Annotated in this window: 58 protein-coding genes, 8 tRNA genes, 2 pseudogenes and 1 other annotated feature (2 of these 69 running past the window's edge); of the genes and pseudogenes, 10 read left to right on the top strand and 58 right to left on the bottom strand. The window is 49.5% G+C overall.

What is annotated here, in order from left to right; genetic code table 11:
* Together Dia5BBH33_RS06685 and Dia5BBH33_RS06690 are read right to left on the bottom strand one after the other, a co-directional pair.
* Positions 1-259, bottom strand: partial view of a D-alanyl-D-alanine carboxypeptidase family protein gene (locus Dia5BBH33_RS06685; RefSeq protein ID WP_108850792.1) — the 5' end (the start) only. It extends 677 nt beyond the left edge of the window; the window shows 259 of its 936 coding nt (coding positions 1-259); its start codon is at positions 257-259; its stop codon lies beyond the left edge, outside the window.
* A gap of 49 nt (positions 260-308) precedes the next feature.
* Complete coding sequence (locus Dia5BBH33_RS06690) at positions 309-1475, bottom strand: M48 family metallopeptidase (RefSeq protein ID WP_108850791.1); 1167 nt, start codon at positions 1473-1475, stop codon at positions 309-311.
* 247 nt (positions 1476-1722) lie between these two features.
* On the opposite strand from Dia5BBH33_RS06690, the gene Dia5BBH33_RS06695 reads away from it, so the two are divergent.
* Positions 1723-2682 carry a DUF1858 domain-containing protein gene (locus Dia5BBH33_RS06695; RefSeq protein ID WP_022383023.1) on the top strand — a complete coding sequence of 320 codons (960 nt, stop codon included), beginning with the start codon at positions 1723-1725 and terminating at the stop codon, positions 2680-2682.
* Between the two features lie 157 nt (positions 2683-2839).
* On the opposite strand, the gene Dia5BBH33_RS06700 is transcribed toward Dia5BBH33_RS06695, so the two are convergent.
* The 29 genes from Dia5BBH33_RS06700 to Dia5BBH33_RS06840 form a co-directional block, all read right to left on the bottom strand.
* On the bottom strand, positions 2840-4417 hold the full coding sequence (locus tag Dia5BBH33_RS06700) for an IS1182 family transposase (RefSeq protein WP_143332102.1): 1578 nt from the start codon (positions 4415-4417) through the stop codon (positions 2840-2842).
* A 9-nt stretch (positions 4418-4426) separates the two neighbouring features.
* Positions 4427-4948: a YaiI/YqxD family protein gene (locus Dia5BBH33_RS06705; RefSeq protein ID WP_143332620.1), complete on the bottom strand. Its 522-nt coding sequence runs from the start codon at positions 4946-4948 to the stop codon at positions 4427-4429.
* 176 nt (positions 4949-5124) lie between these two features.
* Positions 5125-6000: an IS3 family transposase gene (locus tag Dia5BBH33_RS06710; protein ID WP_143332621.1), complete on the bottom strand. Its 876-nt coding sequence runs from the start codon at positions 5998-6000 to the stop codon at positions 5125-5127.
* Between the two features lie 61 nt (positions 6001-6061).
* A complete protein-coding gene (locus Dia5BBH33_RS06715; protein WP_108850088.1) occupies positions 6062-6694 on the bottom strand; it encodes a helix-turn-helix domain-containing protein in 633 nt (210 codons plus the stop codon).
* A gap of 263 nt (positions 6695-6957) precedes the next feature.
* Entirely contained in the window at positions 6958-7581 is a 624-nt protein-coding gene (locus tag Dia5BBH33_RS06720; RefSeq protein WP_108850789.1) for an ECF transporter S component, read from the bottom strand.
* 267 nt (positions 7582-7848) lie between these two features.
* Positions 7849-8706, bottom strand: a complete 858-nt coding sequence (locus Dia5BBH33_RS06725) for a hypothetical protein (protein ID WP_108850788.1) — start codon at positions 8704-8706, stop codon at positions 7849-7851.
* A 110-nt stretch (positions 8707-8816) separates the two neighbouring features.
* Positions 8817-10100 (bottom strand): DEAD/DEAH box helicase, encoded by a 1284-nt coding sequence (locus Dia5BBH33_RS06730; RefSeq protein ID WP_108850787.1) that lies wholly within the window; start codon positions 10098-10100, stop codon positions 8817-8819.
* 181 nt (positions 10101-10281) lie between these two features.
* The gene (rplL, locus tag Dia5BBH33_RS06735; RefSeq protein ID WP_108850786.1) at positions 10282-10650 is read right to left on the bottom strand and encodes a 50S ribosomal protein L7/L12; all 369 of its coding nucleotides are present in this window, start codon (positions 10648-10650) and stop codon (positions 10282-10284) included.
* Positions 10651-10690: 40 nt separating this feature from the next.
* The gene (gene rplJ, locus Dia5BBH33_RS06740) at positions 10691-11239 is read right to left on the bottom strand and encodes a 50S ribosomal protein L10 (RefSeq protein WP_108850785.1); all 549 of its coding nucleotides are present in this window, start codon (positions 11237-11239) and stop codon (positions 10691-10693) included.
* 167 nt (positions 11240-11406) lie between these two features.
* Positions 11407-12114, bottom strand: coding sequence for a 50S ribosomal protein L1 (gene rplA, locus Dia5BBH33_RS06745; protein ID WP_022381722.1), 708 nt, complete (start codon positions 12112-12114; stop codon positions 11407-11409).
* A gap of 53 nt (positions 12115-12167) precedes the next feature.
* Entirely contained in the window at positions 12168-12593 is a 426-nt protein-coding gene (gene rplK, locus Dia5BBH33_RS06750) for a 50S ribosomal protein L11 (protein WP_022381723.1), read from the bottom strand.
* 104 nt (positions 12594-12697) lie between these two features.
* The gene (gene nusG, locus Dia5BBH33_RS06755; RefSeq protein WP_108850784.1) at positions 12698-13318 is read right to left on the bottom strand and encodes a transcription termination/antitermination protein NusG; all 621 of its coding nucleotides are present in this window, start codon (positions 13316-13318) and stop codon (positions 12698-12700) included.
* A gap of 13 nt (positions 13319-13331) precedes the next feature.
* The gene (secE, locus tag Dia5BBH33_RS06760; RefSeq protein WP_022381725.1) at positions 13332-13571 is read right to left on the bottom strand and encodes a preprotein translocase subunit SecE; all 240 of its coding nucleotides are present in this window, start codon (positions 13569-13571) and stop codon (positions 13332-13334) included.
* 31 nt (positions 13572-13602) lie between these two features.
* Positions 13603-13752: a 50S ribosomal protein L33 gene (rpmG, locus tag Dia5BBH33_RS06765; protein WP_008860352.1), complete on the bottom strand. Its 150-nt coding sequence runs from the start codon at positions 13750-13752 to the stop codon at positions 13603-13605.
* Positions 13753-13979: 227 nt separating this feature from the next.
* On the bottom strand, positions 13980-14297 hold the full coding sequence (locus Dia5BBH33_RS06770; RefSeq protein WP_143332623.1) for a hypothetical protein: 318 nt from the start codon (positions 14295-14297) through the stop codon (positions 13980-13982).
* Between the two features lie 597 nt (positions 14298-14894).
* The gene (gene tuf / locus Dia5BBH33_RS06775; RefSeq protein ID WP_108850696.1) at positions 14895-16082 is read right to left on the bottom strand and encodes an elongation factor Tu; all 1188 of its coding nucleotides are present in this window, start codon (positions 16080-16082) and stop codon (positions 14895-14897) included.
* Positions 16083-16327: 245 nt separating this feature from the next.
* Positions 16328-16404: transfer RNA gene (locus Dia5BBH33_RS06780), tRNA-Met, on the bottom strand.
* A gap of 1 nt (position 16405) precedes the next feature.
* A tRNA-Thr gene (locus Dia5BBH33_RS06785) sits at positions 16406-16481 on the bottom strand.
* Positions 16482-16506: 25 nt separating this feature from the next.
* Positions 16507-16582, bottom strand: a tRNA-Met gene (locus Dia5BBH33_RS06790).
* Between the two features lie 4 nt (positions 16583-16586).
* Positions 16587-16671: transfer RNA gene (locus tag Dia5BBH33_RS06795), tRNA-Tyr, on the bottom strand.
* A 5-nt stretch (positions 16672-16676) separates the two neighbouring features.
* A tRNA-Thr gene (locus tag Dia5BBH33_RS06800) sits at positions 16677-16752 on the bottom strand.
* 175 nt (positions 16753-16927) lie between these two features.
* The gene (locus Dia5BBH33_RS06805; protein WP_108850782.1) at positions 16928-17170 is read right to left on the bottom strand and encodes a DUF951 domain-containing protein; all 243 of its coding nucleotides are present in this window, start codon (positions 17168-17170) and stop codon (positions 16928-16930) included.
* 79 nt (positions 17171-17249) lie between these two features.
* A complete protein-coding gene (locus Dia5BBH33_RS06810; protein WP_108850781.1) occupies positions 17250-18368 on the bottom strand; it encodes a hypothetical protein in 1119 nt (372 codons plus the stop codon).
* Positions 18369-18499: 131 nt separating this feature from the next.
* Positions 18500-19423, bottom strand: coding sequence for a DNA-binding protein WhiA (gene whiA / locus Dia5BBH33_RS06815; protein WP_022382876.1), 924 nt, complete (start codon positions 19421-19423; stop codon positions 18500-18502).
* Positions 19423-20775 carry a gluconeogenesis factor YvcK family protein gene (locus Dia5BBH33_RS06820; RefSeq protein ID WP_022382875.1) on the bottom strand — a complete coding sequence of 451 codons (1353 nt, stop codon included), beginning with the start codon at positions 20773-20775 and terminating at the stop codon, positions 19423-19425. Before Dia5BBH33_RS06820 ends, whiA begins: the two co-directional genes overlap by 1 nt.
* A 3-nt stretch (positions 20776-20778) precedes the next feature.
* Positions 20779-21681 (bottom strand): RNase adapter RapZ, encoded by a 903-nt coding sequence (gene rapZ / locus Dia5BBH33_RS06825; protein ID WP_108850779.1) that lies wholly within the window; start codon positions 21679-21681, stop codon positions 20779-20781.
* On the bottom strand, positions 21681-22493 hold the full coding sequence (locus Dia5BBH33_RS06830) for a Cof-type HAD-IIB family hydrolase (RefSeq protein WP_108850778.1): 813 nt from the start codon (positions 22491-22493) through the stop codon (positions 21681-21683). Before Dia5BBH33_RS06830 ends, rapZ begins: the two co-directional genes overlap by 1 nt.
* A gap of 193 nt (positions 22494-22686) precedes the next feature.
* On the bottom strand, positions 22687-23283 hold the full coding sequence (locus Dia5BBH33_RS06835; RefSeq protein WP_022382872.1) for a flavodoxin: 597 nt from the start codon (positions 23281-23283) through the stop codon (positions 22687-22689).
* Between the two features lie 594 nt (positions 23284-23877).
* The gene (locus Dia5BBH33_RS06840; RefSeq protein WP_162501770.1) at positions 23878-24117 is read right to left on the bottom strand and encodes a hypothetical protein; all 240 of its coding nucleotides are present in this window, start codon (positions 24115-24117) and stop codon (positions 23878-23880) included.
* 585 nt (positions 24118-24702) lie between these two features.
* On the opposite strand from Dia5BBH33_RS06840, the gene Dia5BBH33_RS06850 reads away from it, so the two are divergent.
* From Dia5BBH33_RS06850 to Dia5BBH33_RS11500, 4 genes and pseudogenes are all read left to right on the top strand, one after another.
* The gene (locus Dia5BBH33_RS06850; RefSeq protein ID WP_143332625.1) at positions 24703-25950 is read left to right on the top strand and encodes an IS256 family transposase; all 1248 of its coding nucleotides are present in this window, start codon (positions 24703-24705) and stop codon (positions 25948-25950) included.
* Positions 25951-26119: 169 nt separating this feature from the next.
* Positions 26120-26773: pseudogene (locus tag Dia5BBH33_RS06855) on the top strand (IS30 family transposase); the annotation flags it as partial.
* Between the two features lie 81 nt (positions 26774-26854).
* Positions 26855-28102, top strand: a complete 1248-nt coding sequence (locus Dia5BBH33_RS06860) for an IS256 family transposase (RefSeq protein ID WP_143332165.1) — start codon at positions 26855-26857, stop codon at positions 28100-28102.
* Positions 28103-28134: 32 nt separating this feature from the next.
* Positions 28135-28553: pseudogene (locus Dia5BBH33_RS11500) on the top strand (IS30 family transposase); the annotation flags it as partial.
* Positions 28554-28666: 113 nt separating this feature from the next.
* On the opposite strand, the gene Dia5BBH33_RS06870 reads toward Dia5BBH33_RS11500, so the two are convergent.
* The 6 genes from Dia5BBH33_RS06870 to Dia5BBH33_RS06895 form a co-directional block, all read right to left on the bottom strand.
* Positions 28667-28758 (bottom strand) — tRNA-Ser (locus Dia5BBH33_RS06870).
* A 123-nt stretch (positions 28759-28881) separates the two neighbouring features.
* Complete coding sequence (locus tag Dia5BBH33_RS06875) at positions 28882-29862, bottom strand: asparaginase (protein WP_108850775.1); 981 nt, start codon at positions 29860-29862, stop codon at positions 28882-28884.
* 135 nt (positions 29863-29997) lie between these two features.
* Positions 29998-30714, bottom strand: coding sequence for an ABC transporter ATP-binding protein (locus Dia5BBH33_RS06880; RefSeq protein ID WP_108850979.1), 717 nt, complete (start codon positions 30712-30714; stop codon positions 29998-30000).
* 2 nt (positions 30715-30716) lie between these two features.
* The gene (locus Dia5BBH33_RS06885) at positions 30717-31484 is read right to left on the bottom strand and encodes an ABC transporter ATP-binding protein (RefSeq protein WP_022382582.1); all 768 of its coding nucleotides are present in this window, start codon (positions 31482-31484) and stop codon (positions 30717-30719) included.
* The gene (locus tag Dia5BBH33_RS06890) at positions 31484-32449 is read right to left on the bottom strand and encodes a branched-chain amino acid ABC transporter permease (protein WP_022382583.1); all 966 of its coding nucleotides are present in this window, start codon (positions 32447-32449) and stop codon (positions 31484-31486) included. Before Dia5BBH33_RS06890 ends, Dia5BBH33_RS06885 begins: the two co-directional genes overlap by 1 nt.
* Positions 32449-33330: a branched-chain amino acid ABC transporter permease gene (locus tag Dia5BBH33_RS06895; RefSeq protein ID WP_108850773.1), complete on the bottom strand. Its 882-nt coding sequence runs from the start codon at positions 33328-33330 to the stop codon at positions 32449-32451. The genes Dia5BBH33_RS06890 and Dia5BBH33_RS06895 overlap by 1 nt, the downstream gene beginning before the upstream one ends.
* A gap of 95 nt (positions 33331-33425) precedes the next feature.
* Positions 33426-33627 (bottom strand) — a binding site (T-box leader).
* A gap of 382 nt (positions 33628-34009) precedes the next feature.
* On the opposite strand from Dia5BBH33_RS06895, the gene Dia5BBH33_RS06900 reads away from it, so the two are divergent.
* The 3 genes from Dia5BBH33_RS06900 (at position 34010) to Dia5BBH33_RS06910 (ending at position 35441) form a co-directional block, all read left to right on the top strand.
* Positions 34010-34423 (top strand): hypothetical protein, encoded by a 414-nt coding sequence (locus tag Dia5BBH33_RS06900; RefSeq protein ID WP_022382585.1) that lies wholly within the window; start codon positions 34010-34012, stop codon positions 34421-34423.
* Positions 34424-34565: 142 nt separating this feature from the next.
* Complete coding sequence (locus tag Dia5BBH33_RS06905; protein ID WP_232518025.1) at positions 34566-35090, top strand: PaaI family thioesterase; 525 nt, start codon at positions 34566-34568, stop codon at positions 35088-35090.
* Between the two features lie 6 nt (positions 35091-35096).
* Positions 35097-35441, top strand: a complete 345-nt coding sequence (locus Dia5BBH33_RS06910) for a hypothetical protein (protein WP_022382587.1) — start codon at positions 35097-35099, stop codon at positions 35439-35441.
* 83 nt (positions 35442-35524) lie between these two features.
* Here Dia5BBH33_RS06910 and Dia5BBH33_RS06915 read toward each other — a convergent pair whose 3' ends face one another.
* From Dia5BBH33_RS06915 to acpS, 12 genes are all read right to left on the bottom strand, one after another.
* Entirely contained in the window at positions 35525-36082 is a 558-nt protein-coding gene (locus Dia5BBH33_RS06915) for an EAL domain-containing protein (protein ID WP_162501771.1), read from the bottom strand.
* Positions 36046-37533 carry an EAL domain-containing protein gene (locus tag Dia5BBH33_RS06920; protein WP_162501772.1) on the bottom strand — a complete coding sequence of 496 codons (1488 nt, stop codon included), beginning with the start codon at positions 37531-37533 and terminating at the stop codon, positions 36046-36048. Before Dia5BBH33_RS06920 ends, Dia5BBH33_RS06915 begins: the two co-directional genes overlap by 37 nt.
* Positions 37534-37819: 286 nt before the next feature.
* The gene (gene guaA, locus Dia5BBH33_RS06925; RefSeq protein ID WP_022382590.1) at positions 37820-39358 is read right to left on the bottom strand and encodes a glutamine-hydrolyzing GMP synthase; all 1539 of its coding nucleotides are present in this window, start codon (positions 39356-39358) and stop codon (positions 37820-37822) included.
* A 104-nt stretch (positions 39359-39462) separates the two neighbouring features.
* Positions 39463-40014 carry a phosphoribosyltransferase family protein gene (locus Dia5BBH33_RS06930; protein WP_022382591.1) on the bottom strand — a complete coding sequence of 184 codons (552 nt, stop codon included), beginning with the start codon at positions 40012-40014 and terminating at the stop codon, positions 39463-39465.
* Between the two features lie 39 nt (positions 40015-40053).
* A complete protein-coding gene (locus tag Dia5BBH33_RS06935) occupies positions 40054-40848 on the bottom strand; it encodes a hypothetical protein (RefSeq protein WP_022382592.1) in 795 nt (264 codons plus the stop codon).
* 123 nt (positions 40849-40971) lie between these two features.
* Entirely contained in the window at positions 40972-41790 is an 819-nt protein-coding gene (locus tag Dia5BBH33_RS06940) for a hypothetical protein (RefSeq protein WP_022382593.1), read from the bottom strand.
* A 146-nt stretch (positions 41791-41936) separates the two neighbouring features.
* Positions 41937-42026, bottom strand: a tRNA-Ser gene (locus Dia5BBH33_RS06945).
* 145 nt (positions 42027-42171) lie between these two features.
* Complete coding sequence (locus Dia5BBH33_RS06950; protein WP_022382594.1) at positions 42172-43179, bottom strand: uroporphyrinogen decarboxylase family protein; 1008 nt, start codon at positions 43177-43179, stop codon at positions 42172-42174.
* A 187-nt stretch (positions 43180-43366) separates the two neighbouring features.
* Positions 43367-43588, bottom strand: a complete 222-nt coding sequence (locus Dia5BBH33_RS06955; RefSeq protein WP_022382595.1) for a DUF3006 domain-containing protein — start codon at positions 43586-43588, stop codon at positions 43367-43369.
* Position 43589: 1 nt separating this feature from the next.
* Positions 43590-44519, bottom strand: coding sequence for a ComEC/Rec2 family competence protein (locus Dia5BBH33_RS06960; RefSeq protein ID WP_143332630.1), 930 nt, complete (start codon positions 44517-44519; stop codon positions 43590-43592).
* A 31-nt stretch (positions 44520-44550) separates the two neighbouring features.
* On the bottom strand, positions 44551-46083 hold the full coding sequence (locus Dia5BBH33_RS06965; RefSeq protein WP_143332631.1) for an NAD(P)H-hydrate dehydratase: 1533 nt from the start codon (positions 46081-46083) through the stop codon (positions 44551-44553).
* The gene (gene acpS / locus Dia5BBH33_RS06970) at positions 46080-46460 is read right to left on the bottom strand and encodes a holo-ACP synthase (RefSeq protein WP_022382598.1); all 381 of its coding nucleotides are present in this window, start codon (positions 46458-46460) and stop codon (positions 46080-46082) included. Before acpS ends, Dia5BBH33_RS06965 begins: the two co-directional genes overlap by 4 nt.
* Positions 46461-46666: 206 nt before the next feature.
* Between acpS and rpsT the strand changes: the two genes are divergently transcribed.
* A complete protein-coding gene (rpsT, locus tag Dia5BBH33_RS06975; protein WP_370803393.1) occupies positions 46667-47023 on the top strand; it encodes a 30S ribosomal protein S20 in 357 nt (118 codons plus the stop codon).
* A gap of 129 nt (positions 47024-47152) precedes the next feature.
* On the opposite strand, the gene Dia5BBH33_RS06980 is transcribed toward rpsT, so the two are convergent.
* From Dia5BBH33_RS06980 to Dia5BBH33_RS11035, 3 genes are all read right to left on the bottom strand, one after another.
* Positions 47153-47686: an HdeD family acid-resistance protein gene (locus tag Dia5BBH33_RS06980; protein WP_022382600.1), complete on the bottom strand. Its 534-nt coding sequence runs from the start codon at positions 47684-47686 to the stop codon at positions 47153-47155.
* 144 nt (positions 47687-47830) lie between these two features.
* Positions 47831-49078, bottom strand: a complete 1248-nt coding sequence (locus Dia5BBH33_RS06985; RefSeq protein ID WP_143332632.1) for a M20 metallopeptidase family protein — start codon at positions 49076-49078, stop codon at positions 47831-47833.
* A 51-nt stretch (positions 49079-49129) separates the two neighbouring features.
* Positions 49130-49276, bottom strand: coding sequence for a hypothetical protein (locus Dia5BBH33_RS11035; RefSeq protein ID WP_157952103.1), 147 nt, complete (start codon positions 49274-49276; stop codon positions 49130-49132).
* 144 nt (positions 49277-49420) lie between these two features.
* Between Dia5BBH33_RS11035 and Dia5BBH33_RS06990 the strand changes: the two genes are divergently transcribed.
* Positions 49421-49506, top strand: a tRNA-Leu gene (locus Dia5BBH33_RS06990).
* 112 nt (positions 49507-49618) lie between these two features.
* On the opposite strand, the gene Dia5BBH33_RS06995 is transcribed toward Dia5BBH33_RS06990, so the two are convergent.
* From Dia5BBH33_RS06995 to Dia5BBH33_RS07020, 6 genes are all read right to left on the bottom strand, one after another.
* Positions 49619-52651 (bottom strand): heavy metal translocating P-type ATPase, encoded by a 3033-nt coding sequence (locus Dia5BBH33_RS06995; RefSeq protein WP_232518026.1) that lies wholly within the window; start codon positions 52649-52651, stop codon positions 49619-49621.
* 48 nt (positions 52652-52699) lie between these two features.
* On the bottom strand, positions 52700-53011 hold the full coding sequence (locus Dia5BBH33_RS07000) for a metal-sensing transcriptional repressor (protein ID WP_108850765.1): 312 nt from the start codon (positions 53009-53011) through the stop codon (positions 52700-52702).
* A 166-nt stretch (positions 53012-53177) separates the two neighbouring features.
* Positions 53178-53945 carry a 5'/3'-nucleotidase SurE gene (gene surE, locus Dia5BBH33_RS07005; protein WP_022382604.1) on the bottom strand — a complete coding sequence of 256 codons (768 nt, stop codon included), beginning with the start codon at positions 53943-53945 and terminating at the stop codon, positions 53178-53180.
* 162 nt (positions 53946-54107) lie between these two features.
* A complete protein-coding gene (locus tag Dia5BBH33_RS07010) occupies positions 54108-55367 on the bottom strand; it encodes a glycosyltransferase family 2 protein (protein WP_022382605.1) in 1260 nt (419 codons plus the stop codon).
* Positions 55364-56110, bottom strand: a complete 747-nt coding sequence (gene pssA / locus Dia5BBH33_RS07015; protein WP_022382606.1) for a CDP-diacylglycerol--serine O-phosphatidyltransferase — start codon at positions 56108-56110, stop codon at positions 55364-55366. Before pssA ends, Dia5BBH33_RS07010 begins: the two co-directional genes overlap by 4 nt.
* Positions 56111-56206, bottom strand: partial view of a phosphatidylserine decarboxylase gene (locus Dia5BBH33_RS07020; RefSeq protein WP_022382607.1) — the 3' end only. Its footprint extends 552 nt past the window's final position; 96 of the gene's 648 nt are visible here — the last part of the coding sequence; its start codon lies off the right edge, out of view; it ends in the stop codon at positions 56111-56113.

The raw sequence follows: 56206 nt of genomic DNA on the forward strand, positions 1-56206 counted from the left end.
TTGCCTTTCCTTCTTCCAAGGCGATGATGCAGGTCAGAATCTTCGTCGTGCTTGCCGGGTAAATCTTCAGTTCCCCGTTCTTATTTGCCAGCATTTCTCCCGTATTTCCATCAATCAGCGCCGCTGCGACCGCTTTTGTTTCAGGCGGAGGCGGGAGGACTTCCATTTTCGGCGGAGGCGGCGTCATCACCACCAGTACACCAAATGCAGCTCCCACAAAAACAATAACCAGCGCTAAAAATGCCAGCAGTTTCTTCATAACCAATTCCTTTCCGTCTCATGGCATGGCCAGGAGACCGGGACCGTAATTATTGTTCGGCCTCAGAGGATCCCTGCTCCGCGGCTTCCTTTTTCTGTTTCTCCAATTGCTGGCGGGTTTCGTCGATTTCGAAATCATCCTTCACAGCCTGCCCGCGGTCTTTTGAAATGCCCTTATTGAGTGCTGCCGTGTATTCGAGGCCGTTTTCAGAGCCATTCGTGGTATAAATACCAAGACTTCCGCAGTAAATCGTATTTCCGCGGTATACGGCATCCGGAACATTTCCTGCATGGTAAACCTTTGCCAGTTTCCCTGCTGTCAGGTATGTCCTTTCAAGGTCAGTGTAATTTCCCGAAGCAGCCGGCTTGAAGGCTTTTTCTCCATTGACGACGATCCAGCCGTCATCTACTTTAACATGGTCTCCGGAATATTTCACCATGCGCTTTACATTTTTATTGATTCTGTTGGATGTTTTCGGATGATTGCCCGGTGCCAGAACTGCTTTGAGGCCGGTCGGCGAGCTTTCACCGTACTTGTCCTTCAGGACCTGCATGGCTGCCGCAGGAGCACCCGGATTGTATCCGGCTTCCACCGTATATTCGAAGCCCCTGTCATCTGCCTGTTTTTCCTGATCCTTCGTAAATACAGCATTCGCTACATAGTTGCCTGCGACATTGGCAAGGATTGCCTGGCCCACCGTAGCATCGCCGCCAAGATAAATATTGAGCGCCGTAATGAGGCCGACTCTTTTCTTGACACCGTCTACATTGTGACGGAGCTCGCCGTGCGAAACTTCATGAGCCATGATGTAAGCCAGCTCATCATCGTCCATCGTATCAAGTGTACCCTTATTGACGCACATGACGCCGCCAAGGCTCATGAACGCATTGATGTCTTCCTGAGGGGATACGTAGATCTTATAATCCCTCTTGAGCGTTCCCGTGTCGCGGATTCTCTGATAGACATCCTGCACACGTGCATCTGCCGCCGGATCCTCATAGACGCCCGTTTCCTTCTGGCATTCATCCAGAAGCTGAAGCTGATTATGATCATCCATGCGCGAATAATAATTGGAAACAAAGAGCATAGCTGCCGTTCCATAGAGAATCTTCTCTGTTACGGAAGCCGCCTCAACTTCGAGGGGAGCTGCGAATGCGCCTGTTGCGCAGACTGCTGCCAGAGCCGCAGCCGCCATTTTTCTCTTCCAGTGTTTCATGATGCGCCTCCATACCTGTAATCCATCGATATATTACTATTGTATCATTTTTAGCAGTTTGCGTGAAATATCAATTTTCTTCGATTTCCTTGATAATCCATCATATTTTGTTGCATTACGCATCCATCTTATAGAGCTTTATCAAAAAATTTCTATCTTTTTATCTTTAACTCTTGTATTCATTTGATATAATATAAAAGTGAATCTTTTTGAAATATCATTCGCGCTCATTGAAAGGAGTCTTTTCATGACAGCAGATAACCTTACATTCTCTCTGGAAATCGATTTCATTCCGGACATTCAGGAAGGCCGCATGGACCTCAAAGCCAAGATGAAGGAAGTTGCCGCAAAATATGCCGGCACATATGTCCTTGATCCGAAGGCACGCCCGATTATTTCCGGACTTTCCAAGGAAGACGTGGAAAACGCCCTCAAGGATCTAGGCCTGCAGGCATTCGGCACCTGGCCGTCCTGCATTCTGACCTGTACCATCAATACGCCTCTTCCGCTCCGTGCGGTAGGCATGTCCGACGGCTGGGACATTTACACCGGCAAGAAGACATTCTTCGCTTTCGCACAGTTCCCGGCAGATGCACTGGGCCTCATGGTCAAGGCATGCACCTACTACCTCGAACACGAAAATTATCAGTCCCTGGAAGAATTCATTGATTCCATCGGCTATGAAACATTCCGTGACACCGTCCTCGGCAATGCAGTCGCTGACGGAAACGGATCCGCCGACAGCTTCTACGGCAACGGCGGCTGGGATTCCCCGGAAGTTCCGCCTCTGGCGCCCGGCGATTTCGTCCGTCCGGAAAACAACATCATGCAGATCATTGAAGTATATCCGGAAATGGGACCCTTCCTCATGGAATACGGCATGTCCTGCGTAGGCTGCTTCGTTTCCTATGATGAAAATCTCTGGCAGGCTGCTCAGGGCCATGGCATGGACGTCTTCGAAATCATCGGCGAAATGAATGAATTCATCGCTGACAAGTACAAGAAGCCGCTCCTGACTGAAGATACACCGATGGAAACCATCCTCACCATGTATCCGCAGCTCCTGACCGTTTTCCAGAGCCAGAACATCCCGATGCCTTCCGACATGAAGACATCGATCGGCATCATGTGCCGCGATGCAGGCGCTGACGTGAAGACACTCATTGCCAAGTGCGATGAAAGACTTCGCAGCGGAGATGAAATGTAATTCCAATGACGAAAGGGGCTGTGACAAAATGGTTAATCATTTTGTTGCAGCCTCTTTTTTGCGTCTTTATTTCATCATTTTTAGCTCTGCTGTAAGCCTTTTACGTAAAAATGCGCGTAAGCCCCCTTACCCCCATAAGACTTTTAATTATATTGTCTTAGGCGGCAATCCTTATACGCATTATTTTTGTGATGTATTTCCTTAAATTATAGCCAAGTGCTACCAGGTATAACTCGGCTTTTACAGAATCTATCCCTTTTCTGACGATTCTTTTGTACCATCTGTCATGTTTCATGATTCCAAAAGTTCCTTCAGCCTGGATTGACCGGTTCATTCTTAGCAGGGCTCCATGGATGCTTTCCAGATTATCCTGAACCTCCTGGTACATGTTATTCCGTTCTCTGCTCAATGAGATTCTTTTGTTCTTCGGGGTCTTTTTACATTGCTCTGCCAGCGGGCATCCTTGGCAGTCTTCGCATTCAAATACTTCCTCCTGCCTGCCGTATAAGTTCCCTCTGACCAGATGTCTATAGATAAATTTGAAAGCCCTGTCATTTGGACAACGGATGGTTCCATTCTCATCAACTCTAAAGTTTATTGGCCGAAACGGATTGGTATGGTATTTCTTGTCTTTCGTTTCTTTCTTGTACATGGGGAATTTCATATACTTTTCCATACCGTGCTGCTCGCAATAGATGTAATTGTTGAAAGATCCATATCCTGCATCTGCCACAGGATACTTAGGATAAGCCCCATAGACTTCGTGGAATTCCTCCATCAGCGGTACGAAGCAATCCATATCTGAACGATACTGGTTAACATCAATTACGGCAATAAATTCATCGGCAACACCTATTTGGACATTGTATGCAGGCAGAAGCTGATCATTTCCCATGTAGTCCGACTTGATTCGCATGAATGTTGCATCCGTATCGGTCTTCGAATAACTGTTTCTGGAAGTACCGCATATCTGTATCTTCTCAACATATTCTTCAAGTTTTGATGTATATGCCTTAAGCTGCTCATACTTGCGTTGATGATCGGACTTGCGATGCCCGCTTCCATGAACAAAGGCCGTCTCATCAATCTGCCAGATTTCTTTTAATTTATCCAATACCAGACGCAGATAGTCCGGAGCGTATTCTGTATTGATGTTTACACTCATATGGTCATACTTAAGATCATCATTGAGTAACTCAAAAAGGCTGGTAATCTTGGCAAAAAGCTTGTAGCGGGATTTTTCAGCGGATTTCTTCCATACCCAGCTGTATTTATTTGCGTTCGCTTCAAACTTGGAACCGTCAATATATATATGCTGCAAATCCACGTTGAGTTTGCCGCAGAGTTCTTTCGTAATTGAATAAAAGATATCCTTGAGAGAATACTTAAGAAAGCCCTTCACGAAATGACAGAATGTCCGATAGGATGGGGCTTCATAATTCATCAGGTACATATATCTGATATTAACCCTGCAATTATCTTCAAGTTTTCTAAAAGAGCAATATCCTTCTTCTGCGAAACCATAGATGATCGTTTTCAGCATGTTGACGGGATTATACCTGGGTCTGCCAGCGCCACGCGTCGGTATGTAACGAAGGTACTTTTTAAGATCGATTTCCTCCATAAATCTGTCATACATTAAAACAGGATCATCGACATTGAGAATCTCAGAGGGAAACATTGGCAAAATGCCTTGTTCTGCGGTAAAATGATTGCTAGTGTTGTTATTTTTCATTGTAAAAAATTATAACACGAAAGGCTCTGCCCCGGACCAAATGATCCGGGGCAGAGCCCTTTTTGTTGGGATGAATTTTGTCACATCCCCTTTTATTTTGCTCTGAAGAAAGGCTTCCAGTTTTTCCTGGAAGATTTTCCCTGCCTCCCTGCTCCTTGCCGGAGGCCCTTTCAAATGATGCTTGCCGCTTCTCATAGCCTTCTTGGCCAGATGGCGCTTCATAAGGAGCCCGTCTATGTTGTTTTCCGTGTACTGCCAGCCGTCCTGATGAAAAGCATATGCCTTCCTGGCAAGAGCCATGGCCGCTGCGCCGTAGTCCTGCGTCACAACGATATCTCCTTCCTTCAGAAGATTCGTCAGGACGAAATCAGCAGAGTCGGCACCCTTGTCCACCGTCTTCACCCGGCTGTAATCCGATTCAATCCGGTGACTCGTGTCGCAGATGATCGTCACGGGGATCTTGAATTTTCTGGCCGCCCTTTCCGTTTCACGCACGACCGGGCATCCGTCCCCGTCTATCCATATTTCCATAATCCCTCCCATAAAAAAAGGAGCTGTGACAAAATCCGTTAAAACGCTGCTTTTCCTTTTCTCGAGCGAAGCGAGGTTTAAGGGTGTTAACCTTGCTCCGAAAGGAGAAGTTGGTGCGGATTTGTTAATACAGACAAATAAATATCATAAAAAATCTAACCGTACCTTAATCTTAATCATGCAGCCATTGGAGCTGCGTTGAATACTTCCATTGGGGCTAAAAGATGTAATTTGCGCTGAATGCGTTTGTTGTTGTAGAAGTAGATGTAGCCGTTGATCATGCTTACCACTGCTTTGCGGCTGGTGAATTTACGTGTGTAGTAACGTTCGCGCTTCAGCATTCCCCAGAACCCTTCCATCAGACCGTTGTCTGCACAGCAGCCTACGCGGGACATGCTGTGAACCAGTCCTGCTTTTTCAACGATCTTATGGAATCCGTTGCTTGTATACTGGAATCCGCGGTCAGTATGAATCATTGGATGTGCTCCTGGATTCTCTTTAAGTGCCTTTTCCATTGTCTCAAAAGCCAGTGCAGTATTGTTTCTGTCGCCGATGACATAAGAGACAATCCGACGGTCATGGCCATCAATAATGGCGCTTAAATATAACTTATGCAAAACTTCATCAGCCGTTGTGTATTTGAATTCGGTGACATCCGTCATCCATCTTGCATTGGATACGCCTGCATCGAAATCACGGTTCAGCAGGTTTTCAAAAATGTACTTTGGATCCTTTGCGTTACGAGTGCAGCCATCGGTCTTGTATTTGATCACGGACTTAATATTAAGTATCCGCCTGACACGAAGAACCAGACTGTCACTTACCATAAGGTGGCTCTCGCTATACTTCTTGATCCAATCGTTCATCCGGCGGTATCCCATATCCGGATATTCCTGATGGATTTTCACGACCTCCTGTGCGACCTTTTCTCTCAGCAGTTCACGGCCGCTCTTAATATGATTCAGCCAGCCGTAATAAGCTGCCCTGGAGACCTTTGAGAGTCGGCAGAGACTTTCTATGGAGATGTTGGTTTCTTCATGGACTTCTTTTATGGCTTTAAAATCTCTGAGAAGGTGAGTAAGGCTGAATCCTTCGAGGAACGCAACCTTTCCTCTATCTCCATCTTTTTTTTAGCAGGGCAATCTCTGCTATAAGATCCTTCTTCTCTTCAAGAAGTCTGGCATTCTCCTGACGCAGCCGTTCTTCTTCGGTCCGGGGCGTTTGGAGCCTGATTGGCTTTCCTCTGTAATCCTCAAGACCAACTTCTCCCATCTCCTTGAACTTTTTTACCCATGTGTAGAGTGTTTGGTAGGACATGTTGTACTTCTTGGCTATCTTGTTGTAATCGCATCCACTGGCGATGCACTCCTGAACGATTCTGACTCGCTCTTCCTTGACCGATTGCTGGCGTTTGCCCATAAGATCTCCTCCTTCAGAAACGAGGTCTGTCAACTTATGCTCATTATACGCCTCAATCCATGTTTTAAGGGAGAGAGTGCCGGAAATTCTGTATTTGGCACAGACGGAAAGCATGGAAACGCCGCCTTTAAGATATTCCTTTACGGCTTGGATCTTCATCTGATTGGAGTAGTAAGACAAATGCTGCCTGGGCCGCAATCCCTTAAAGCCCTCCTCTTTATACCGGAGAACCCATTTTCTGAATGTTATGCGGCTCATATGAAGATTTTCAGCTGCCTGGGTAATCGTAACACCCTGATAGAGATATGAAGCAATCTGGTCTAACATTTCCTCCGGGGACGCTTTGGTTTTACATGGCATAAGAATGACCTCCTAATATATTTATGATATTATTCTGTCTTTCTTGTTGAATCATACCAAAGGTGTCAGCGTAGCTGACGGATACAGTAGTTATCGAGCAAAGCGAGGTTTTGAGGTTTTCAGATAGAGTCGATAAATACATTTGTTAGATAACCCTCTGATGGCATATTCCAATAGAAAAAGGAGCTGTGGCAAAATGATTGCACATTTTGTCACAGCTCTCTTTTTAATTACTTCAATTTCCATCCGGATTTCTTGAGTGTCATGACAATCGGTACGACGATGATGCCGGATACGAGTGCTTCCGGAACACCGTTCATGCCAACAATGCCAAGAATCATAGCGCCGACTGCTTCGACGGAAATTCCTCTGGCTGCTGCATAAGGAGCGCCGACCAGGAGGAAGAAGGATCCGAGGAAGAGGATCGTATTCGTCAGGGAACCTGCAACAGCTGCAATGCCGGTGCGGAGCGCCGTTCCGCAGGGAAGACGGCGGTAAAGTGCCCATACAACGAGCGCGATGCAGATACGCGGCACAATGCAGATGAATGCGTCATAGAGCACACTGTACTGCAGGGCGAACTGCATCAGAAGGCTTGGCGCACGAAGCGTCTGCACAAAAGAAAACAGCCCGAACAGGACTCCGACGACGACACCGACCTTTGGTCCGGCTACAATCGTTCCGATGATAGTGGGAATGTGAAGGATCGTCGCATTCATGACGATCAGCGGGATGAACCCGTACCCCGTGATTCCCAGGAAAATGGTGATCCCGGCTAAAAGCCCTGAGATCGTGAGTTCTCTGACGCTCATGAGAGAGCGGTACTCCTGTGGCGGCTGACTGATTTTTTCCATATTGAATTTTCCTCCGTTCTTACTCCTACTCAGATATAAGCCGTATAAATTTAGGGGATATACCAGCTTTACTGTCCAGTTCACTACGTGATACCAGCCTTGCAAATCATTCGTAAAGCCTCTTTATCCGCCATTAGTTATTATAGTGAGACAGAACCTGTTGTCAACCTTTCGGCCTAAAAGAAATTTTCTATGACTACAGGTCTTAAATTACAGAAACGGACTCATGACAAAAGAAAAACGGCGCCGCGTGGGCGCCGTAAAACTTTATTCCTTGAAAATCCAGTTTGTGAGCTTGTCTGCTCCCCAAATGGAAAATCCGGTCAGCCAGAGGTCGGAAAGGTACGGGAAAATGGAAAGATAAGACGGATCGCCATACGCTCTCCAGGAACCGGTCGACGGAAGATGCGTCGAAATGATGAACGGGATGAAGGCAAGCATCAGCCAGAATACAGCGGTGAAGATCGTCTGCACGGCTCTCCTCCCCTTCGATCCGTCAAACTGCGTAAAAAGATAGATGCCAAATGTCATCATGGCAAGCGCTATCTTCATCCAGAAGGAAATCGTCATGACTTCCATCAGGAAAAGCATGCCGGTAAAAGGATCGAGACGCGTTTCCCCTATGGCAAAGAGAACGACCATGGAAATAAGGAGCGTCCCCGGAATAAGCCCTGTAAAGAAAGCGGAAGCAAGCCAGCGGTACTTGATTCCCCCTTTTTCTTTCAGGGAGTGGTACAGGGCTGCCAGCATATAATCGATTGGAACCGTGATGAAAGCAAAGAAGAGCAGTACTAGAAATACACCGATGCCGGTCGGGATCGGATTCGTTTTCCATGCAATGTCTGCTTTCGTCAGATAGTTCCAGAATACAACCACCTGCACGATGACAAGAGAGATCCACACAGGAAGATGGATGATGCCTCTCGCGGGACCCACTTCTGCGCCATAGCCTTTATTCTGGATGACAAAGAAGAAGAAAGGAAGAACCAGTCCCAGAAGCCAGTAAGCGCCAAGGCCTGCCGACAGGGAAAATCCGGTATGAGCAATGAAGCCGCCGATTCCCCACGGGACAGTCAGTGCTGCCATCCACAAAGGCTGCAGCCAGAATTTTTTATCTTTAAACATACTATCACCTCAATGGTATTATTGTATCACTAATGGGAAAGCCTGAAAAAGATCAAACGAAAGGAGGGTGCAGCGGCACCTGCCGGATGCATCCTCCTTCATTGGAGTATTTACTTTTTCTTTCTTCCCCTTGTGCCCTTCTGCGCAGGCTTGTCCTTTCTCTTCTGGCGCATGTTCTTGCCCTTATGGCCGAGAGCTTTGTGCTCCTTGCTCTTTGTAGGCTTGTACATGCCGGGAATGACGACCTTCTTGGCAGGTTTTCCCTGTCTGACGCGACGGACATTGCCCTTCTCGTCATAACGGGTGATTGTTTCGGAAATGGACTTTTCAAGTTTCCTCAAAAGAAGTCCGTCTTCCGGAGTGGCATAGGTAATAGCGATGCCGGATGTGCCGGCTCTTCCCGTACGTCCGATTCTGTGGACGTAGTATTCCAGATTTCTCGGGATATCATAATTGAATACGTGCGTGACGCCTTCGACATCAAGACCGCGTGCCGCAATATCTGAAGCGACAAGGACCTGGATCTTTGCCTTTTCAAATTCGCGGATAACCTGGTTCCTCTGGCTCTGGCTCATGTCGCCATGGATTTCATCGACGACGAAATTCGTTTCTTCCTGCAGCTTCTCAGCGAGCTCATGCGCGCCTTCGCGCGTGTTGCAGAAGACGACTGCCATGTACAAGTTCATTTCATTCAGATGCTTCAGGAGCAGTTTGAACTTGTGCGGTTTCGTCGTTTCATAGACTCTCTGGTCGACGGTGGATGCCGCTGCCTTCTCCGCAACGTCGATGTAGACGGGCTGGTTCATGTACTTCCTTGCGAGGCGCTTTGCGTCATCAGGCATCGTTGCAGAGAAAAGGAGGACCTGACGCTTCTTCGGTGTTTCATCAACAAGCGCTTCGATATCTTCCCTGAATCCATTGGCAAGCATCTGATCTGCTTCATCAAGGATGACTGTCTTTACATTGGACAGATCGAGGCTTCTTCTTCTGATATGGTCGAGAAGACGGCCAGGAGTGCCGATAATGACAGCCGGATCGCGTTTCAGCTTGCGCAGCTGGTTTTCGATCGTGCGTCCGCCGATGATGTCAGCAGCGTCGATATCGAGCTTGATGGCAAAGGGGCGCAGCACATCAAAAATCTGTCTGGAGAGTTCTCTCGTCGGCGTCATGATGAGGACCTGCGTCGTATTCTTTTCTGTATCCACTCTCTGGATTACAGGCAGCAGGTAGGCAAGCGTCTTGCCCGTACCTGTCTGGGAACGGCCGATGACATCCTTCCCCTTGAAAATGGAAGGAATGGAAGCCTCCTGGATCGGGGTCGGCTTCACGATCCCCTGCAGTTTCATGATATCTGTTAAAGCAGCACTCACGCCGAGTGCGGTAAATGCGTTCATATTTCCTCCTGTCAAACAAAGACAAACATTTTATTTATTATACCATAAAGGACTTGTGACCTGCCTTGCATGGAAAATGCCATCTTTGACAGGAGGCGAGCACCTTCTTCCCTTCATGAAACAAGAAAAGGCGAACTCCGATAGAGTCCGCCTTCCCCTATAAAGTAATTGTCAGAGACAATTATTTCATTTCTACTGTTGCGCCAGCTTCTTCGAGCTTCTTCTTCATTTCTTCAGCTTCAGCTTTAGCTACGCCAGTCTTAACTTCCTTCGGAGCGCCGTCTACGATAGCTTTAGCGTCTTTCAGGCCGAGTCCGGTGATTTCACGAACTGCTTTGATAACCTGGATCTTCTGAGCGCCGACATCCTTCAGGATTACGTCGAATTCAGTCTTTTCTTCTTCAGCTGCTGCTGCTGCCGGAGCTGCTGCTGCAACTGCTACCGGTGCTGCTGCGGAAACACCGAATTTGTCTTCGATTGCTTTTACGAGTTCGGAAAGTTCGAGTACGGACATTTCGCTAATGGCGTTAAGGATTTCTTCGTTTGTCATTTTAATTTCCTCCATGGAATGTTTTATTTATGCGTAGATCTTACGCAGATTCTTTCTGTTTACGCACTGCTTCGATAGCATATGCGAATTTCTGGATATTTGCGTTGAGTGCACGTGCCAGTCCTGCGATAGGAGCCTGGAGTGTTGCTGCAACCATACCCAGCAGCTGTTCTCTGGATGGTAGATCTGCCAGAGCCTGAACGCCTTTTGCATCGATGACTTTGCCATCGAGAAGGCCAGCTTTTACAACGACTGCTTCGCTCTTGGTTTCAGCCAGGAATTCTTTCAGTGCTGCTGCCGGTGCTACCGGATCGTCCTTGCAAACTGCAAGACCGTTCGTGCCCTGAAGCAGATCATCGAGACCTGTGATTCCAAGATCGTTAGCTGCGATGCGGGTCAGTGTGTTTTTAATGACCTTGTATTCAACACCGTGTGCCAGGAACTTACGGCGCAGCAGCGTCGCGTTCTTAACGTCGAGTCTGTTGAATGTTACAAGTACGACGCCCTGGTAACCAAGTTTTTCCTTCATTTCTTCAACGACGGTAACCTTTTCAGGACGAACGTTAACTTCATACTTTTCTTCGCTCATAGTACACCTCCTCTGCTAGTGTGTTTTTATTATTTATCACGTTAGCTAAAACGACCCCGCAAGCCTGCGAGGTCGTGTACCGGTGTTTCCAGTACTCAGCCTCGGGAGGCGGGCATATGCCCATTAAAAATTAATTACCGCCGGTCTTAAGCTAAGTGTAAATAGACTTATTGAGCTTTCGGTGCAGCTACAGCCTGGATGTCCAGGTGGATTCCCGGGCCCATGGTGGAGCTGATGGTCAGGCTCTTCATGTAGTTACCTTTTACAGAAGCTGGACGAGCCTTCTGAATGGTATTGAAAATAGCGAGCAGGTTCTGTTTCAGTTTATCTTCGTCGAAGGATACCTTGCCGATGATAACCTGTACGTTGCCGGCTTTATCGGTACGATACTGTACCTTGCCGCCTTTGATTTCGTTGACAGCTTTTGTAACGTCCATGGTTACGGTGCCAACCTTCGGGTTTGGCATGAGGCCTTTCGGTCCGAGTACACGGCCCAGACGGCCAACAACAGCCATCATGTCCGGTGTAGCTACTACGACATCAAAGTCCATCCATCCCTGCAGGATCTTGTCAGCGAGTTCTTTTCCGCCAACATAGTCTGCGCCTGCTGCCTTAGCTTCGTCTTCCTTGTGGTCTTTTGCGAACACGAGGACTTTCTTTGTTTTGCCGGTGCCTGCCGGAAGTACGGTAGCGCCGCGGAGCTGCTGGTCAGCATATTTCGGGTTGATATTCAGGTTGAAAGCAGCTTCAACGGTTTCGTCGAATTTTGCGGATGCTGCTTCTTTTATAAGCTTCACAGCTTCGTCGATGTCATAGAGTTTATGACTGTCAACGATGGCTGCTGCGGCTTTCTGTTTCTTTGTCAGTTTTGCCATTGTTTCCTCCTTTGTGGTCATAAGGGATTTCCCCTGCCACTAACGGGTCAGTCTTAGTCTACAACTTCGATGCCCATAGAACGGGCTGTGCCTTCTACAAGGCGCATTGCTGCTTCTACTGTATTTGCGTTCAGGTCAGGCATCTTTGTTTCAGCGATTTCCTTAACCTGAGCTTTGGTGACCTTGCCAACTTTCTTCTTGTTCGGTTCACCAGAAGCCTTTTCCAGACCAGCTGCCTTCTTCAGAAGAACTGCTGCCGGAGGAGTCTTACAAATGAATGTAAAGCTTCTATCTTCAAATACTGTAATTTCTACAGGGATAATCAGGCCTGCCTGCTTAGCAGTACGATCGTTAAAGTCTTTAACGAAAGCCATGATGTTAACGCCTGCCTGGCCGAGGGCCGGGCCTACTGGCGGAGCCGGGGTAGCTTTACCTGCCGGTACCTGCAGTTTTACAATTTTAGAAATTTTCTTTGCCATGTGTTACACCTCCTTATCCTTTTAGGAATGTGGTACTTACGGGCTGTAACGGGCCCTCCCACTGTGAGACGAGCCTAGTTCAAGACAGTCTCACAAACTTATGATCAAAGCAGATCGAATGAACCCGCTTCGAGCTCGATAGTAGTCGTCGTGCCAAAGTTGCTGATATCCGCTTTGACTTTGCTCTTGTCATCGGATACTTGCAGCACTACTGCGGTACGATCTTCAAAAGGTCCCTTGGTGATACGGATGCGGTCCCCTGTCTTGACGTCAGTCGTTGGCTGAGCCTTCTGTCCGTTGCCATTAATGATGCGTTCTGCTTCTTCATCAGAGAGCGGAATCGGCTTCGTAGTTGTTCCGACAAAACCTGTAACACCAGGCGTGTTTCTTACGACATACCAGCTTCTGTCATTGACTTCCATCTGGATCAGAAGATAGCCAGGGAAAACCTTGCGGGATACAGTCTTTACCTCTCCATTCTTTTCTTCCTCTTCATCCTGAAGCGGCAGAAGGATCTGAAGGATTGTGTCATCCATTCCCATGGAATGAACTTTTCTGGTCAGCGTATCCTTGACCTTATTCTCGTATCCGGAGTATGTATGAATTACATACCAGCGGATGTCTTTCTGGGAGCCTTCGGAAGGTTTGCCGATTTCAGTCGGCGCGCTGACTTCCGGTTGTTCTTCTTTTGAAATATTCTTGTCTTCAGCTTCGATATCCGGCATAGTCTCTCTCCTTTCAGCCCACAGCGTTGACTAATAACTTGGAGAGGCCCATGAATACGAAGTCTACTGCAACGATCATAATGGATACCAATACCACGGACACAATGACGGCAACGGTATACTGAATCATCTGTTTTCTAGTCGGCCAGATGACCTTCTTCATTTCCATCTTGGTTTCTTTGAAAAACCTTGTCCAGGACTGATTGGCTTCCTGTGCTTTCGCTGCCGATGTTTGACGCTTCGCCTTGGCCATACTCACACCCCAGTTCTAATGAAAGAAATAATTATTTCGTTTCCTTATGAAGAGTGTGTTTGTGGCACCATTTGCAGTACTTCATCATTTCGATACGTTCAGTCGTATTCTTCTTGTTCTTGTTCGTACGATAATTGCGGCGCTTGCATTCTGTGCATGCAAGAGTAATTCCTTCACGCATTATTTACACCTCACTCAATCTTTCTCGGCCCACGGCCAATTAACATGCTTAAACAGTATATCACACGCTTTTCACGTAAGTCAATACTGCACTTAAAAAAGCCGGGCCATCCCAGCGAAACTATTGTAACACATCCCCTCACAAAGTACAATTCTTTATTTTTGATTTTTATCGTCTTTTTTACAAAAGAGTACGAATCTGAAAAAGCAAGAAAATACCGGAGAAAATCATGCGTCCTCTGCGCAGGCCGGCTCTTTCATTTCCCTCTTATTTCCTTTCTCTTTTATTTTTTCATTATTATAAAGGGATATTTTCACTGGAAATTTTTTGAAATTTTGATGCGAAAGTTTCATTTTGAAATCATTTTTCCTGGAGATATTACCATTTTCTTTTCTGCTGCTCTGTTTTTTGCGCAGCAGGAAGAAATTTGATTTGAGCATTTCTTTCTTAAGTGAGGATATAAATATGAAAGAGATACTGCAGATGGAAATGACAAGATGGATTTTGGGGAGGAGGTTGGGACTATACAATCTCACTTCACGCAAGAGAAAACCTTACAACCAGCCTACGGCTGAAGGAGATGAACCTCCTCAGGCGCATGCGCGCCAGCTCCCCCTACGGGGCGAGCTCTGACACCCTTAAACCAAGGCTAACGCCTTGAGGAAGATCAAAACCATACAACCGCAGCAAGAGCAATACAAATGAAAACCATATGACCAGCAGAGCTGTGGGAAGAATCAAAACCTTAAAACCAGCCTGCGGCTGTAAGAACTACAACTCATCCGTCGGCTGCGCCGACACCTTCCCTGAAGGGCAAGGTTAACCCCCTTAAACCTCACTTCGTTCGAGAATATACTATACAACTCGCTTCGCTCGAGGCAATCAACCCTATCTGCCCGGCCTTTTTAGAAACTGCACCCCTTTTGCCCTCCGGGCACTTCCCTCCGTTGGGGGCAGCTTGCGATGTGAAATGAAAAAATCGATGATTTTGTTTTGAACTTATATAGGCACCTTCCCCGTCTGGGAAGGCAAGTATTGTGCAGAGACGCATCAATGTTTCCGCACGCAAAAAGACCGTGAAGAGTGATTGCTCACTTTTCACGGTCTTTTATTTCAGATTTCAAATAGTCTCAAAAAAGAGATTATTTTGCGATCTTAGCTACAACGCCTGCGCCAACGGTACGGCCGCCTTCGCGGATAGCGAAACGCTGGCCTTCTTCCATAGCGATCGGGGTGATGAGCTTAACGCTCATTTCTACGTTATCGCCTGGCATGCACATTTCGGTGCCTTCCGGAAGGGTGATGTCGCCGGTTACGTCGGTGGTTCTGAAGAAGAACTGTGGACGATAGCCGTTGAAGAACGGTGTATGACGGCCGCCTTCATCTTTGGTCAGAACGTATACCTGAGCGGTGAATTCTGTGTGCGGATGAACGCTACCTGGTTTGGAGAGGACCTGGCCTCTTTCGATGTCTTTACGATCAATACCACGGAGCAGAGCGCCGATGTTGTCGCCTGCCATAGCCTGGTCGAGGGTCTTTCTGAACATTTCAACGCCGGTTACGACGGTTTCGGTCGGTTTTTCCTGCAGGCCGACGATTTCAGCCGGGTCGCCGACTTTGACGGTACCACGTTCAACTCTGCCTGTAGCAACTGTGCCACGGCCGGTGATGGTGAATACGTCTTCGACTGGCATCAGGAATGGTTTATCAGTGTCACGTTCCGGAGTCGGGATGTATTCGTCAACAGCCTTCATCAGGTCACGGATCTTCTGTTCATCTTCCGGGTTGCCGTTCAGAGCGCCGAGAGCGGAGCCAACGATAATCGGCACTTCATCGCCTGGATAGTCATAGGAAGAGAGGAGGTCTCTGATTTCCATTTCTACGAGGTCGATCAGTTCCGGATCGTCTACCTGGTCAGCTTTGTTCAGGAATACAACGATAGCCGGTACGCCTACCTGCTTAGCGAGCAGAATGTGTTCGCGGGTCTGCGGCATCGGGCCGTCAGCTGCGGATACTACGAGGATAGCGCCGTCCATCTGAGCTGCGCCGGTGATCATGTTCTTGACATAGTCAGCGTGCCCTGGGCAGTCTACGTGTGCGTAGTGGCGGGTTTCGGTTTCGTATTCAACGGTGGAGGTGTTGATTGTAATACCACGAGCTCTTTCTTCCGGTGCTTTATCGATGGAAGCATAGTCGAGGAAGTTTGCTTTGCCTTCTTCAGCCAGAACTTTGGTGATAGCGGCGGTCAGGGTTGTTTTGCCGTGATCGACGTGGCCAATGGTACCAATGTTAACATGCGGCTTGGTTCTTTCGTAATGTGCTTTTGCCATTTCTTTCTTCTCCTTATACAAAAAAGAATTTGCAAAATAAATTTGCGCTTCCATTATTATACATGGAAAGTCAATGAAGAACAAGAAAAATCATTGATGCAATCTATTCTGCGGGATAAAAATTTCCTTTTTGGAAAAGATCCCCTGCCCGCTCCAGATCATACAACTGGAAGGAAACTGTTCCGTTAAGGATTTTTAAATGTGAAAAAAGAGCTCCCAAAAAGAGAACTCTTTAATCACGGTTTTGGTGGCGGCTCAGAGATTTGAACTCCGGACACAGCGGGTATGAACCGCTTGCTCTAGCCAACTGAGCTAAGCCGCCATGGAGCTGATAACCAGGATTGAACTGGTGACCTTATCCTTACCAAGGATACGCTCTACCGACTGAGCTATATCAGCATCTATATGAAGAAAATTATTAACATGGTTGCGGGGGCAGGACTTGAACCTGCGACCTTCGGGTTATGAGCCCGACGAGCTACCAACTGCTCCACCCCGCGATATTGGTGGGTGGAATAGGATTCGAACCTATGAAGGCAAAGCCGGCAGATTTACAGTCTGCTCCCTTTAACCACTCGGGAATCCACCCACATATGGAGCTGGCAATAGGACTTGAACCTACGACCTGCTGATTACAAATCAGCTGCTCTACCAACTGAGCTACGCCAGCACGCAAGTGATGGTATTTATTATACACATCTTACTTACTTTTGTCAAGGACTTTTTTCGCTCACTTGGCGGTTCGTCCTCATCACAGTTACAGATTATAGCATAGGGATACGTACCTTGCAAGTGTTTTTTTTCAAACTTTTTATAAGAAGCAAACTTCTTATATACAAAGCCCCTCAGCCCTCTGTAGACTCTTCCGATCTGGAGGCCAATGGCGTATCCTGCGTCACATCCCTGTTCAGGACCTTCTTGGCGCCCTTCAGGAATTTCGGCCTTGGAATGAGGACGATATGTCCGCATCCGCAGCACTTCACGCGCATATCGCTCCCCAGCTGCATGACTTCCCATTCCTGGCTGCCGCAGGGGTGCTTCTTCTTCATCTGGACGATGTCTCCGATGCGAAATTGAATAAACTTCATAAGGCTCATCCTTTCTGAATTTCTATTCTTTTCTTGTTTCTTTATTGTATCACAAGGCGTAAGATTCTGAACGTTCCTTTTACGATTCTTTAACAGTATCTGCGGAAAGCGCAGGTTCAGGGACCATCAGGAAGCGGATGGGGAGAAAAGCAGCTCCTGCCGGGATGAAGCGGATAAAAAGATCGCGTCCCATATCCCAGGTGCCTGCTTCAATGTAATCTCTTTCTGTCCCGTTTCCGAACATGCGGAAGGATCTCTGCCCGTCTGTCCTGTATACGCGGGGAAGGTTCGGATAATAGCTGATCTGGAAGGTGCCAAGGTAGACACCGCCCTGTGCATTGATGTAGAGCTTGTAGCGCCCGGCTCCCCTGGAATGGAATACCATATGGTACGTAATGCCGTAGTCGCCCGTATTTTCGCGGTCGACTTTGCTGAGCTCATCGCGTCCCATCTGGAATGGCAGCGAATTTCCTATGGAAATGGCCGCATTTCCTTTTGAGAAATCCCATGGCTTATTTTCCATGTATACATCCATCGGGAATGTGCCGCGCATTTCATGAGAGTCAGGCAGAAGCGGAACTGAAAGATCAAGCGCCTTCTTCACATCTTCTTTTGTACCGTCAGGAACGATGGCAACGCCAAGGGAAACCGGTTTCTTCGTCTCGATTTCAACAATGCCGCTCACAAGGTCTCCACTCCTGATGCCCTTCTTGTCATCTTCAAAAAGGACGGTCCTTTCCTTAGGCAGGAGCTTTACAAGGACAGGATCGCCTGCCTCATTCACAGCCTCCCTGAAAGAAAGCGTGGCGCCCGTCGGCATGTAATCTGCGCTTGGATCGCCCTTGACCGTTCTGGTCACTGTGATATCCTGCTTTTTATCACTCTTGGCATACACAAGGACGCGGGCAGGCTTCCCCGTTTCATTGACGTGGTAATAATAGACGCGGCCCTTCCCCTTTTCTACCGTTCCTTCATAAAGGATGCCGTAGTTATCCGCATATTCAGGACAGTCGGAAAAGATAAGCTTCCCATCTTCTTTCTTGACCAGCATCGGGATCAGATTGTAATCAAGATCCACAGGGGAAATGCCCGGCGATACGCTGCCATCCGTTTTGGGAAGGGATGCCGAAGCACCTCCCACAGCACCTGCTGCAAAAAGTGTCGTCAGGATTCCCATCAGCCAACGTTTCAGTTTCAAATCACGCACTGCTTTCTGCGCCCGGAGGCGCTTCTATATTAAATCCTAATATGTATCAAAAATGCCGCGCGCTCCTCCATCAGAGGGACGCACGACAATTATAGAATAAAAATCAGGAAGCGGCAAATGGATTATTCTACTCCGCCAAGCTCCGCAACCATCGCTTCCATCTTCTTGAAACGATGTGCCAGGCCTGACTTCGTGATGCCGCAGATGACAGCCAGCTCGGAAAGGCTGGCATTCGGATGAGCGAGCCGCAGTTCGCAGGCTTCGCGGAGCTTCGGCGGAAGAGAAGACTCCCCGACCTTGTCCATCAGAGTCTGCGCCAGATGTGACTGCCTGACAGCCGCGTCGACTGTTTTCTGCAGATTTGCCGTCTCGCAATTGACCTGACGGTTCACGCGGTTTCTCATGTCCTTCACGACCCTGACGCCTTCAAAGTCCATGTAGCTCTGGGCGGCGCCGACGATCTGAAGAAATCCGGACACTTCATCGCCATCTTTTATATATACTATATAATCATTTTTCCTGTCCGTCAGTTTGGCATTCATGCGGAAAGCTTTCATCGCCTTCACGATTTCCCCGGCGAACTTCTGGGACTGCGTCACCATCTCGAGATGATAATCGCTCTGCGGACGGCTGACAGAGCCGCCGCCAAGGAATGCCCCTGCCAGGTATGCTCTCTTTTCTTCATCCGTCTTCAGGTTTTCCATATCCTCGACGCCCGCCAGAGGCGAAAGCCCCATCGTATTCAGGAAGGCAAGCCCTTCAGCGGAAGGCTGCACGACAAGCGTGTAGACATTCTTCTTGCGGAGTCTTCTCCCCTGCCGCACCATCGTGGAAGGCATGAGGCCGAAATCCTTCTTCAGATAAACGAGGACGCGGCGCGCAACAGCGCTGTTTCCCGTAGAGAATTCCAGTCCCCAGCGGCCATGGCCGCCTGTAATGAACGAGCCGCTCATGCGCAGGAGAGCCAGAAGCTCAGCCACGCGGCAGTCCCGGTCATCCCTCTGGATACGGGCAAGCTCATTTTTCACTTGTTCGGTAAATGACATTAATGACTCCTTCTCAGGTAAGATTCCAGCGCATCAGGCGGAATATTCGCCTTCAGCAGATTATGAATCTGCACAATTTTATTGGCGAGCACATCATTATCCTGTGCTGCGCCTTTTTCAATACCCAGGAGATCCGCCTCGATGAGGACAGCGCCCAGATCATTGACTTTCGCGCGGTCGATCCTGACGGGGTACGCATGGACCTTGGCATACTGCGCAAGGACTTCCGGTCTTGGCGTCCCGTTATTGGCAAGGACGAAGTTCACGAAACCGGGCCCCACATGGTCGATGATCGCCTGCAGATGATCGCTGACTGTAAATCCGGTCGTTTCACCAGGCTGTGTCATGACATTGCAGATATAAAGCACAGGCGCGCTGCTTTCGCGGATCGCCTGCAAAATTTCAGGAACGAGGAGATTCGGGAGGACCGATGTATAAAGGCTTCCCGGCCCCAGTGTAATAAGGTCTGCCTGCTTGATTGCCTGCAGCGCATCCCCGACGGCAATCGGATCATCCGGAATCGTCGAAAGCTTTTCAATCCGGACCTTCTTTCCTGCCTTCTGCGGATATTCGGAAATTTCCGACTCCCCTTCGACAGAGACCCCGTCCGACATCTTGGCGACGAGGCGCACCCTTTCAGGCGTTGCCGGGATGACCTGGCCGCGAATGTTCAGGACTTTACTCGCTGCCTCAAGTGCATTCTGAGGATTGCCGAATTCCTTGATCAGGGCAGCCAGGAAGAGATTGCCAAGGCTGTGTCCTGCCAGCTCCCCTTCCCCGCCGAAGCGGTACTGGAAGAGCTGTTCCAGCACGGATTCCTTGTCAGCCAGAGCGACAAGGCAGTTCCTGAGATCGCCCGGGGCAATGATGCCCATTTCCTCACGGAGACGTCCCGAGGAGCCGCCGTCGTCAGCCACCGTTACGATGGCTGAAATATTGGATGTCTTGCTCTTAAGACCTCTGAGCAGCATGGAAAGACCATGTCCGCCTCCGATGCACACGATGCGCATCCCTCTGGAAAGCTCGATCTTGGAAAGAAGCTTCTTGGAGACTTCCTTCTGATCAGGAGCAATCAGCTCGAGGAAACGCTTCACCAGCTTCCTCACAGCCAGAAGCATGATCCAGATGCCTGCAAGAATCATGATCGTGCCGCAGATGGCAAGGAATGTATAGCTGTAACTCCCCGTGATCTGGTAAGCCAGACGGAGCATATGCTCTTCCATGACGCCGAAAATCTGATAGTTCATGATCAAGGTCGCGCCAAAGACGAGGATGATGATGCCCACAGAGAAGAGAAGCATCCACCTCTTGATCGACAGGCCGGGGTACAGCCACTGAACGAAATGTTTCATAGGCTAGCCCTCCTGTTCATCGACGGCATCGTGTTCCACGTGATTCCTGTGGAGGTCACGATGTTCAATATTCACGTGGCCATACTTCTCCTTCAAATGATTTCCAAGCTTTTCCGTAACGAATACAGAACGGTGCATGCCGCCCGTACATCCTACGGCGATTGTAAACTGCGTCTTGCCGGATTCCTTGAACTGCTCGACCATGAAATCCATGAAATCATAGAGCTTCGTCAGGAATTCTCCCGTGACAGGCGCCGCGCTGATGTAGTCTCCGACTTCCTTCACGCGTCCTGTCCAGTACTTGTACTTCTCCACATAGAAAGGATTCGGCAGGAAACGGACATCAAGCACCGTGTCCGCATCAATCGGAATCCCGTATTTGAAACCGAAGGAAAAAACAGTAATCTGCATTTCCTTCTTGTGATTGTCGATGCCGAAGCGGTTGTTCAGATGTTCCTTCAGATCTTCTGTCTTCATCGTCGTCGTATCGATGATGATATCTGCCTGCGCGCGGACGCCCGCCAGAATTTTCCTTTCCTGCTCGATGCCGTCCTGGATACGCATCGTCTTGGCAAGCGGATGCTGCCGGCGCGTTTCCATGTAGCGGCGCACAAGCGCTTCATCCGAAGCTTCGAGGAATACCACCTCATGCGGGATGCCGCGTTTTTCCAGTTCCTTGAGAGCCTGCGGCAGCGCATCGAAGAACGACCCGCCGCGGATGTCCGTCACGACAGCCACATGGCGCGTATTCGACGTGCTCTTCCAGCAGAGATCAGCAAACCTTGCTATCAGAATCGGAGGGAGATTATCCACGCAGTAATAGCCCATATCTTCCAGCTTCTGCATGAAATTCGTTTTTCCCGCCCCGCTCATTCCTGTAATAATGACAAAACGAAAATCATCCATTATCTCGCCTCCAGTACATACCGGGCAATGGCCTTAGCCACCCCGTCCTCATTATTGGAATCCGTCAGTCCCTTTGCCGCTTCCTTGGCAGAAGGAGAAGCATTCGCTACCGCAAAAGAAGACCCTGCCATACGGAGCATCGAAGCATCATTATTGCCATTGCCGAAAGCCATGATCTCCGATGGCTCGATGCCGTACGTCTCAGCCAGCGCCTTCACTGCATTTCCCTTCGAACATTCCTTATTATTCATTTCGAAGAAGAAAGGCTTCGACTTCACCTGCCCCACCTTGTCCGCATAACCGGTGCGGAGCACGGATTCGATTTCCTTCATCACTTCCATATCATAATCGCAGACGAGAATCTTCGTCGGTGCCTTCTTGGGCGTATAGAAATCATCGCCTGCCACATGCGCCTTCACGCCGCACTGCTTTTCATACGCATCCGTTCTTTCATCACGGAACGGCACATACAATTCATCGTCAATATATGTATGCGCGTACCATCCATGCTCGCGGATCACAGAAAGGATTTCCAGTGCCAGATCGTAATCGATCCGCACATCACGGAGCACCTTCCCTCTTTCGCAAAGCCCCGTCATGGAGCCCGTATAACAGATCATCGGCACATCGCCAAGACCGATCGCCTGTCCCCACGGACGCGCAGCCTGGAACATGCGGCCTGTCGCAATGACGATCTTCACGCCCTTATCCATCGCGCTTTTCAGGACCTTCTTTGTGTAGTCCGAAACAGAAATATCATCATGAAGCAGTGTATCATCCAAATCAATCGCTATTAATTTGATCGCAGACATAAGTACCTCTTGTGTAAAATACAAAATCATAATTTCATGGAAATCTTTGATTCACCCTCCGTGAATCTTTTCATGTTTCCTATTATATCACAAAAGGAAACGCCCGAAGACGTGTAAATGAAATTTCAAAATTTTGTTTCTATTTTGAAAAAAGAAAGAGCCACCCGCGTACGGATGACTTTTCACCTATTTCTTACTTCTTCAAAAGGCCGAGACTGTTCAGCCACTGGTTCATTTCCTTGTCATTGCCATCATAACGGAAGCCCTGTGCAAAGGAGGCGCCCTTTACGACCGTCTTCATATGCTCAATGCTCTTGTCAATGGAAGATCCGCCGCTGGTGCAGAAAGGAACGATCGTCTTTCCGGAGAAATCTCCGCTTTCAAGGAATGTGTCGATGATCATCGGTTCCTGGTACCACCAGATCGGATAACCGACCATGATGACATCATACTTGGAAAGGTCTGCCTTGCCTGCGATAGCCGGACGTGCATTGTCCTTCTGTTCCTGCTTAGCGCGGTCCGTCGTGGCATCGTACTCACCCGGATACGGATCAGCCGCTTCGATACGGTAAATATCTCCGCCCGTCAGTCCCTGAATCTTTTCAGCAGCTGCCTTCGTATTTCCCGACCAGGAGAAATAAGCAATCAGTACCTTCTTGCCGGAAAGACTAGCCTGCTGCTGCGCCGTCGATTTTGCAGGCGTCGGAGATGCAGCGCTTCCGCCGCAGCCTGCCGCCAGACCGAGGCCTAAAATCATGAAAATGACCATTAAAATCTTTTTGAAATTCATGTTCCACCCTCCCATGCTAAAAATAAAATCTTGTTATCTTCAATGTAATCCTGCATGGAAATGATGTCAAATACCCATCATTTATTGCCTGTCATGCCTTAAGTGTATGGATGAAAAATCATCCTCTTTATATATTACCGGATATGAAAAAGCCCCTCAGATCTCTCAAAAGGGGACTTTTTATTAAAATAACCCGAAAAGATTGATAGCAGTTAAATCAACCGCATTTCTTTTGCGTACACAGATTATACAGTTGCAGCGTCTCCTTAAATCCGTTATTGTCCGAATTCATAGGTAAGCTCCATCTCTAATTTTTTATACTCAATCCACAACTCTTTTATCTCTTCCGAGGTCTCTGGTTTAAATGCCCCTCTCCATCAACTAAGGCGCGCCATGGTTTTATTTTCTCCCACATTTTGTCTAATTTGGATTTTGTTTCTTCATAATTCATGGCTTCTTTACCCCCCTTTAAGATGAACATTTACCATATACTCAGCTTCCCATTCAGAAAATCCATAGAATCATATTTGCCAAAAGTTTATAAAATCAATATCCACTGATTTTATAATCATTTAGGCCCTTCTTATCGCAAAGTTAATACCACGCTAAAATCACAGATTTCTTATAATCTCCCTGCTTCGCATGTTCCATCAAATACGGTATAACATGGCCTATGTAAAAGCCAGTTCCACAATCATCTTTTTTCTCAATGGTGATTTCACCTGTTTTTCTGTTAATTGTGACAATTCCATCTCCCCATTCTTGATTGTTCTCAGGGAAATAAGAGCAACTAGCAATATCATCTGTCAACTTTATCAGGTCTATTCTTACCATTAAGATTCACCGCCTTCGAATAATTATATTTCCGTTCAGTTATTCTATGAGCCTCATCATAATAGTATTTATATCGATTCATTAATTCATACTCAAGGCGTTCATGCTTTATTAGTATTATATCACATTCATATAACTTTCCCGCCAAGAAGCCTTTGGAACGATCCTGCCATATCATACATACCATATCATACATAAAATGAGTAAACACTATGATGCCCGTCAGCTAAATCATATTCATTAATAAGCACGTGCTCATAAACTTTTTTAGCTGACTTTATATTTATTCTGACAGCCTCACTCAATTTCTTAATAATTATTTCTCGGTTTGAGTTTATTATTTCTTCATAATACAGTTTTGCATGTTTACTTCGTTTTATGTAATCTGGATCACTTTCATTATTTAATGCTCCTTTTTGCCTATTTGTGAAATGTTTTTTACCTTCTACTTGTCTCTCATTCTACTCATCTAACATCACAGACTTATCCACACAAGGGAGTGTAAAATAGTTTGTGTAAATCGGTATTGCATGAATCTACTTTATGCCCCATACTGGGGTAAACAAAGATAAGGACGGTAACAGAATGGCAAACTGTAAAACTCCACCAACTACCCCAGGCGAGCAGATTGCTCAGCAAATCCTCAACAACTACGACATCAAGAGCGCGGAAGACGTACAGGACGTCCTGAAGCAGATTTTTGGCCCCATTTTTGAGTCCATGCTCAAAGGTGAGATGGAAAATCATCTCGGCCATAAGAAGCATGAGCGCTCCGAAGACGGTGACAATGTCCGGAACGGCTATTCATCCAAGACGCTCAAGACCTCTCTGGGCGAGGTTCCTATCCGCGTCCCTAGGGATCGCCAGAGTACGTTTGAACCGCAGATCATCAAGAAGCACCAGCGCGACGTTTCGTCCATCGAGGGCAAGGTACTGGCGATGTATGCCCGTGGCATGAGCCAACGCGACATCGCTGCAACCATCGAAGACATCTACGGCTTCCAGATGTCACATGAACAGATCTCCACCATCACAGGCTGCGTCATGGAAGAGGTCGAGGCATGGCGGAATCGTCCGCTCCAGTCGTTCTATCCATTTGCTTTCGTCGACTGCATCTACGTATCGCTGCGCACGGAGTATGGCGTCCAGCAGGTGGCCGTCTATGTCATGCTTGCCTATGACGTCAACGGCTGCAAGGATGTCCTTGGCCTCTGGATCAACGAGACGGAGAGCAAGCATGCCTGGATGCAGATCTCCGACGAGCTGCGGGCTCGCGGCGTTAAGGATCTTGGCATCCTGTCCATGGATGGCGTGAGCGGATTGGAGGAAGGCGCCAAGGCTGTATTCCCGCATGCCACGGTTCAGCGCTGCATCGTACACCTCATCCGCAATTCCATCCGCTACATCCCACGCAAGCAGTGGAGTGCATTCACGAAGCAGCTGAAGCTCATCTATGGTGCCATCAACGTCAAGCAGGCCCGTCAGGAATTCGAGAAGTTCAAGACCGACTGGCAGGCTTATCCAGGCGCGGTCAGCGTAAGGGAAAACAATTTCTCACACGTCGAGCAGCTCTATAACTATGGCAGTGCTGTGCGCAAGATCATGTACACGACTAATGCCATCGAGAGCGTCAACTCTAGCTTCCGCAAGGTGACCAAGAAAGGCGCTTTCCCCAACGAGGATGCAGTCTTCAAGATTTTCTACCTACGCATCCAAGAGCTCTATAAAAAATGGAAGGGTCGTCACGTCGCAAACTGGGCGATGGTCCGGAACCAGCTGCTCATGGACGACAGGATGTCTCAGCTTATGCAGCAATACGATGTTGCTTATTGAATCGATTTACACAAAACTCTTGACACACCCCTTGTTTCAGTGAAAGGGAAATGATTGCTTCCGTAAATTGTAGAATGAAATTGAACACTAAAACTAAATAAAAAGATCCATAGGATTGCATCAATGGTAAAATTAAGTTACGACACAAAATTAACCGGAGGCAATCACTATGGACTACCTAAATAATACCATTAATACCCTACCTCGCGAAAGAGGACAACACTTAAGATTTGAAGATCGATGCGAAATCAAAGCGCTCCATAAGCAAGGTTACTCTTATCGCCAGATTGCAAAAGCACTTAATTGCTCACCTAGTACTGTGGGCTACGAATTAAAACGTGGCACTGCAACTAAGACGACACATCGAGGCAGACCAACAGAGTATGTACCTAGTCGAGGTCAAGCCGTTTACTATGAAAACAGAAAACGTTCTGGTCGTAAACAGCGCATTACGTCTGAAAGTCCATTTGCTATTTGGGTTGCAGCGCAAGTTAAAAAAGCTAACTGGTCATTAGACGTATGTGCTGGCTATGCTAAGAAGCATAATCTGTTTACTGAAGAGGAACTTGTATGTGCTAAAACGCTGTATAACGCCCTTAATCAATCACGCCTACCATTATCCCTATTCGATGTACCAGAACTGCTTAGTCGTAAAAAGTCAAAGCCTAAACAAGCAAAGAACGTACGCATCTTTGGCCGAAGTATTGATGAACGACCAGATATCGTTAAGCTACATCTTGAGATTGGTCATTGGGAAATAGATACTATCGTTGGTAAGCGTAAAGGTAAAGAGGCTGTGGTACTAACTTTAGTAGGGAGTGTAAAATAGTTTGTGTAAATCGGTATTGCATGAATCTACTTTATGCCCCATACTGGGGTAAACAAAGATAAGGACGGTAACAGAATGGCAAAGTGTAAAACTCCACCAACTACCCCAGGCGAGCAGATTGCTCAGCAAATCCTCAACAACTACGACATCAAGAGCGCGGAAGACGTACAGGACGTCCTGAAGCAGATTTTTGGCCCCATTTTTGAGTCCATGCTCAAAGGTGAGATGGAAAATCATCTCGGCCATAAGAAGCATGAGCGCTCCGAAGACGGTGACAATGTCCGGAACGGCTATTCATCCAAGACGCTCAAGACCTCTCTGGGCGAGGTTCCTATCCGCGTCCCTAGGGATCGCCAGAGTACGTTTGAACCGCAGATCATCAAGAAGCACCAGCGCGACGTTTCGTCCATCGAGGGCAAGGTACTGGCGATGTATGCCCGTGGCATGAGCCAACGCGACATCGCTGCAACCATCGAAGACATCTACGGCTTCCAGATGTCACATGAACAGATCTCCACCATCACAGGCTGCGTCATGGAAGAGGTCGAGGCATGGCGGAATCGTCCGCTCCAGTCGTTCTATCCATTTGCTTTCGTCGACTGCATCTACGTATCGCTGCGCACGGAGTATGGCGTCCAGCAGGTGGCCGTCTATGTCATGCTTGCCTATGACGTCAACGGCTGCAAGGATGTCCTTGGCCTCTGGATCAACGAGACGGAGAGCAAGCATGACTGGATGCAGATCTTCGACGAGCTGCGGGCTCGCGGCGTTAAGGATCTTGGCATCCTGTCCATGGATGGCGTGAGCGGATTGGAGGAAGGCGCCAAGGCTGTATTCCCGCATGCCACGGTTCAGCGCTGCATCGTACACCTCATCCGCAATTCCATCCGCTACATCCCACGCAAGCAGTGGAGTGCATTCACGAAGCAGCTGAAGCTCATCTATGGTGCCATCAACGTCAAGCAGGCCCGTCAGGAATTCGAGAAGTTCAAGACCGACTGGCAGGCTTATCCAGGCGCGGTCAGCGTATGGGAAAACAATTTCTCACACGTCGAGCAGCTCTATAACTATGGCAGTGCCGTGCGCAAGATCATGTACACGACCAATGCCATCGAGAGCGTCAACTCTAGCTTCCGCAAGGTGACCAAGAAAGGCGCTTTCCCCAACGAGGATGCAGTCTTCAAGATTTTCTACCTACGCATCCAAGAGCTCTATAAAAAATGGAAAGGTCGTCACGTCGCAAGCTGGGCGATGGTCCGGAACCAGCTGCTCATGGACGACAGGATGTCTCAGCTTATGCAGCAATACGATGTTGCTTATTGAATCGATTTACACAAAACTCTTGACACACCCCTTTAGTAGAGAAAGTAACGCATAAATTCATTGCTATTAAGATTCGACGTAAAGATGTAGCATCTGTAAAAGCTGCTTTACGTAGTCTCAAAATATATTATGGATCACAATTTGCTACTGTATTTAAAACAATTACAGCAGACAACGGAACTGAGTTTGCGGAATTATCTCAGTTAGAACGATATGGTATAATGGTATATTTTGCTCATCCATATAGCTCTTATGAGAGAGCTATATGGATGAGCGTCACAATCGCATTTTCAGAAAGTACGTACCTAAAGGAAAGTCTATCGAAAACTACTCTGCTGAGCAGATTCTCTGGTTTGCAGAGGATATGAATTCATTACCTAGAAAGTCCCTTGGGTATGATACGCCTGATGATTTATTCGAAGCTTATTTAGATACCGTCTATGCAGCTTAAATTATTTGGTTAAAGGTGTTCAATTTGAACTTGCAATTTTAGAAATGATTGCTTCTACTGAGACATTAAAAAATGGCAAGGAAAAAGGACCTGTCCTCAGACAGATCCTCATTTGGCGGAGAGAGGGGGATTCGAACCCCCGTGACGGTATTCGCCGTCAACATGATTTCCAATCATGCACCTTAAACCGCTCGGACACCTCTCCATGCTGCTTTTCCCTGACCTTTCGGCCAGCCTGTATGAGCCGTGGTTTTCGGCTTTTTGGGCTCGTCAGTAACAACTGACTTAATCATTATACACATCAAAGCAGCATGTGTCAACGGAAAATTTACATTTTTTCAAAAATTTCCTGAAGTCTTTCGTTTTCGTTTGTTTCACCAAGGGCAAGGACGAGGAGAAGGCGGGCTTTCCAGCCGGAGAGGTCTCCGCCCAGGATGATGCCGCTTTCTTTCATGGAGAGGGCGCTTCCTTCGTAGCTGTATTCCTGCATGACGCTTCCAGAGGGGACGCGGGTGGTGAGGACTACGGGGATGCCCTGCTTGCGGAGGGCAAGGATTTCTTTTCTGCAGAGGGGCGGTACGTTGCCGCAGCCCAGGCCGTCTATGACGACACCTTTGACGCCTGCTTTTCCTGCGCATTTGACGATTTCTCCATCCATACCGGACCATGCGGAGATGAGCCAGACGTTTGGTTCGATGGTTTCCGGATGAAGTCTTGCATGGGGCATAGGTCTTCTTCCATAAATGATTTCCTTGCCATAGACAGCACCAAGGGGTCCGTAGTTCAGATCGCGGAAGGTGTCCGGATTGGTCGTATGGGATTTTGTGACGTCTTTGGCTGCGTAAATGCGGTCCTGCAGGCAGACGAGGACGCCCATGCCTTTGGACATGTCGTCAGCAGCAGTGCGGACGGCGGAGAGGATATTTTCCGGGCCGTCAGCAGAGAGTTCGGAAGCTCCTCTCATGGCGCCTGTGACGCAGACTGGTTTTTCTGTTTTCAGGGACATGTCGAGGAAGAATGCGGTTTCTTCCAGGGTATCGGTCCCATGGGTGACGACGAAGCCGTCTGCTTTCCCCTCTTCAGATAGTTTGTCGATCAGATGAGAGAGGTCGAACATTTTCTCTGCGCTCATCCAGCCGCTCGGCACGTTGGAGAATTCGACGACGGAAACGTCTGCCCAGTCAGAAAGTCCGGGAACGGCAGCTGCCAGATCTTCTCCAGATACAGCAGGAACGAGGCCGCCGGTTTCCGGGTCTTTTTTCATGGCAATGGTGCCGCCGGTTGTAATGACGATGATATGTTTTTTCATGATTTCATCCTTTCAATCGTTATCGGTTTTTATTATTGTATCACCGCCATACAGAGTCATCGCATGAGAAAAGGAGCGGATTTCTCCGCTCCCTTCCTCTGGATCGTGTTGCAACCTGTGAGGGTTGATATATGGCTACTGTTTTTTCTTTCCGCCCAGATAGGCCGCCATGACATCCGGGTTGCTAGCCACTTCCTGCGCAGGCCCCTCCATGACGATTTTGCCCGTCTCCATGACGTAAGCGTAATCGGCAATCTGGAGCGCTTTGCGGGCGTTCTGCTCAACCAAAAGAACAGTAGTACCCATTTTGTTAATGTCTTTGATTACATCAAAGATCTGCTGTACGACCAAAGGCGCAAGGCCCATGGAGGGTTCATCAAGAAGCATGACTTCCGGTCTGGCCATCATGGCGCGGCCGATGGCGAGCATCTGCTGTTCGCCGCCGGAGAGTGTGCCTCCGAACTGGTTTTGTCTTTCAAAAAGTCTGGGGAAGCGTTCGAATACCTTAGAGAGGTCTTCGCTGATTCCCGCTTTGTCTTTTCTCTGGAAAGCGCCGAGCTCCAGATTTTCACGGACGGACATGTTCTGGAGGATCTGGCGTCCTTCCGGTACGAGCACGACGCCGCCTCTGACGATTTCGAAGGGCTTCTTGCCGACGATGGATTCGCCTTTGAAGAGGACGTCGCCTGCGACTGGCTTCATGACGCCCATGATCGTTTTCATGGTCGTGGACTTGCCGGCGCCGTTGGCACCGATGAGTGTGACGATTTTTCCTTCCGGTACGGAGAGGTTGACGCCTTTCAGCGCTTTAATGTTCCCGTAGGAAGATTCAATGTTTTTCAGTTCAAGCAGCATCAGTTGTCATCCTCCTTCCCGAGGTATGCTTCAATAACCTGCGGATTGTTCTGCACTTCATCCGGCACGCCTTCAGCGAGTTTCTTGCCGAAGTTGACGACCATGACGCGGTCGCACAGGCTCATGACGAGCTGCATGTCGTGTTCGATCAGGACGATCGTGATGCCGAACTTTTCGCGGATATTTCTGATCAGTTCTGTCAGGGCAGCTGTTTCGCTGTCGTTCATGCCGGCTGCCGGTTCATCGAGGAGGATGAGTTTCGGCTTTGTTGCCATGGCGCGGGCGATTTCCAGCTTTCTCTGCTTGCCGTATGGAAGCTCGGTAGCCAGGCGGTCCGCATCTTTATCCAGGCCGACAAAAGCAAGGAGTTTCATTGCTTCTTCGCAGGCTTCTTTTTCTTCCTTCTGCTGGGAAGCGGTATGGATGATGCTGGCCAGGAGGCCGGATTTCATGCGGTCATGGACACCGACCAGGATATTTTCCAGTACGGTCATACCGGTGAAAAGGCGGATGTTCTGGAATGTACGGGCAATGCCCAGGTTGATGATCTGGTAAGGCTTCTTCCCTTCAATGGACTGGCCGTTGAAGATGACGTCGCCTTCGGTGACCTGGTAGACGCCTGTGATCAGGTTGAAAATGGTGGTCTTGCCGGCGCCGTTTGGTCCGATGACGCCATAGATTTCTCCTTCATCGACATGGAAGGACATATTGGAAACGGCTGTCAGGCCGCCGAACTGTTTAACGACATCTTTCATTTCGAGCAGCATTAGTCATCTCCTCCTTCCACTTTGACTGGTTTTGCTTTTCTGGAAAATTTAGAGGAAATCCATTTCATAGCATCATAGGACAGGATGCCGTCCGGGCGGAAGCCCATCAGGACGACGAGCATGATGCCGTAGATCATGTCTCTGTATTCAGAAAGAGCACGGAGGGATTCCGGAACGATGGTAAGGATGGCAGCGCCCAGGACAGAGCCCCAGAGAACGTTGCTGCCGCCGAATACGGTGTAAAGAAGGATGTCGACGACTTTGTGCCAGTCGAAATCGGTCGGTGTGATGAAGAATGTGGCATGTGCATAGAGTGCGCCGGCTACGCCTGCGAAGAATGCGCTGAAGAGGAATGCCATCATTTTGTAGTAAACGACATTGATGCCTGTCAGGGATGCTGCGTATTCATCCGCTTTGACAGCTGCCATCGCGCGGCCCACGCGGGAGTGTTCCAGTCTGTACCAGAAGGTGACGATGGCGATGACGATGAGGAGAAGGACGATGCACATCAGGAACTGGCCGCCTGTCTGGGAGTCCATTTCCAGAGCATCGAGAAGGCCCCAGTCGCTGGCATAGTCAGAAAGCGTGGATGCCATGGACGGAATGCCGGAGAAACCAAGCGCGCCGTGCGTGATGGTCAGGTTTAATGCGATAACGCGGACGACTTCGCCAAAGCCCAGTGTCGCGATGGCCAGGTACAAGCCGCGCAGGCGGATGGTCGGAAGGCCGATGATCATGGCTACGAAAGCTGCCATGAGGCCGCCGCAGAAGATGCCAAGAGGCATCGGGAAACCGTAATCAGCCGTCAGGATGGCTGAAGTGTAAGCGCCGAAGCTCATGAGACCTGCATTGCCCAGGGAAAGAATGCCTGTGCAGAGGGTCATGTAAATCGTCAATGCAAGTATAATGTTGATGCAGACGAAAGTGAAGACCTGCAGGAAATACCCGTTCAATAACTCTTCCATTACGGTCTGCCTCCTTTCCCCGCTTTGGAGAATAACCCTTCAGGACGAAGGAACAGAATCAGGATGATCATGCCGAATGCGACAGCGTCCCTGTAGGAGGATGCGCCGTATGCGACGGTGAATACTTCTGCAATGCCCAGAATGAAACCGCCGGCCATTGCGCCTTCTACGTTGCCGAGACCGCCCATGATGAGGACTGCCAGGCCCTTGAGGCCCATAGCCGTGCCCATTGTCGGTTCGATGGCGTTGAAGGAAAGTCCGATCAGCACGCCAGCGGCTGCGCCCAGTGCGGATGCCAGCATGACGGTGAAGGTGATGATGCGGCCTGTGTTTATGCCAAGCAGGCCTGCTGTTTCAGCGTTTTCAGAAGTCGCTCTGACTGCTTTGCCGACTTTTGTACGGTCAAGTAGCAGTGTCAGGAGAACCATCAGGACAACGGCCGTGCCGAGGCTGATGATCTGGATGCCTGAAATCTTGAAGAGGCCCATATCCATCAGGCTGTTGTCGAATGTGGCCGGGAAAGACCGCGTCTGCGGACCCCAGACCATGAGCGCCACGCTTTCAAGGAACGTGGATACGCCGATTGTACTGATTAAAGGCGCAAGATGGGTGACCTTGCGGCGGCGGAGAGGACGGAGAGCAAAGATTTCCAGTCCGTAGCCCAGTACGGCTCCGCCGATCATAGCACCGATAAGTGCAGGAAAAATTCCAAATCCTGCTTCTGTGACAAGAAGCAGTCCGATGTAAGCGCCCATCATGAAGATGCCGCCATGTGCCATGTTGACGATATTGAGTACGCCGAATACCAGCGTATAGCCGATGGCAATGACCGCATAGGCGCTTCCCAGCGTTAACCCGTTGACAAGCTGTTGAAAGAACACGATCTCTATCCCCTTTCTCAAATAGAAGGCAAGCCTTCTTCTCTTAACAGAACGAATGGTACAAAAAAGCCCCTGCTGCAATCTGGCGTCATTGCAACAGGGGCGAAAGGATTCGCGGTACCACCCTACATTATACTCAAGTGTTTTCATCCGTAACGTGGACAGACGCCTTCATCTACTTATTTCGGCAAAGGAGCTCACGGGTGATATTAAATCCTGGAATGCACCGGTTTGCACCATACACCGGCTCTCTGAGGCATGGACCACAATTTACTTTGTCCCATTCATCGCTTTTCATATGCCTGTAACGCCGGCCGCGTCGAAAGCTAATCTGTTCACTTTCGAGAACTCCCGGGTGAGCTCGCATTGTGATGTCTGCACCGGCTTTCACCATCCGCCGGTTCTCTGGAGCATATTATCAGAATGCTTATCCCGATCCTTGCCATTCGTTCTGTCGTTATTGTTGATATTATACCCTTGCCAAATGAAATGTCAATAGATTTCTTTCGAATTCTGAAAAATCATTTCAACAGAGCTGCCTTATCAATAAATCGTATCTTTTCGTACCGCTTTTCCTTTTCTATGATACAATACAATTATCAATCAGGAGGCAATCCGCATTCCGCCGTACTTTTTTTCAAAAAAGGAACCGACGGGCTCTTTCAAAGGGGGAATTTCTATGCTGCAGCAGATCTCCATCTTCACTGCCAACCAGAAAGGCGCGCTGAGCAAGATCACAGCCATTCTGGAAAAGAACAATATCAACATTTACACGATGTTGGCAACCGACAGCGCCGAATTCGGTATCGTACGCCTCATCACGGACGACGCTGAAAAATCAGAGAAAGCGCTGAAGGACGCAGGATACCAGTGCCGCCTCGACTGCATCATTGCCGTCGACATGGCATCGGACAAGCCTGGCACATTGAATCACATCCTCGCCGATCTCAATGATGCCAATGTCATGATCCGCTATCTCTACATTTCCTTTGACCGCCAGACCGGCACGCCGATCGCTGTCTTCAATACGAATGATTCCGAAACGGAGACATTCCTTCGCGGCAAGGGCTACAAACTGCTCGACACGCTGTAAGACATGCATTCAAAAGTCCGGCCGCTTTCGCAGTGCCGGATTTTTTTCAGGGCCCATGGTATATAGAAGCATACCATGTATCATATTTTTGCGTACTTGGAATCCATTTTCACTCTGACTATAATGAAAACAGGAAATGGAAATGAAAGGAGTCATGATGACAAAGGATATCGATGAGAACACGCTCGGCCTTTCGGAAAAGGAAAAAGCATTCCTGAAGGCCGAGGAAGAACGGATGGGCATGAAGCTCAAGGAGCTCGTGAGCCCTCCTGTTTACAATATGTGCTTCGCCTGCGGATCGGCGAATCCGATCGGGCTGCACCTTCATTTCTTTGCCATCCCTGACGGATGCATTTCCTTTTTCACGCCCAGAAGAGAACACCAGAGCTACAATGACCGCATGCACGGCGGGCTCATCATGACGCTGATGGATGAAGTCATGGGCAATTACTTATTTCTGACCGGCGGCGTCCCCGCTTATACCGGCAAGATGGAATCCCGTTTCCGCTCCCCTATCCTCATCGGAGAGACGGTCGAGATCCGCTGCCATGAAGAAAAGCGCAGGGGACAGCTCGTCATTATGACGGCCAAGATCATCAAGGAAGACGGCACGGAAGCTGCCGAGGCTGTATCCCACATGATGCTTGAACCGCCTTCGAAAGGATGATGCATAATGGCAAAGGAAGAAATTATTCAGAAGGTCAAGGAAACAATGGAAGCACCGAGCTGCTTTGCAGGATTAAAAGCAGTCTGCCAGGAATACCTGGAGGCTCAGGGAACTGGCAAGGAAAAGGAAGCTGCTGAAAAGCTCTCCGCTGCTTTGAAGGACTGCGTCCAGTCCATCGACACTGTCATTCCCTTCTTCAAATCCGAAGCTGGCGTGAAGTACTTCGGCAAGGAAACTGCCGCAGCTCTTGCAAAGGCTGCTGATGAAGCCAAGGAAAAGGGCTCGAAGTACTGCATCTGCCCGGCGTGCACTGCCGGCGGATACCTGCTCGACCATATCCATGAACTGTAATCCATTGAAAAATGCATTGAAAAGAGGCTGTGAATCCGGTGATCCGGTTCACAGCCTCTTTTTATGCCCTCGCCGCAAGGGCCTTACCTGCTGTTATCCGAAAGGGTTGCGGCGAATACACTTCCATATCTTTCCGTCTCTTCGTAAGCCCTTTCGCTTGGAGTAAACACTTCCCTTTTCTCTTCCTTCAGACTGTACTTCTTCAGGAAATCCTGCATGCTGACGGGCTTTGAATAATAGAAGCCCTGGAAATAATCACAGCCCATCCTTTTCAGACCGTCAACCATCTCCTTCGTCTCGACGCCTTCCGCCACGACCTTGAATCCCATGCGGTGCATGCTCTGGATCAGGTTTGGCAGGTACGAATCCGGATGCGCGAAGTGGCCGCGTACGAGGGACACGTCGATTTTGATTTCTTCAAAAGGAATGTCCTTCATGCGGGACGCGTTCGAAAATCCCGTACCATAATCATCGAGAGCAAGATCAAATCCCATATTTTTCAGAAGGCCCACCTGCTTGAATCCGGCGGAATTCAAGGCGCCCTGTTCCGTGAGTTCGAGGCGGACTGTCGATACCGGCACGCCGTAGTTTTCACGGATGTCATTCAGGCGTTCTGCCAGACAACGGCGCAGACACTGCACTGGCCCACATTGACGTGCACCCACTTCATGCCGCATGCTTCGAGGCCGCCGTCACGGATGAATTCGCATACCTTGGCGAAAACCTGCTCGCCCAGGATGCTGACCGCACCCGTTGCGGAAGCCATATCGATGAACTCGGCAGGTCCCACGATGGACCCGTCCTTGTCCTTCATGCGCACAAGTGCTTCAGCGCCTTCCACACGACCGGAGGACGCTTCCACAAGCGGCTGCAGGAACACTTCCAGAGAATTTCCCGCAAGAGATTCTTCAAGAAGTCCGCGTACATGAAACTGGCGTTTCACGCGTTCCTGGTACCCTTTGTCAATGATGACGTCTTCATGCTTCGGAGAATCGGCTGTTTCAAAAGCGATGCCGATGCACTGCTTCAGCTCATCCACGCTGCTGAAGACAAGCGTATCATCCAGAATGCAGCAGTTGATGTCGAAGTAAGCGATCTTGCCATCCCTTCCCCAGGGCTTTCTGAATCGCTCATGCACCTTGCTGACTTCCGCTTCCAGATCCATGGGCAGCGTCGAAACGATGAAGAAACGGCCGCCTCCCATGTAGAAGAGGTACTGCTTTGAAAACTCCTGCCTGAGATACTTCCCGAAATATCCCAGGAAACCGTCTACGAATGCACCGCCGTAGGCCATGCGGCATTCATCATAATCACGAATGACGAAGCCGAATCCTTCGAAGTCGTTCTTCTCCAGAAGCTGCCTCATGATCATGCGGAAAGCTTCTCTCGTCATAAGTTCCGTCTTATGGTCGAGGAAGAGGTCCGGATTTCTGACCGTCAGGTAAATGACTGCGATGCCCATCGTGAAGCTGAAGGACAGAAACAGTTCCTGCCAGTAATATCCTTCCAGAAGGATACCGGCCATGATGAATGCGCCTGCAGTGAGGATTCCTTCCACCTGTCCCTCATTGTCCTCCGTACGGAAAACAAGCGCCGTAGCAAGGCAGAGCACCAGATAGAAAATAAGGAATCCATAGAAAAGAGGATACAAGCTTCCTTGATGGATACCTGTCTCAGGATCGACACTGATCATCGAGCCGAAGAACTGGGACACAAAGATCACAAGCGCCATCGGCAGAACAGGGACCGCGGCAAGCCTCATCCACTTCGGATTGATGCGGTCGCCTGCATGAAGTGTTTCCATCACATAGCGGAAACCATTATAAGCCGCCAGAAGAACGAAGAGATGGTAACCCACGTTCAAGCCATATATGACCGGAACCGGAGTCGTTTCCCATCCTGCACACGCGGCTGCCGAAAGAATACCTGCAATCATTGCTGCCAGATTGAAGTACATCAGGTTCGTGAAGTACATGGTGTCTTTCAGTGGAAGCTTTCTCTTCCGCATGTAATAAACCAGGAACAAAACCTGGACCGGAATAGCAGCCAGATAGAAGTCCATATCGTAGCTGCCACGAAGGAAATCGATCATAATAAAGTCCCCTTTATATAAATACGAAGAATCATGCGGATCCATCGTCAAGATTTAAAGCGGGATGCCCGTACTTCTAAATATATGCTTGTTTCTATATCCAATTTTACTACTTTCCCCAGTACTTATCCATGATTATTATAATTGTTTGCTTTTATGTGATAAGCTTTACCCATTATATATTTATATAGCGGAAATATTTCGAAATGGAGAATTTACACGCAAAAGGGGCCGTGGCAAAATGATTGCACATTTTGTCACAGCCCCTTTTTTATTACGTATTATATTATTCCCATTCGATGGTGCTCGGCGGCTTGGAGGTGACGTCGTAAACGACGCGGTTGACTCCTGCCACTTCGTTGCAGATTCTTCTGGACATTTCGTCGAGGACTTCCCACGGGAAGCGGAAGTAATCAGCAGTCATGCCATCAGAGCTTGTTACAGCGCGGATGCCTACGGTGTAGTCATAGGTTCTTTCGTCGCCCTGTACGCCTACGGAGCGGATAGCTGCCGGCAGTACAGCGAAGGACTGCCAGATATCATTGTAGAGGCCATGCTGTTTGATGACGTCTCTGACGATGAAATCAGCTCTGCGGAGGATGTCGAGTCTTTCCGGGGTGATTTCGCCGATGATGCGGATAGCAAGACCTGGTCCCGGGAACGGCTGGCGGTTGATGACTTCTTCAGGAAGTCCGAGTTCGCGGCCGAGCTGGCGGACTTCATCCTTGAAGAGTTCGCGCAGCGGTTCGATGAGTTCGAACTTCATGTCCTTCGGAAGGCCGCCTACGTTGTGGTGGGATTTGATGGTCGCAGCGGTGGCTGTGCCGGATTCCACGACGTCAGGATAGAGTGTGCCCTGGACGAGGAATTTCACGTCATCAAGCTTATTGGCTTCTTCCTGGAAGGTATGAATGAATTCAGCGCCGATGGTCTTTCTCTTCTTTTCAGGTTCTGTTACGCCTGCAAGAAGGTCCATGAAATGCTTGGATGCATCGATGTGGACGAGTTTCATGTTGAATTTGTTTGTGAAGGTGTCGACGACCTGTTCAGCTTCGCCAAGACGGAGGAAACCGTGATCGACGAAAACGCAGGTCAGCTGATCGCCGATAGCCTTGTGGACAAGGACAGCGGCAACGGAGGAATCAACGCCGCCGGACAGTGCGCAGATGACGTTGTGATTTCCTACTTTTTCACGGATGCTTTCTACAGCAATATTGATGTAGTTGCCCATGGACCATCCGCCTTCACATTCGCAGATCTTGAAGAGGAAGTTCTTCAGCATGGTGGTGCCTTCCGGAGTATGAACAACTTCCGGATGGAACTGTACGCCGAAGAAGCGTCTTGCTTCATCTGCCATAGCTGCGGTCGGTGTCAGGGCTGTATGACCGGTCAGGCCAAAGCCTGCAGGCATGTCTGTAACGGAGTCGCCGTGGCTCATCCATACGGCTGTCTTTTCAGAAACGCCTTCAAAGAGTGCGGAGCTGCCGTCACGGAAGAATTCAGTATGGCCGTATTCATGCGCTTCTGGCTTTACGACTTCGCCGCCCAGGGTCTTTGCCATGAGCTGCATGCCGTAGCAGATGCCTAAAATCGGCACGCCTGCCTTGAAAACGTCCGGATCAATCTGCGGTGCATTTTCCGCATTGACGCTGGACGGGCCGCCGGAGAAAATAATCCCTTTCAGGTTGGGGACCAGAATCTCACTGGCTGGCTTGTTGTACGGCAGGATTTCGCAGTATACGCCGCATTCGCGCACACGGCGCGCAATGAGCTGGGCATACTGTCCGCCGAAGTCAACAATGATGACTATTTCCTGATGCTTCATCTGTTTCCTCCTATGGGAACCTAATCGGTCAAAAGATACAATTCGTATCGTTTATTATATCACATCCGGGAAGCAGATTCACCGCTTCCCGGATGTTAAAAGAATTATTCGTGTTCAAAAAGAGGGAGTTTTTCAAGGAAAATGATGTCGTCTCTCTTTGCTGCATTTCCTTCTGCAAGGATGGCAGCTTCGCCAATGACATGAGCGCCTGCTTTTTCAGCAAGGGCCTTCATGGCTTTCATGGATCCGCCTGTGCTGATGACATCATCAAGAAGGAGGACGTTTTTGCCGTGGAGCATTTCCACATCCGTGTCCATGAGGTAAAGGCGCTGCTTGCCCTTCGTCGTGATGGATTCATCTTCCACCCAGATCGGGTTCTGCATATACGCTTTGACAGACTTTCTTGCAACGATGTAGCGCTTCATGCCAAGGACACGCGCCAGTTCAGCTGCAAGGGGAATGCCCTTCGTTTCAGCGGTCATTATGATATCTGTGTCTTTCGGAACCCTGGCAGCTAGTTCTTCGGATGCCCTGGTAACGATCTCCGTATCCCCGAGGATAACGAAGCCTGCAATCGACAATGTGTCGCTGACTGGAAGGATTGGAAGCTGTCTTGTGCAGCCTGCCACATGTAATTCATAGTAGTTCTTTGCCATGATACTCCTCTTTCTTATCGATTATCGTTCGCCCTTCTCTTAATTCCCATTCGGGGAAGGTGGAGCGGGTGTGATGTCCACCTGTACAGGCGGTGTCTTGACGATTTCGACTTTCGGCGCTTCGGTGATGGTCACCTTGACGTCGGAAATATCGTCTTGTTTCTTTGCTGCATCTGGATTTTCCGAAGGCTTTTCGTTCTTTCCAGCACTGCCTTCCTTCTTTGAAGGTCCCTTAGAGGAATCTTCTGCAGCAGGCGTATTCTTTTGGGAAACGTCAGTGGAAGATGATTTTACGACTTCTCCCTTTCGCTTGACGCCGCCGTCAGCGGCAGGAAGCTTTGCATCATCAGAAGGTGCTGTTTTCCCCAGCGCCTCCTTCTTGGATGCCATGATTTTAGAAATCTGTGATGTAAGGACGCTCCTTCTCGCATCGTCGCCCATTTCTTCACGGACAAACATGACGGCAAGCGCAGCAGGATCGTCGAAATTTTTGGAAACTTCGCTCCATTTCCCATCCGTTCTCTGTGCCCATACCCTGCCATCTACGTCAAAACGGACATGAACCCATGCCTCCCCTGTTTCCTTATTGGAGACAAGATTCATGAGCTTGACCCTGGCTGCAAGGCCGTCCTCGAAGACATCCTCGATCGTCACGGTGGACAGATCCAGGAAAAGTCCCGTGGTGCCGTCATTGTAAATGCCGCCTGTATTCTGGATCATGGGATAGTTCTTATCCCCGTTCAGGTAGTAAGGGTCGCTCGCAGCTGCCTCGGAAAAACTGCACACGGCCAGGCAGAAGCCCAGCGTCATCAGGCAAGTCCTGAATTTTCTCATAGGTATCCTCCTCTGGCAGAGATATCCGTTTCACCTCTGCTATTGTACTATAAACAGGCAAGAATTAGTACCTTTTATGGCATGGAAAAAGCAGCGGTCCTGCCGCTGCTTTCCTATTACTGACTAAGCGCCGAGTTCATCAAGGAGTTCTTCGGATGCTTCCAGAGCCTCGCGGATTTCCGGACGAAGGTCTGCGCCGTCTGTCAGGAAACGGACTTCCGAGAGTGCGCGGATCAGGCGGGCAATCTGTGCAGTACGGCCGATCAGGATCTTCTGAGCAGGTGTGTACTTCTTCCAGTCATTGCCGGAAGTAGACTGGATGCGGCGGATATCTTCAATACCGTCTTCAAAGTAATCGGAGAGGTCAAGAAGCGCATCTTCTGCCTGACGGGCTTCGCGGCGGATTTCCTGCATGCGGGTGCAGAGTCTCTTCACTTCCTGCTGGAATGCCTGCAGACGGATGCCCATTTCACGAAGGGCTGCCGTATCATGCTTTTCAGCGGCTGCAATGTCAAGGCCTTTGATCTGCGGAACGATGGCGAAGGTATCGAGGACGCCTGCGCCGAAGCCTACAGCGTCCATAGCACCGGTCAGAGTGACGACGCTCATAGCCTTGGCAGACAGGTTTTCCAGTTCCTTCCAGTTCTTTCTTTCCTTATTGAAATGATCAAGTCCGGTCAGATTTTCGCAGTCATGGAAATCTACATTCTCGAGCTGGGAGAACAGGTTCGTGAATTTCTTCATGTCGCCGGACATCAGTGTGATCCTGACGCGGTCGAGTTCCCCGAGCTCATCCTGAGCGCGCACCTTAGCTCTGTTGATTCTTTTCGTAGCTCTGCGTCTGGCTCTTTCGACTTCGCCATTGATGCTCTCTGGTTTTGCCGAAGAAGAATTTCCGCTGACGGCGGAGGAAATCATGCGCAGAATAAATGAAATAGACATAACTTGGCCCCCTTCGAAATATGATGTTCTGGTATCGTTTCACTTCTATAAATTATAACATATTTCTAAGGAATCATACAGTTCGAATCATATCGTTATATACTTTTTACAATTAAAAAACGCCAACCTCGGTTGACGTTTTATTGTGGCGGAGCGAGGGAGATTCGAACTCCCGCACCGGAAACCGGTCTAACGATTTAGCAAACCGTCCTCTTCAGCCACTTGAGTATCGCTCCATATAACTGACTTTAAATACTTTACACTATATGAGGCGATATTGTCAAGTGAAAATTAACCGGTTCTTATAAGACAGATGCTATTCCATCATTTTTGTTCTTCATTCCGCTAAGGAACCACGCTGATGTAAAGAGAAAGATATCCTTATTTCGAGTATTTTTCAGCAGCTTCCCTGACCCATTCAAAGCGCACGGGGTCGATATCCTTGGGGACGGTGCAGTCAGCGCCTAAGATGACGCCCTTCGTTCCCGCCTTGTCCAGGATCTTCTTCGTTTCTGCTTCGACCTCTTCCCTGCTTCCGCTGTAGAGGACGCCCTCAGGATTGTTGTCGAATCCTCCGATCACGCAGCGGTGATCAAAGATTTCCTCTCCCTTTTCAAGCGGCACGCCTTCAAAAGCGACAGCCCAGTTGACGGCCTTGAACGGATAGTCCTTATACCATGTCAGATCATTGTGGCATCCCATGTAGCCGCAGATATGAAGAAGGTTGTAATCAGATGATTCATTGGCCGCTTCGAGGACCGCCTTCTCGGAAGGCGTGATGAATTCGCGGTACTTTTCCTTCGTCATGTCCGGATGCGGGATATTCTGTACGGAAAGGTAGATGCTGTCTGCATGGCCTTCTGTGATGACAGCGCGGGCCAGTGTTGCGATATCTTCCGTCAGTACGGCCATGACTTCCTTCAGGGCTTCCGGATCTTCCTTCATGAAACGGGTGATGACTGTCTTCGCATCGCTTCCTGTCTGCTGGAATTCAATGCATCTTGTCGGCGCGAAAAGATTGTAGAAAACCATGACGTCTTTCCCGTACCGCTCTGTCAGGATGCCGCAGAGCTCTACCTGCTTCTGGACCCATTCCGAATCCCTGCCAAGCGGTCTGATGCCGGCAGCATCCCTGATCGATTTCAGGTCATGAAGCTGCTGGTGCGGATAGAGGAAAAATCCATCCGTCATGACTTTCATGAAATCCGGATGCCATGACTGGTAAAACGATTCATGGCCCGCCAGATTGTCCTTCCATGCCGAAGGATCGGCCAGTGCGTCTGCGTGTCTCTGATCTGCCAGGAAATGATGCCAGAAACCTACCGGCACGCGGTCTGCCGGTCTGCAGTCAAGAGCTGCCTTTACGAGTTCTCTCTTAGTCTGTGCCATATGAAACTCCTTTCAAAAACAGGAAACATCCTTCCCGGCTGCTTCCATTCCTGCCGTATTTCAGCTTCTCTCTATATTACGCCGCGGCGCGTCCTGCCGCAAATGAAATATGGCATCGGAGAAGATTTCCATAATAAAAGAGGCCGCAGTAATGATTACATCTCTGCAGCCCCTTTATGATTATTGATTATTCAATTCCGTTCATTTTCTTGATATCTGCCAGAAGGTCTTCGGCGGATTCCATGGATTCCTTTTCCCTTTCAGGATTTTCGGTGAATTCCATGTCGATGGCCATGCCTTCATGCATATCGTCGAACCAGGCAGCAGGAATATGGATTTCCTCTTCGTCGTCTGTCAGGAGAACGGCAACTTTCCCTTCAATGCGGTCTACAATGGCTTCTTTTTTCATGTTAGTGCTCCTTTGCAATCTGGTACGTGCTTCCGTCCGTCGTGAGTGTGACAGTGCCGTCGCGGTCCGTGCGGAAAATGTGGATGCCTGCATTTTCAAGCTTCGTCATCGTTTCCTTGTGCGGATGGCCGTAATCATTGCCCTGTCCGCAGGAAATGAATGCTTCCTTGGGAGCGACTGCTTTCAGGAAGGAAGGCGTCGTGCCTGTGCGGCTGCCGTGATGGCCGACCTTGAGGACATCACTCTTCAGACCAAAGCCGCTCTTGAGGATGGCAGACTCTTCTTCCTTCTCTGCGTCCCCTGTAAAGAGCATGGAGAAATCTCCGTATGTCAGCTTTCCTACGATGGAATTATTATTGAGATCCGGGCGGCCCTTCTGGTCCGTGATTTCACTGACCGGTCCTGCTACGTGGAAATCAACGCCGTCAAAGAGAGCAATCGTTTCGCCGGCCTTCGGAATATGGAACGGGATGTTCTTTGTCTTGATATTCTTCAGGTAAGTCTTGTACGTATTCGTATTTGTCGGAACGCCGTCGTCATAAATGTTGTCGACTTTGATATTGTCGAAGACAGCCTTCATGCCGCCCATGTGATCGGCATGCGGATGCGTGATGATGACATTGGATAATTCCTTGACGCCGTATTCATGAAGGTACTTCACGAGTGCCTCTCTGTATTCGACATCGCCTGTATCGATCATGGCAAACTTGCCGTCCTTTTCAAGAAGGAAAGCATCGCCCTGCCCGATATCGAGCATGCGGATAATGAGCTTGTCTCCCGGTTTGGCCGGCGTCTTTGCAGCGCCTGCTGCCGGCGCTTTCGCTGAGCTTGATGATGCGCCGCTTCCCCCGCAGCCTGCCAGTGCAAAGCCTGTGACAGCTGCCAGAAGGATGATCATGAATGCTTTTGCTAACTTTTTGAATAAATGCATAAAATCCCCCAGTCTTTAATACCCCCAACTACTATTCATCCATTTCAGTGATCTGCGCCCTTGCCTTTGGAAGGAGGCGTGCCAGATCGGTCACGCGGTAACCCACCGGCGTCGTTTCTGCCGCCAGATCTCCGGCAAGGCCGTGAAGATAGACGCCGACCGCTGCCGAGGAAGACGGGCTCATGCCCTGCGCCGCCATCGCGCCGATGACACCTGTCAGCGTATCTCCCATGCCGCCTGTCGCCATGCCTGGATTTCCCGTCGTATTGACGTAGGAGCGGCCGTCAGGAAGGCCGATGACCGTAGGCGCGCCCTTAAGGACAAGGACGAGACGGTTCTTCTTCGAGAAATCGGACGCAGCATCAATCCTCTTCTCCTCGATTTCGGAAGCAGAAAGGCCTGTCAGCCTTGCGAACTCTCCCACATGAGGCGTCAGGATCAACCGGCCCGGGCAGGACTTGAAATCGATCTTCGCCTCGGCGGCCGCGTAGAGCCCGTCCGCATCAAGGATGATCGTCTTCTCAAAGTTTTCGACCATTTTCTTCACGAACTTCACCGTTTCCTCATCCCTGCCGATGCCGGGCCCGATGGCGATGACGTCATACGCCTTGGCCTTCTCAAGGGCAGCTTCCGCCATGTCTTCCGTGAAGTGCGGACCGTTTCCGATGGAGGAAACCATGATTTCAGGGAACTTTCCTGCCATGATGGGTGCAGCATCGCCTGTCGTGATGATGGCTGTCTTGCCGGCCCCTGCATAGAGGGCGCCCTGCCCCGCAAGGAGGGCTGCGCCTTCCATACCGGACGACCCTGCAAAAATGCCAAGGAATCCGTTCTTTCCTTTATGGGAAATCTGATTCCTTACAGGAAGAAGAGGCGCGATGTCTTCCCTGAAAAGAAGGCGGACAGGGAAATCCTCGGATGCTTCCTCAGGAATGCCAATCGGCGAAAAGAGAAGACGGCCCGTATGCTCGCTTCCCGGATAAAGGACATGCCCGCGCTTCACCGAACCCAGAGCGACGGTGAAATCCGCATTGACAGCCGTCCCTGCCGGTCTTCCCGTATCCGTCACAAGGCCGCTTGGAATGTCGGTCGAAACGACGAGCGCATCCGTGTCATTGATGATATCGATGAGCGCTGCCTTCTCGCCCTTCACTTTGCTTGCAAGGCCCGTTCCAATCAAAGAATCGATGATGATATCCGCATCATAGAGGTAGGGAACCGCTTCTTCTGCTTCCATCACCTCAATGACAGGAATCCCCATCTTCTCAGCCGTCTTCCGGTACATCTTTGCCGACTCTCCCATGTGGGACGGATCCCCCATGAGGATGACCAGGACCCTGGCGCCTGCGCCTCTTGCATAGCGGGCGCTGACAAATCCATCCCCGCCATTATTGCCCGTGCCGCAGACAATGACAGTGAATGCGCCTTCCCAGTCCGTAAACTCTCTCATGCGGCTGACGACAGCGCGTCCTGCATTTTCCATCAGGACAGCTTCCGGCAGTCCGTACTCTGTCATAGCGATCTTGTCCAGCAGCCTGGACTCCGCCGTACTTGTCAGAATCATGATTTGCCTCCTGCCATCACGACCACCGCGATGGACATATGATCTTCATGCGAAATGGAAATCGACATTTCCGTGACGCCAAGCTCCCTGGCCCGCTTTTCAAACGTGCCCTTCAGATGAAGCTCCGGTGCTCCCCACTTGGACCATGTGACATAGGCATCCTGCCAGGCCGATCCGAAGATGCCGATTCCCAGCGCTTTGCCGGCCGCTTCCCTGGCTCCCCAGAGAGCCGCATAGGACTCAGCCCGCTTCTTTCCTTTCTTTTCGCAATGGGCAATTTCATCCGGCGTGAAAATTTTCTCTGCCCTGGCAGGAAATTTCTCCAGAATCCGTTCCCAGCGTTCTATCTTGACGAGATCTACTCCGACGAATAGCATAAGGTCTCCTTCCGAACCGGAACCTCCGGCTCTTACATTTCTATTGTACAAAAAGACATACTTCGATTCAAACAAAATTCTCCTGTTCGCCCTGACTTTTCCCGTCTTTTCCGCAAAACATCGTACCTTTTGAATTTTCAGAAAATTTCTTGCCTTGATTGATGAAATATGATAGAATGTCATGGTATGAATAATGCAGACGGGAGGTGAAATCATTGCCACAGATTAAATCCAATATGAAAAGCATGAGACAGGACGCTGCAAAGAAGGCTGCAAATTCTGCTATTAAATCCAGAATCCACAGCTCCGTTAAGAAAGCTGTCGCTGCTGCTGCTACGGAAAACCAGGACGAAGCTATCCGTGCTGCTGTAAGCGTTATCGATAGCGCTGCTCAGAAAGGCGTCATTCACAAGAATGCCGCAGCTCGTAAGAAATCCCGTCTGAACGCGAATGTACAGGCTGCTGTTGCTAAAATCCAGGCTGAAAAAGCTAAATTAGCTGAAGAAGAAGCTAAGGAAGAAGCAAAGGAAGCTTACAAAGAAGCAATGGAAGAAAAGGCTTAATTCTTTTCCGAAGAAAAACCGTAGTGATGGCGCTGCGGTTTTTTTATTGCCTGAAATTGATACTGTTCACGAAAAAAGGACTGTGACAAAATGATTGCACATTTTATCATAGTCCCTTTACAATTGCTTTTATGATTCAGAATCGTCAGCTGCTTCGCTCTGTCTCCAGATCATGAATGTCGAGATGCCGGTCCAGATGAGTGCCAGTGCTACGCAGTACATGAAGATGATGCTTGCTGCATCCGGTCTCAAAACAAGGGCTGCGCCGATCAGGATTTCAATGATAGCTACAGGCATGTAAAGCGAAGAGTGCTTCATTTCCTTTTCTTTCTTCTTCCGGAGTACGATCATCAGGATGCCGCGGAGCAGGATGTAGATGGCAAACATAAGCGGAAGCATGTAGGCAACCAGCGTGAATACCATGCTGACAAGCATCCAGATGCCGAATACTACGTCGAGCAGGGCAATAAGCAGATGCCAGAAGGAACGGTAGCCCGGATCAATCTGGAAAAAGCGGATTATCTGGAGCGCGCCGCCCAGGACGAGTACGAATCCGATATACCAACCAACGATCAGAAGCGAGATCTCCGGCTGCAGGATGCAGAATATGCCTGCGCCAATGAAGAGCAGACTCCCGAGTATCAATACAATTGAACTTAACATGATCATCGCCTTCTTCTTTCCGAAACCATTTCTTTATCTATCTATATTATAGGACTTTATCGAAGGCGTTTCCATAGAAAAGAACAAAAAAATAAAGCCTCCATAAATAATCTATAAATTACGGGAGGCTTTATTTTTTATTGATCAGGTTAATTTCAGCATGCTTTCAAGGTCCGTCGGATGGAAGAACGGTGTTTCGGGCTTTTCTGCCAGAGCTCTTGTGACATAGGCAAGAGCGGCGGCAACGCCTGTGACGAGGCCGTCTTCTGCAATGTCGAATTTCGGTGTGTGGTGCGGGCTTCCGCTTCCGACTTCCGGATCATTGATGCCGGTGAAGAAGAAGACGCCCGGATATGTCGATTCCGTAATGGAGAAGGTTTCCGTGGCCATCCACATCGGGCAGTCCGGATCAAGCGCATCGCTTCCAAGGGCTTCAGTGACAGATTTTCTGGCAAGATCGACGCATTCCTTCGTATTGACGGTAACCGGGAAGTACTGGTCTTCGACGATTTCTGCCGTCAGGCCGTGGAGCTCGGCAATGCCTTTCGTCACTTTGAGGAAGGTATCGCGGAAAGCAAGGCCGTCGTCATTCTTTGTGCAGCGGGCGGTGCCTGCAAACATCAATTCATCCGGAATGATATTCGGTTCATGGCCTGCCTGCACGCATCCGAAGGAGTATGTCAGGCTGTCGGACGGATCGACGGCACGCATGCGGTAGGAACGAAGTTCGCTCGCAATGGAAATGAAGCATTCGATCGGGCTTTGTGCCATGTCCGGACGGGATCCGTGGCCGCTCTTCCCGTGAAGCTTCACGCGGAAGAAGTAAGCTCCGGCCAGTGCACTTCCGTAAAGGATGCTGACCTTTCCTGCCGGAAGATTCCACATGACATGGGTGCCGAAGCAGGTATCGATATGGATTTTGTTATCGCGGAGGTAGCGGAGAAGCGGCGCAATGCCTCTTTCCCCCATTTCCTCAGCCTCTTCGAACATGAAGACGATCTTTCCTTCCCATTCATCCTTGTGCTGGGCAAGGATTTTGGCTTCGGTAAGGAGCATCGCCATATGGCCGTCATGGCCGCAGGCATGCATGATGCCTTCATTTTCTGAAATGCAGACTCTTTCCTTTGCCATATTGACGGGGTCTTCCTTGATGGGAAGCGCATCAATGTCTGCTCTCATGAGCATCGTCCAACCCGGTTTCCCGCTGTCCAGGAAGCCGAATACGCCGCCGTGCGGCACTCTGACTGTTTCTATGCCATACTTGTGCAGGAATTCCTCGATGGTATCCATCGTCTTGAATTCTTTCTGCGATAATTCCGGATTTTCATGGAAATGACGGCGAAGGCTGACTACCGTCTCTTTTTCCTGCCATGCTAATGTTTTTACATCCAAAAGAAATCCCTCCTTAGGGCCAGGCCCTTCTTCTATGGGGCAGCGCCCCTCCTACCTTCTTCTCCATAAATGGAGACAGGAAAGCGAAAATGCGGCAACGACGATGGCCGTTGCGCAAAGTGTCAGAAAATCATAATTTTCATGCAGCCGATACAGGCTGAAGAGAGCCAGAAGGCCCAGAAGCAGTAATTTGAACATATGACCATCTCATTTCTTTTTCGGCTAATATACACTATCATAGCACGCTGATGAAGTGATGAAAATAAAAAGGTCAAAATGAATCGTTTTCAATGACCATTGACGAATCTTCCAGTCATATGCTAAAATAACTCTTGTTGATATGCCGGAGTGGCGGAATGGCAGACGCACCAGACTCAAAATCTGGCGATGGCAACATCGTGCGGGTTCAAGTCCCGCCTCCGGCACCACAGAGAAGATCCCAATGCGGGATCTTTTTTATTGCCTTCCCAGCTTCTATTACCGCTGAAAATGAAAAAGAGGATGCAGAGCCTTCCAGCCCGCATCCTCTTTCTGCTTTTCTTACTTTTCGATGCCGACGAACTTGTAGTCCTTGTCTTCGACGGCCTTCTGGATATCAGCGTCTGCGACTGCCTTGCTCACGGAGAGGACGGCAGTACCCTTTTCGTGGGATACCTCAGCGCTGTCTACACCGTCCAATGCTTCGAGAGCTTTCTTGACGGTGGCTTCGCAATGATTGCACATCATGCCTTCAATCTTAACTGTTTCTTTCATCTTGTTTTCCTCCTTTGGGAATTCTATTCCCTGATATTCATAATCCGCTTTGGAAATGACATCTTTCATCTCTTCCTCTACGGGTTGTGAGCTGTAAGTAATGGCCACACGCCCGGTCGTATGATCGGCACTGGCGCTTTCGATGAACGGCAGAGATTCGAGTGCTTTCTTCACATGCTTCTCGCAGTTTTCGCACATCATCCCGCCTACGAGGACTGTCGCCTTTCCTTCAGTGGAAGGTTCGTCTTTCAATGTATATCCTGCTTTGGAAATGGCATCTTCCATCGCTTTTCTGTCCGGCTCCCCGTCGGAGGTAATATCTACCGTGCCTTTCACATGATCGGCCTTTGCGCTTTCTATAAACGGCAGCGCTTCTAAAGCTTCCTTCACATGACGTTCACAGTTTTCGCACATCATGCCTTCGACATGGAGCACTTCCTTCTTGAGATTATCTTTGGAAGGAGCGCTTGCTGTTTTCGGTGCTTCTTTCTTAAAAACAGGAGCTTCCTTTACAGGAGCATTTCCCTTCGTAGCTTCCCCGCTCTCTTCCCCATCCTTCATCTTGAAGAAATTCAGACGGAGCGCGTTCATACAGACAGTGAAGCTTGAAAGGGACATGGCAGCCGCGCCCCACATCGGGCTCATGTGGATACCTGGGTAAAGGCCGGCTGCAACCGGAATCAGGATGACGTTGTAGGCAAATGCCCAGAACAGGTTTTCATAAATATTCTTCAGCGTCTTTCTGGAAAGGCGGATAGCTGCCGCCACATCCGTCAGGCGCGAATTGATAAGTACGATACCGGCAGAATCGATAGCTACATCCGTGCCTGCACCGATAGCTATGCCTGTATCAGCACGGGTCAGGGCCGGCGCATCATTGATGCCGTCGCCTACCATGGCAACCCTGCCGCGTTTCTGCAGCTCGCGGATGACTTCTTCCTTACCAGAAGGAAGGACGCCCGCAATGACGCGGTCAACGCCTGCCTTTTTGGCAATCGTTTTCGCTGTCTTTTCATTATCGCCGGTCACCATGACGGTTTCGATGCCCATATCATGGAGCATACGGATGGCTCTTGCAGAGTCTTCCTTGATCGCATCGGCGACAGCGATCATGCCGAGGAGTTTCTTTCCTTTTTCAAAGAAGAGAGGCGTCTTTCCTTCATCGGCAAGCGCTTCTGCCTTTTCTTTGAGACTGCCAAGGCTTACATAGGAGGAAATATAATCAAGGGATCCGCCGTGAACAGAAACGCCTTCATCGCTGGCAAGAAGCCCGCTTCCTGAAACGATGCGGAAGTTATCCATAGCATGTGCTTTAAGGTTTCTCTTCTCCCCTTCTTCGACGATGGCGCGGGCCAGAGGATGCTCGGATTTTCCTTCCAGAGAGTAAGCAGTCGTAAGGAGTTCTTCCTCGCTGACGCCTTCGGCCGGAACGATGTCCGTCACTTCAGGACGGCCGGTCGTAATCGTGCCTGTCTTATCCAGGGCAACAATCTTGACCTTGCCTGCGTTTTCAAGATCCTCGCTCGTCTTAAAAAGGATGCCGTTCTTGGCGCCCATGCCGTTTCCGACCATGATGGCAACCGGTGTTGCCAGGCCCAGTGCGCAGGGGCAGGAAATGACGAGTACGCAGATTGCGTATTCAAGAGCAGTCGCCGTATCAGCACCGAGGAATTTCCAGATGATGAATACGACGATGGCAACCCCGATGACGGCTGGAACAAAGACAGCGGATACTTTATCTGCAATGCGCGCAATCGGCGCTTTCGTAGCAGCTGCATCGCTCACCATGTGGACGATCTGGGAGAATGTCGTATCTTCACCGACACGCGTTGCTTTGACGCGGATGAAGCCTGTCGTATTGATTGTTGCGGTGCTGACAGTATCGCCTGCTCCCTTGTCGACAGGAACGGATTCGCCGGTCAGGGCAGATGCATCGACGGCCGTCTCGCCTTCTATGATTTTCCCGTCGACCGGAATGGATTCGCCCGGTTTGACGACGAAGATATCGCCAGGCTTGACCTCGCTGATACCGACAGTCACGACCATGCCGTCCCGCTCGATATTCGCCGTCTCCGGCGCAAGTTTCATAAGCCCCTTCAAAGCATCGGTCGTACGTCCCTTGGAGAGCGATTCCAGAAGCTTTCCGACGGTAATCAGGGCCGGAATCATGGCCGCAGACTCAAAGTAAAGCTGCCCGCGGTAAAGCATATCAATCGATTCCCCCTGCATCGCAAAGTACGTCATCTTGTAGAGGACGGAGAGCGACCACAGGAAGGAAACGCCCGAGCCGAGAGCGACAAGCGCATCCATATTCGGTGCTCCCTGGAAGAGGGAACGGAAACCGGACGTGAAGAATGCACGGTTCACGAACATGACAATCAGCGCAAGAATCATCTGCGTGATGCCAAGCCCGATGTAATTTCCATCCAGAAAGGACGGAACAGGAAATCCCAGCATATTGTGTCCCATGGAAAGGTACATGAGGACGGCCAGGAATACGAGCGAGAGGATAAGTCTCTTCTTCAGCTTCGGCGTCTCCCTGTCCTTCAGCGCTTCTTCCTCGGCTGCGAGCGATCCTGAAGTAGATCCTCTCTTGACCTCACTATCCATGGGTTTGGCCCCATAGCCTGCCGCTTCGACAGCAGCAACGACGGAATCAGCACTGGCCGATCCTTCGACAGACATGGAATTCATCAGAAGGGAGACCGTCACTTTATCGACGCCCGGCACTTTGCTGACGGCTTTTTCCACATGAGCCTGGCAGGCTGCACAGGTCATGCCCGTCACCATGTACTGGCATTTATTTTCTTTCTCACTCACTTGAATCACCCCTTCATAGCGGCAAGGCCGCTGTATTTGGACCAGAAATCACTTCATCAGTTTCTGCAGCATGGTGCAAAGTTCATCGACCTTGTCATCCTTGCCTTCCTTGATGTCTTCCGTCACGCAGCCGTGGATGTGGGCCGCGAGAAGAAGTTTGTTGAAACTGTTCAATGCATTGGAAACGGCGGAAACCTGCATCACAATATCCGGGCAGTACGCGTCATTCTCGACCATCTTCTCAATGCCGCGGATCTGTCCCTCAATCGTGCGAAGCCTCTTCATCAGATTGCTTCTTTCTCTTTCCGTACGTTCCGTATGGCGGCAGCCTTCGCATGCCATTTCTTTATCTTCTGCCATTTGCATCACCGATCTTTCTGAAATCCTTACTTCTTACGGCTATATACTACACCCCCCTGGGGTGTTAGTCAATAGAAAAATTTAGAAATATGGACATTTGGCAATGCAAAAGAGCTGTGGAAATGCCGCCATTCCTACAGCCCTTCTTGAATTCTTGTTTCGATTCTTATTTTTCTGTATCAGCGATTTCCTTGACTTCTGCCAGTCTATCTGTGTCTGTCATGTTCCATGTGAGCGCTGTCAGTGTCGGGTATCCCCTGTGGATCCAGAATACATCTGTATCCGGAACGGCATCAGGAAGCATCGTGCCGGAAAGCCAGAAGCCCAGATGGCCGGACGGATCCTTCATTTCACGGATCGCATTGTCATAGCGCTGGATGCCGAGCTTTGTAATTTTCAGATCCTTCCATCCGATATGTTCCTCTTCTTTCGGGATGTTGAGGGAAAGGATGCCCTTGTAGCTGGAGTCGACGAAATATTTCTTCACGACTTCGAAAGCAAAGTCTGCGGCCTTGGCCAGGTATTCCGGTTTCTTGACCGTTTCTGCGGAAAGCGCAATCGCAGGGATACCAAGGAAAATGCTTTCCATGGCGCCTGCGATGGTACCGCTGTAAAGGCAGTCGCTGCCGTTATTGAGTCCGTTGTTCATGCCGGAAACGATGAGATCCGGCTTGTCATTACGGAGCCAGTGTTCCAGCCCCAGCTTGCAGCAGTCTGCTGTCGTGCCGTTGCAGGACAATACCGTAATATTTTCTCCATAGCTTTCCTTCTTCCACATGCGCAGGTACGTCTGGAGAGAAAGGGAACTGGAGCAGGAGCTTCTCCCGCGGTTCGGTGCAATGACCGTCACCCTGCCCAGCCTGGCAAGTCTCTTTGCCATTTCAATAATACCGGGAGATTCAAAGCCGTCGTCATTTGTCATGAATATATGCATAGTCCACCTGTCACTTCTAAAAAAAGCCTCAAAGGCTGTACTTTGTTTCGTATCTATTTTAACAAAAACATGGAAAAGATTCTATACAATTTCGGTCAAGAGTTGATAGAAGCATGTAAAAAGAGCCGACCAAATGAATGAATCACTTGACCGGCCCTGCCATTACTGCCCTATTTCTTTCTTTCGTGTCAGACTTGCCTGTTCAAAATGCATGCTTCTGGTATGAATGGTATGAACCCATCCTTTTTTATGTCTGTCCTTCCATCCAAGGAGTGTGACAGGAATCCAGGAGTACATGAAGATCGGGTAGATCAGCCAGTAAAGATAAATCTTAGGCGGAACTTCGATCTGCAGAAGAACGATGAGTGGGACGATGGACTGAATGAATCCGATGACGGCCCAGAACTGCTTCGGCACGAGCACATCGTTGTAGAGGATGACTGTGAAGCAGGGATAGAACATATTGATATATGTCATCACCAGGTAGAACGTGGAGAGGACGAGGAAATAGTTCTGCAAAAGCTGCATGATGCCATCTAAGATGACGATGCTGTGTCTCTTGATGCCTTCTTTGAAAAGGATCGGGATGTAACGCTCGGAGCAGTCGAACTGGCCCTGCGCCCATCTCTTTCTCTGACGGCAGGATGCCATGAATCCGAGCGGCTTTTCATCATAGATGATAGCGTCATGGACCCAGCAGGTGCGGATGCCGTGAGAGAGGCACTTCATGGAGAATTCCATGTCTTCTGTCAGGCAGTCGCAGCCCCAGCCGTATTTCTTGACGATGTCGGCGGAAATGCACATGCCTGTGCCGCCAAGGCAGGAGGACAGTCCCATATTGTACTTGCCCAGATGCCAGAGGTGGTTGATCGTCCAGAAGGCAATGGCAAATGTGCCGGATACCCATGTATCTGTCGGATTTTTGGCAGACAGGTATCCCTGAAGGACTTTCTGGCCTTTGAGAAGACGGTTGTTCATGACGGCAAGGAAATCCAGGTGAACAAGGTTATCCGAATCGAAGACGCAGAACGCATCGTAATTCTTATTCAATGCGAAGATCTTCGGGAATACCCAGTCCATGGCATAGCCTTTGCCGACGAGTTCCTTATTGGTTCTTTCAAAGACGAAAGCTCCGTGCTCGCGGGCGATGTCTGCCGTATTGTCCGTGCAGTTGTCCGCGATGACGTAGACGTCATAGAGTTCCTTCGGGTACTTCAGGAGCTTCAGGTTTTCCAGAAGGTCCGACAGTACGGCCGATTCATTGTGCGCTGGTATGACGATCGCAAATTTGCTGGCGGGATCCGCCAGATTTCTTTCTTTTCGATGCCACATGCCGAATACAGCGATGACCGTGTAGTAAATCGTGAAGAAGGCCACGATCAGCTGTATAGGGAACATGATTATATCGAGGTAATGGTTCATTGTACGTTTCCTTCAGCGTCTCCGTTTTGAGCCTGCGCCCTGCGTTTCATTCTCAGACGGCGCTGTTTTCTCTTAGCCTTGCGACGGTTGAGGTATGTATTGACAATACCGAAAATAATGTAAGCTGCGCAGAGAACGGCTGCCCATGCAGGCCAGTAAATAATCGTGCAGATCAAGAAGAATGCCAGGCATCCAAGAAGAGCCGGCAGGTGAAGCTGATCGGCGCTTGCGCCTTTGTTGTCCGGATAGTGGATTTCGCTGACCATCAGGAATGCGAGTGCGAGGACGCAGAGCATGGCGAGCCAGTTCCAGATCTTGATGCCGGAAAGGACATAAGCAGCCACGATGACGCCTGTCGTCGGACATGGCAGTCCTTCGAAGTAGCCGTGTACAGCGCTGACCTTCACATTGAAGCGTGCCAGGCGGAAAGCGCAGAATGTGCCGAGAAGCGCACAAGGAATGAATCCCAGAGCTCCCAGATCTTTCAGCTGGTATGCATACATCAGTGTTCCTGCGGCAATGCCGAAGGAAATATCATCGGACAGGGAATCGAGCTCAACGCCCATCGGTCCTGCCGTATGCAGAGCGCGGGCTACGCGCCCGTCCAAAGCATCTGCCACCATGGCAATCAGTATGAATACAGCTGCCAGCTGGTAATGTCCTGATACGGACATCATAATGGACAATCCGCCGAACAGCGCATTCGTTGCTGTCACGGCATTGGCAATCCAAGATTTATTCACTTATTTCAGCCTCCCTACTACTGTCAGTCCGCCCTTGACTTTGTCTCCCTTTTTCACACAGATCTCACACTCTCCCGGTATGTATAATTCTGTGCA

The sequence above is a fragment of the Dialister hominis genome, from assembly GCF_007164725.1.
GTDB classification, from domain to species: Bacteria; Bacillota; Negativicutes; order Veillonellales; family Dialisteraceae; genus Dialister; species Dialister hominis.

Bases quoted from the DNA above. Each gene is read 5' to 3' on its own strand.
- Dia5BBH33_RS06955 (WP_022382595.1), bottom strand. From the start codon at position 43,588: ATGAAAAAAGAAGCCATTGTAGACCGCATTGAAGGGAAAGTTGCCGTT.
- Dia5BBH33_RS06690 (WP_108850791.1), bottom strand. From the start codon at position 1,475: ATGAAACACTGGAAGAGAAAAATGGCGGCTGCGGCTCTGGCAGCAGTC.
- Dia5BBH33_RS06935 (WP_022382592.1), bottom strand. From the start codon at position 40,848: ATGAGAAAATTCAGGACTTGCCTGATGACGCTGGGCTTCTGCCTGGCC.
- Dia5BBH33_RS06830 (WP_108850778.1), bottom strand. From the start codon at position 22,493: ATGTCTGCGATCAAATTAATAGCGATTGATTTGGATGATACACTGCTT.
- Dia5BBH33_RS06850 (WP_143332625.1), top strand. From the start codon at position 24,703: ATGGCAAACTGTAAAACTCCACCAACTACCCCAGGCGAGCAGATTGCT.
- Dia5BBH33_RS06805 (WP_108850782.1), bottom strand. From the start codon at position 17,170: ATGAAGTTTATTCAATTTCGCATCGGAGACATCGTCCAGATGAAGAAG.
- Dia5BBH33_RS06720 (WP_108850789.1), bottom strand. From the start codon at position 7,581: ATGGAAAAAATCAGTCAGCCGCCACAGGAGTACCGCTCTCTCATGAGC.
- Dia5BBH33_RS06980 (WP_022382600.1), bottom strand. From the start codon at position 47,686: ATGTTAAGTTCAATTGTATTGATACTCGGGAGTCTGCTCTTCATTGGC.
- Dia5BBH33_RS11035 (WP_157952103.1), bottom strand. From the start codon at position 49,276: ATGTTCAAATTACTGCTTCTGGGCCTTCTGGCTCTCTTCAGCCTGTAT.
- Dia5BBH33_RS06885 (WP_022382582.1), bottom strand. From the start codon at position 31,484: ATGCTGCTCGAAATGAAAGATGTCGTTAAACAGTTCGGCGGCCTGACA.
- rplA (WP_022381722.1), bottom strand. From the start codon at position 12,114: ATGGCAAAACTGACAAAGAAACAGAAAGCCGCAGCAGCCATCGTTGAC.
- Dia5BBH33_RS06920 (WP_162501772.1), bottom strand. From the start codon at position 37,533: ATGATCGATTTCCTTCGTGGCAGCTACGATATGGACTTCTATCTGGCT.
- rpmG (WP_008860352.1), bottom strand. From the start codon at position 13,752: ATGCGTGAAGGAATTACTCTTGCATGCACAGAATGCAAGCGCCGCAAT.
- Dia5BBH33_RS06950 (WP_022382594.1), bottom strand. From the start codon at position 43,179: ATGGCACAGACTAAGAGAGAACTCGTAAAGGCAGCTCTTGACTGCAGA.
- surE (WP_022382604.1), bottom strand. From the start codon at position 53,945: ATGCATATATTCATGACAAATGACGACGGCTTTGAATCTCCCGGTATT.
- Dia5BBH33_RS06890 (WP_022382583.1), bottom strand. From the start codon at position 32,449: ATGGAAGAGTTATTGAACGGGTATTTCCTGCAGGTCTTCACTTTCGTC.
- Dia5BBH33_RS06715 (WP_108850088.1), bottom strand. From the start codon at position 6,694: ATGTTAGACCAGATTGCTTCATATCTCTATCAGGGTGTTACGATTACC.
- whiA (WP_022382876.1), bottom strand. From the start codon at position 19,423: ATGTCATTTACCGAACAAGTGAAAAATGAGCTTGCCCGTATCCAGAGG.
- rplJ (WP_108850785.1), bottom strand. From the start codon at position 11,239: ATGAGCGAAGAAAAGTATGAAGTTAACGTTCGTCCTGAAAAGGTTACC.
- Dia5BBH33_RS06905 (WP_232518025.1), top strand. From the start codon at position 34,566: ATGAAAGGAGTCATGATGACAAAGGATATCGATGAGAACACGCTCGGC.
- Dia5BBH33_RS06725 (WP_108850788.1), bottom strand. From the start codon at position 8,706: ATGTTTAAAGATAAAAAATTCTGGCTGCAGCCTTTGTGGATGGCAGCA.
- Dia5BBH33_RS07000 (WP_108850765.1), bottom strand. From the start codon at position 53,011: ATGGCAGAAGATAAAGAAATGGCATGCGAAGGCTGCCGCCATACGGAA.
- Dia5BBH33_RS06820 (WP_022382875.1), bottom strand. From the start codon at position 20,775: ATGAAACATTTCGTTCAGTGGCTGTACCCCGGCCTGTCGATCAAGAGG.
- Dia5BBH33_RS06840 (WP_162501770.1), bottom strand. From the start codon at position 24,117: ATGGTAAGAATAGACCTGATAAAGTTGACAGATGATATTGCTAGTTGC.
- Dia5BBH33_RS06940 (WP_022382593.1), bottom strand. From the start codon at position 41,790: ATGTCTATTTCATTTATTCTGCGCATGATTTCCTCCGCCGTCAGCGGA.
- Dia5BBH33_RS06835 (WP_022382872.1), bottom strand. From the start codon at position 23,283: ATGAATTTCAAAAAGATTTTAATGGTCATTTTCATGATTTTAGGCCTC.
- rapZ (WP_108850779.1), bottom strand. From the start codon at position 21,681: ATGGATGATTTTCGTTTTGTCATTATTACAGGAATGAGCGGGGCGGGA.
- guaA (WP_022382590.1), bottom strand. From the start codon at position 39,358: ATGAAGCATCAGGAAATAGTCATCATTGTTGACTTCGGCGGACAGTAT.
- rplK (WP_022381723.1), bottom strand. From the start codon at position 12,593: ATGGCAAAGAAAATTTCTAAAATTGTAAAACTGCAGGTACCGGCAGGT.
- Dia5BBH33_RS06730 (WP_108850787.1), bottom strand. From the start codon at position 10,100: ATGAACGCATTTACCGCACTCGGCGTGAGTGCTGCTTTAACAGATATC.
- Dia5BBH33_RS06965 (WP_143332631.1), bottom strand. From the start codon at position 46,083: ATGATTCTGACAAGTACGGCGGAGTCCAGGCTGCTGGACAAGATCGCT.
- Dia5BBH33_RS06930 (WP_022382591.1), bottom strand. From the start codon at position 40,014: ATGGCAAAGAACTACTATGAATTACATGTGGCAGGCTGCACAAGACAG.
- Dia5BBH33_RS06860 (WP_143332165.1), top strand. From the start codon at position 26,855: ATGGCAAAGTGTAAAACTCCACCAACTACCCCAGGCGAGCAGATTGCT.
- tuf (WP_108850696.1), bottom strand. From the start codon at position 16,082: ATGGCAAAAGCACATTACGAAAGAACCAAGCCGCATGTTAACATTGGT.
- Dia5BBH33_RS06695 (WP_022383023.1), top strand. From the start codon at position 1,723: ATGACAGCAGATAACCTTACATTCTCTCTGGAAATCGATTTCATTCCG.
- Dia5BBH33_RS06910 (WP_022382587.1), top strand. From the start codon at position 35,097: ATGGCAAAGGAAGAAATTATTCAGAAGGTCAAGGAAACAATGGAAGCA.
- Dia5BBH33_RS06960 (WP_143332630.1), bottom strand. From the start codon at position 44,519: ATGCATTTATTCAAAAAGTTAGCAAAAGCATTCATGATCATCCTTCTG.
- nusG (WP_108850784.1), bottom strand. From the start codon at position 13,318: ATGCCGGATATCGAAGCTGAAGACAAGAATATTTCAAAAGAAGAACAA.
- secE (WP_022381725.1), bottom strand. From the start codon at position 13,571: ATGGCCAAGGCGAAGCGTCAAACATCGGCAGCGAAAGCACAGGAAGCC.
- acpS (WP_022382598.1), bottom strand. From the start codon at position 46,460: ATGCTATTCGTCGGAGTAGATCTCGTCAAGATAGAACGCTGGGAACGG.
- Dia5BBH33_RS07010 (WP_022382605.1), bottom strand. From the start codon at position 55,367: ATGAACCATTACCTCGATATAATCATGTTCCCTATACAGCTGATCGTG.
- Dia5BBH33_RS06705 (WP_143332620.1), bottom strand. From the start codon at position 4,948: ATGGAAATATGGATAGACGGGGACGGATGCCCGGTCGTGCGTGAAACG.
- Dia5BBH33_RS06875 (WP_108850775.1), bottom strand. From the start codon at position 29,862: ATGAAAAAACATATCATCGTCATTACAACCGGCGGCACCATTGCCATG.
- rplL (WP_108850786.1), bottom strand. From the start codon at position 10,650: ATGACAAACGAAGAAATCCTTAACGCCATTAGCGAAATGTCCGTACTC.
- Dia5BBH33_RS06700 (WP_143332102.1), bottom strand. From the start codon at position 4,417: ATGAAAAATAACAACACTAGCAATCATTTTACCGCAGAACAAGGCATT.
- Dia5BBH33_RS06900 (WP_022382585.1), top strand. From the start codon at position 34,010: ATGCTGCAGCAGATCTCCATCTTCACTGCCAACCAGAAAGGCGCGCTG.